This is a genomic window from Streptomyces sp. 351MFTsu5.1 (assembly GCF_000383655.1).
Taxonomy (GTDB): Bacteria; Actinomycetota; Actinomycetes; order Streptomycetales; family Streptomycetaceae; genus Streptomyces; species Streptomyces griseorubiginosus.
Genome location: NZ_KB911804.1, coordinates 1 through 53040 on the forward strand (window position 1 = coordinate 1; position 53040 = coordinate 53040).

69 protein-coding genes, 1 tRNA gene and 1 pseudogene are annotated in these 53040 nt (G+C 70.3%); 14 read left to right on the forward strand and 57 right to left on the reverse strand.

Annotated features, from left to right (window positions below; translation table 11 throughout):
- The 5 genes and pseudogenes from H295_RS44380 to H295_RS0140705 all read left to right on the forward strand — a co-directional run.
- A pseudogene (locus tag H295_RS44380) lies at positions 1–351 on the forward strand (RNA helicase); the annotation flags it as partial.
- Positions 352–550: 199 nt separating this feature from the next.
- Positions 551–2671, forward strand: coding sequence for an FG-GAP repeat domain-containing protein (locus H295_RS0140690; protein ID WP_020141113.1), 2121 nt, complete (start codon positions 551–553; stop codon positions 2669–2671).
- 63 nt (positions 2672–2734) lie between these two features.
- A complete protein-coding gene (locus tag H295_RS0140695; RefSeq protein ID WP_020141114.1) occupies positions 2735–4270 on the forward strand; it encodes an amino acid permease in 1536 nt (511 codons plus the stop codon).
- 98 nt (positions 4271–4368) lie between these two features.
- Positions 4369–4444 (forward strand) — tRNA-Lys (locus tag H295_RS0140700).
- A gap of 291 nt (positions 4445–4735) precedes the next feature.
- A complete protein-coding gene (locus H295_RS0140705) occupies positions 4736–4975 on the forward strand; it encodes a helix-turn-helix domain-containing protein (protein ID WP_020141115.1) in 240 nt (79 codons plus the stop codon).
- On the opposite strand, the gene H295_RS47380 is transcribed toward H295_RS0140705, so the two are convergent.
- Positions 4946–5197 (reverse strand): hypothetical protein, encoded by a 252-nt coding sequence (locus H295_RS47380; RefSeq protein WP_158691125.1) that lies wholly within the window; start codon positions 5195–5197, stop codon positions 4946–4948. The genes H295_RS0140705 and H295_RS47380 overlap by 30 nt on opposite strands.
- The gene (locus tag H295_RS0140710) at positions 5194–5577 is read right to left on the reverse strand and encodes a DUF6415 family natural product biosynthesis protein (RefSeq protein WP_020141116.1); all 384 of its coding nucleotides are present in this window, start codon (positions 5575–5577) and stop codon (positions 5194–5196) included. Before H295_RS0140710 ends, H295_RS47380 begins: the two co-directional genes overlap by 4 nt.
- Before the next feature lie 124 nt (positions 5578–5701).
- On the opposite strand from H295_RS0140710, the gene H295_RS0140715 reads away from it, so the two are divergent.
- Together H295_RS0140715 and cyaB are read left to right on the forward strand one after the other, a co-directional pair.
- The gene (locus H295_RS0140715) at positions 5702–6592 is read left to right on the forward strand and encodes a helix-turn-helix domain-containing protein (RefSeq protein ID WP_234021784.1); all 891 of its coding nucleotides are present in this window, start codon (positions 5702–5704) and stop codon (positions 6590–6592) included.
- Positions 6593–6609: 17 nt separating this feature from the next.
- Positions 6610–7164 carry a class IV adenylate cyclase gene (cyaB, locus tag H295_RS0140720; protein ID WP_020141118.1) on the forward strand — a complete coding sequence of 185 codons (555 nt, stop codon included), beginning with the start codon at positions 6610–6612 and terminating at the stop codon, positions 7162–7164.
- Between the two features lie 56 nt (positions 7165–7220).
- On the opposite strand, the gene H295_RS46320 is transcribed toward cyaB, so the two are convergent.
- The 29 genes from H295_RS46320 to H295_RS0140860 form a co-directional block, all read right to left on the reverse strand.
- Positions 7221–7874: a hypothetical protein gene (locus tag H295_RS46320; protein WP_043218809.1), complete on the reverse strand. Its 654-nt coding sequence runs from the start codon at positions 7872–7874 to the stop codon at positions 7221–7223.
- The gene (locus H295_RS0140725; RefSeq protein ID WP_020141119.1) at positions 7871–8140 is read right to left on the reverse strand and encodes a hypothetical protein; all 270 of its coding nucleotides are present in this window, start codon (positions 8138–8140) and stop codon (positions 7871–7873) included. The genes H295_RS46320 and H295_RS0140725 overlap by 4 nt, the downstream gene beginning before the upstream one ends.
- An 11-nt stretch (positions 8141–8151) precedes the next feature.
- A complete protein-coding gene (locus H295_RS0140730; protein WP_020141120.1) occupies positions 8152–8337 on the reverse strand; it encodes a hypothetical protein in 186 nt (61 codons plus the stop codon).
- A 20-nt stretch (positions 8338–8357) separates the two neighbouring features.
- Entirely contained in the window at positions 8358–9266 is a 909-nt protein-coding gene (locus H295_RS0140735; protein ID WP_020141121.1) for a hypothetical protein, read from the reverse strand.
- A complete protein-coding gene (locus H295_RS47710; RefSeq protein WP_199788685.1) occupies positions 9259–9609 on the reverse strand; it encodes a hypothetical protein in 351 nt (116 codons plus the stop codon). The genes H295_RS0140735 and H295_RS47710 overlap by 8 nt, the downstream gene beginning before the upstream one ends.
- Positions 9609–9878, reverse strand: a complete 270-nt coding sequence (locus H295_RS0140745) for a hypothetical protein (protein WP_020141123.1) — start codon at positions 9876–9878, stop codon at positions 9609–9611. Before H295_RS0140745 ends, H295_RS47710 begins: the two co-directional genes overlap by 1 nt.
- 64 nt (positions 9879–9942) lie before the next feature.
- Entirely contained in the window at positions 9943–10161 is a 219-nt protein-coding gene (locus H295_RS0140750) for a hypothetical protein (RefSeq protein ID WP_020141124.1), read from the reverse strand.
- A complete protein-coding gene (locus H295_RS0140755; protein WP_020141125.1) occupies positions 10158–10922 on the reverse strand; it encodes a hypothetical protein in 765 nt (254 codons plus the stop codon). Before H295_RS0140755 ends, H295_RS0140750 begins: the two co-directional genes overlap by 4 nt.
- Positions 10922–12001, reverse strand: coding sequence for a hypothetical protein (locus tag H295_RS0140760; protein ID WP_020141126.1), 1080 nt, complete (start codon positions 11999–12001; stop codon positions 10922–10924). The genes H295_RS0140755 and H295_RS0140760 overlap by 1 nt, the downstream gene beginning before the upstream one ends.
- Positions 11998–13014, reverse strand: a complete 1017-nt coding sequence (locus tag H295_RS47005) for a hypothetical protein (RefSeq protein WP_158691126.1) — start codon at positions 13012–13014, stop codon at positions 11998–12000. The genes H295_RS0140760 and H295_RS47005 overlap by 4 nt, the downstream gene beginning before the upstream one ends.
- 10 nt (positions 13015–13024) lie before the next feature.
- Positions 13025–13894, reverse strand: a complete 870-nt coding sequence (locus tag H295_RS0140770) for a phage distal tail protein (protein ID WP_020141128.1) — start codon at positions 13892–13894, stop codon at positions 13025–13027.
- A gap of 13 nt (positions 13895–13907) precedes the next feature.
- Complete coding sequence (locus H295_RS0140775) at positions 13908–17957, reverse strand: phage tail tape measure protein (protein ID WP_020141129.1); 4050 nt, start codon at positions 17955–17957, stop codon at positions 13908–13910.
- A gap of 3 nt (positions 17958–17960) precedes the next feature.
- Positions 17961–18242 (reverse strand): hypothetical protein, encoded by a 282-nt coding sequence (locus H295_RS0140780; RefSeq protein WP_020141130.1) that lies wholly within the window; start codon positions 18240–18242, stop codon positions 17961–17963.
- Positions 18243–18280: 38 nt separating this feature from the next.
- On the reverse strand, positions 18281–18802 hold the full coding sequence (locus H295_RS0140785; RefSeq protein ID WP_020141131.1) for a hypothetical protein: 522 nt from the start codon (positions 18800–18802) through the stop codon (positions 18281–18283).
- Complete coding sequence (locus tag H295_RS0140790) at positions 18802–19281, reverse strand: hypothetical protein (protein ID WP_020141132.1); 480 nt, start codon at positions 19279–19281, stop codon at positions 18802–18804. The genes H295_RS0140785 and H295_RS0140790 overlap by 1 nt, the downstream gene beginning before the upstream one ends.
- A gap of 72 nt (positions 19282–19353) precedes the next feature.
- Positions 19354–19683 (reverse strand): hypothetical protein, encoded by a 330-nt coding sequence (locus H295_RS0140795; RefSeq protein ID WP_020141133.1) that lies wholly within the window; start codon positions 19681–19683, stop codon positions 19354–19356.
- A gap of 13 nt (positions 19684–19696) precedes the next feature.
- Positions 19697–20110, reverse strand: coding sequence for a hypothetical protein (locus H295_RS0140800; RefSeq protein ID WP_020141134.1), 414 nt, complete (start codon positions 20108–20110; stop codon positions 19697–19699).
- A gap of 3 nt (positions 20111–20113) precedes the next feature.
- A complete protein-coding gene (locus H295_RS0140805) occupies positions 20114–20515 on the reverse strand; it encodes a hypothetical protein (protein ID WP_020141135.1) in 402 nt (133 codons plus the stop codon).
- A complete protein-coding gene (locus H295_RS0140810; RefSeq protein ID WP_020141136.1) occupies positions 20515–20925 on the reverse strand; it encodes a DUF6093 family protein in 411 nt (136 codons plus the stop codon). Before H295_RS0140810 ends, H295_RS0140805 begins: the two co-directional genes overlap by 1 nt.
- Positions 20922–21269 carry a hypothetical protein gene (locus H295_RS44905; protein ID WP_020141137.1) on the reverse strand — a complete coding sequence of 116 codons (348 nt, stop codon included), beginning with the start codon at positions 21267–21269 and terminating at the stop codon, positions 20922–20924. The genes H295_RS0140810 and H295_RS44905 overlap by 4 nt, the downstream gene beginning before the upstream one ends.
- A 9-nt stretch (positions 21270–21278) precedes the next feature.
- On the reverse strand, positions 21279–21599 hold the full coding sequence (locus H295_RS0140820; RefSeq protein ID WP_020141138.1) for a hypothetical protein: 321 nt from the start codon (positions 21597–21599) through the stop codon (positions 21279–21281).
- A gap of 13 nt (positions 21600–21612) precedes the next feature.
- Positions 21613–22569 carry an SU10 major capsid protein gene (locus H295_RS0140825; protein WP_020141139.1) on the reverse strand — a complete coding sequence of 319 codons (957 nt, stop codon included), beginning with the start codon at positions 22567–22569 and terminating at the stop codon, positions 21613–21615.
- A 45-nt stretch (positions 22570–22614) separates the two neighbouring features.
- Complete coding sequence (locus H295_RS44405; RefSeq protein WP_020141140.1) at positions 22615–23283, reverse strand: hypothetical protein; 669 nt, start codon at positions 23281–23283, stop codon at positions 22615–22617.
- A gap of 47 nt (positions 23284–23330) precedes the next feature.
- Complete coding sequence (locus H295_RS0140835; protein ID WP_020141141.1) at positions 23331–24392, reverse strand: hypothetical protein; 1062 nt, start codon at positions 24390–24392, stop codon at positions 23331–23333.
- A 3-nt stretch (positions 24393–24395) separates the two neighbouring features.
- Positions 24396–25808, reverse strand: coding sequence for a phage portal protein (locus H295_RS0140840; RefSeq protein ID WP_020141142.1), 1413 nt, complete (start codon positions 25806–25808; stop codon positions 24396–24398).
- A gap of 12 nt (positions 25809–25820) precedes the next feature.
- A complete protein-coding gene (locus tag H295_RS0140845; protein WP_020141143.1) occupies positions 25821–27470 on the reverse strand; it encodes a terminase in 1650 nt (549 codons plus the stop codon).
- 3 nt (positions 27471–27473) lie between these two features.
- On the reverse strand, positions 27474–28106 hold the full coding sequence (locus H295_RS44910) for a hypothetical protein (RefSeq protein ID WP_158691127.1): 633 nt from the start codon (positions 28104–28106) through the stop codon (positions 27474–27476).
- A gap of 202 nt (positions 28107–28308) precedes the next feature.
- On the reverse strand, positions 28309–28545 hold the full coding sequence (locus H295_RS0140855) for a hypothetical protein (protein ID WP_020141145.1): 237 nt from the start codon (positions 28543–28545) through the stop codon (positions 28309–28311).
- Complete coding sequence (locus H295_RS0140860) at positions 28514–28753, reverse strand: hypothetical protein (RefSeq protein WP_020141146.1); 240 nt, start codon at positions 28751–28753, stop codon at positions 28514–28516. Before H295_RS0140860 ends, H295_RS0140855 begins: the two co-directional genes overlap by 32 nt.
- A 425-nt stretch (positions 28754–29178) precedes the next feature.
- Between H295_RS0140860 and H295_RS47385 the strand changes: the two genes are divergently transcribed.
- A complete protein-coding gene (locus tag H295_RS47385) occupies positions 29179–29334 on the forward strand; it encodes a hypothetical protein (RefSeq protein ID WP_158691128.1) in 156 nt (51 codons plus the stop codon).
- A 341-nt stretch (positions 29335–29675) separates the two neighbouring features.
- Here the strand turns inward: H295_RS47385 and H295_RS0140870 are convergent, their stop codons facing one another.
- From H295_RS0140870 to H295_RS0140980, 22 genes are all read right to left on the reverse strand, one after another.
- On the reverse strand, positions 29676–29876 hold the full coding sequence (locus H295_RS0140870) for a hypothetical protein (protein ID WP_020141148.1): 201 nt from the start codon (positions 29874–29876) through the stop codon (positions 29676–29678).
- A gap of 187 nt (positions 29877–30063) precedes the next feature.
- Positions 30064–32148 carry an FtsK/SpoIIIE domain-containing protein gene (locus tag H295_RS0140875; RefSeq protein ID WP_020141149.1) on the reverse strand — a complete coding sequence of 695 codons (2085 nt, stop codon included), beginning with the start codon at positions 32146–32148 and terminating at the stop codon, positions 30064–30066.
- A gap of 86 nt (positions 32149–32234) precedes the next feature.
- Positions 32235–32420 (reverse strand): DUF6257 family protein, encoded by a 186-nt coding sequence (locus H295_RS0140880; RefSeq protein WP_020141150.1) that lies wholly within the window; start codon positions 32418–32420, stop codon positions 32235–32237.
- A gap of 119 nt (positions 32421–32539) precedes the next feature.
- Positions 32540–32773, reverse strand: coding sequence for a hypothetical protein (locus tag H295_RS0140890; protein WP_020141152.1), 234 nt, complete (start codon positions 32771–32773; stop codon positions 32540–32542).
- Between the two features lie 83 nt (positions 32774–32856).
- Positions 32857–33174 (reverse strand): hypothetical protein, encoded by a 318-nt coding sequence (locus H295_RS0140895; RefSeq protein ID WP_020141153.1) that lies wholly within the window; start codon positions 33172–33174, stop codon positions 32857–32859.
- Complete coding sequence (locus H295_RS0140900) at positions 33171–33353, reverse strand: hypothetical protein (RefSeq protein WP_020141154.1); 183 nt, start codon at positions 33351–33353, stop codon at positions 33171–33173. Before H295_RS0140900 ends, H295_RS0140895 begins: the two co-directional genes overlap by 4 nt.
- Complete coding sequence (locus H295_RS44915) at positions 33350–34489, reverse strand: hypothetical protein (RefSeq protein WP_051135700.1); 1140 nt, start codon at positions 34487–34489, stop codon at positions 33350–33352. The genes H295_RS0140900 and H295_RS44915 overlap by 4 nt, the downstream gene beginning before the upstream one ends.
- On the reverse strand, positions 34486–34695 hold the full coding sequence (locus H295_RS44420; protein ID WP_020141155.1) for a hypothetical protein: 210 nt from the start codon (positions 34693–34695) through the stop codon (positions 34486–34488). Before H295_RS44420 ends, H295_RS44915 begins: the two co-directional genes overlap by 4 nt.
- Complete coding sequence (locus H295_RS0140915) at positions 34692–35069, reverse strand: hypothetical protein (protein ID WP_020141156.1); 378 nt, start codon at positions 35067–35069, stop codon at positions 34692–34694. Before H295_RS0140915 ends, H295_RS44420 begins: the two co-directional genes overlap by 4 nt.
- Positions 35070–35223: 154 nt before the next feature.
- Complete coding sequence (locus H295_RS0140920) at positions 35224–35838, reverse strand: hypothetical protein (protein WP_020141157.1); 615 nt, start codon at positions 35836–35838, stop codon at positions 35224–35226.
- Positions 35835–36077: a hypothetical protein gene (locus H295_RS0140925; RefSeq protein WP_020141158.1), complete on the reverse strand. Its 243-nt coding sequence runs from the start codon at positions 36075–36077 to the stop codon at positions 35835–35837. Before H295_RS0140925 ends, H295_RS0140920 begins: the two co-directional genes overlap by 4 nt.
- Complete coding sequence (locus tag H295_RS0140930; RefSeq protein ID WP_020141159.1) at positions 36074–36421, reverse strand: hypothetical protein; 348 nt, start codon at positions 36419–36421, stop codon at positions 36074–36076. Before H295_RS0140930 ends, H295_RS0140925 begins: the two co-directional genes overlap by 4 nt.
- Positions 36422–36488: 67 nt before the next feature.
- The gene (locus H295_RS44920; RefSeq protein ID WP_020141160.1) at positions 36489–37052 is read right to left on the reverse strand and encodes a hypothetical protein; all 564 of its coding nucleotides are present in this window, start codon (positions 37050–37052) and stop codon (positions 36489–36491) included.
- Between the two features lie 31 nt (positions 37053–37083).
- Positions 37084–37275: a hypothetical protein gene (locus tag H295_RS0140940; RefSeq protein ID WP_020141161.1), complete on the reverse strand. Its 192-nt coding sequence runs from the start codon at positions 37273–37275 to the stop codon at positions 37084–37086.
- The gene (locus tag H295_RS0140945; RefSeq protein ID WP_020141162.1) at positions 37272–38096 is read right to left on the reverse strand and encodes a hypothetical protein; all 825 of its coding nucleotides are present in this window, start codon (positions 38094–38096) and stop codon (positions 37272–37274) included. The genes H295_RS0140940 and H295_RS0140945 overlap by 4 nt, the downstream gene beginning before the upstream one ends.
- Before the next feature lie 59 nt (positions 38097–38155).
- A complete protein-coding gene (locus H295_RS0140950; protein ID WP_020141163.1) occupies positions 38156–38365 on the reverse strand; it encodes a hypothetical protein in 210 nt (69 codons plus the stop codon).
- 59 nt (positions 38366–38424) lie between these two features.
- Entirely contained in the window at positions 38425–40032 is a 1608-nt protein-coding gene (locus H295_RS0140955) for a DEAD/DEAH box helicase (protein ID WP_020141164.1), read from the reverse strand.
- Positions 40033–40370: 338 nt separating this feature from the next.
- Positions 40371–43238: a DUF927 domain-containing protein gene (locus H295_RS44925; protein WP_020141165.1), complete on the reverse strand. Its 2868-nt coding sequence runs from the start codon at positions 43236–43238 to the stop codon at positions 40371–40373.
- Positions 43235–43468: a hypothetical protein gene (locus tag H295_RS47390; protein ID WP_020141166.1), complete on the reverse strand. Its 234-nt coding sequence runs from the start codon at positions 43466–43468 to the stop codon at positions 43235–43237. Before H295_RS47390 ends, H295_RS44925 begins: the two co-directional genes overlap by 4 nt.
- Positions 43465–43947: a hypothetical protein gene (locus tag H295_RS47395; RefSeq protein ID WP_020141167.1), complete on the reverse strand. Its 483-nt coding sequence runs from the start codon at positions 43945–43947 to the stop codon at positions 43465–43467. Before H295_RS47395 ends, H295_RS47390 begins: the two co-directional genes overlap by 4 nt.
- Positions 43948–43963: 16 nt before the next feature.
- Positions 43964–44284: a DNA-binding protein gene (locus H295_RS47010; RefSeq protein WP_020141168.1), complete on the reverse strand. Its 321-nt coding sequence runs from the start codon at positions 44282–44284 to the stop codon at positions 43964–43966.
- Entirely contained in the window at positions 44281–44577 is a 297-nt protein-coding gene (locus tag H295_RS0140980) for a helix-turn-helix domain-containing protein (protein ID WP_158691129.1), read from the reverse strand. Before H295_RS0140980 ends, H295_RS47010 begins: the two co-directional genes overlap by 4 nt.
- 311 nt (positions 44578–44888) lie before the next feature.
- Between H295_RS0140980 and H295_RS44440 the strand changes: the two genes are divergently transcribed.
- The 3 genes from H295_RS44440 to H295_RS0140995 all read left to right on the forward strand — a co-directional run bounded on the left by H295_RS44440 (position 44889) and on the right by H295_RS0140995 (position 47282).
- On the forward strand, positions 44889–45287 hold the full coding sequence (locus H295_RS44440) for a helix-turn-helix domain-containing protein (protein WP_051135702.1): 399 nt from the start codon (positions 44889–44891) through the stop codon (positions 45285–45287).
- Positions 45288–45444: 157 nt separating this feature from the next.
- Entirely contained in the window at positions 45445–45678 is a 234-nt protein-coding gene (locus H295_RS0140990; protein WP_020141171.1) for a hypothetical protein, read from the forward strand.
- A 5-nt stretch (positions 45679–45683) separates the two neighbouring features.
- The gene (locus H295_RS0140995) at positions 45684–47282 is read left to right on the forward strand and encodes a site-specific integrase (RefSeq protein WP_020141172.1); all 1599 of its coding nucleotides are present in this window, start codon (positions 45684–45686) and stop codon (positions 47280–47282) included.
- A gap of 469 nt (positions 47283–47751) precedes the next feature.
- Here the strand turns inward: H295_RS0140995 and H295_RS0141000 are convergent, their stop codons facing one another.
- Positions 47752–48879 (reverse strand): dihydrofolate reductase family protein, encoded by a 1128-nt coding sequence (locus H295_RS0141000; protein WP_020141173.1) that lies wholly within the window; start codon positions 48877–48879, stop codon positions 47752–47754.
- Between the two features lie 69 nt (positions 48880–48948).
- Between H295_RS0141000 and H295_RS0141005 the strand changes: the two genes are divergently transcribed.
- Both H295_RS0141005 and H295_RS0141010 read left to right on the forward strand, forming a co-directional pair.
- On the forward strand, positions 48949–49458 hold the full coding sequence (locus H295_RS0141005) for a MarR family winged helix-turn-helix transcriptional regulator (protein WP_020141174.1): 510 nt from the start codon (positions 48949–48951) through the stop codon (positions 49456–49458).
- Between the two features lie 168 nt (positions 49459–49626).
- Positions 49627–50268, forward strand: a complete 642-nt coding sequence (locus H295_RS0141010) for a GTP cyclohydrolase II (protein WP_020141175.1) — start codon at positions 49627–49629, stop codon at positions 50266–50268.
- Positions 50269–50298: 30 nt separating this feature from the next.
- Here the strand turns inward: H295_RS0141010 and H295_RS0141015 are convergent, their stop codons facing one another.
- From H295_RS0141015 to H295_RS0141025, 3 genes are all read right to left on the reverse strand, one after another.
- The gene (locus H295_RS0141015) at positions 50299–51048 is read right to left on the reverse strand and encodes a class II glutamine amidotransferase (RefSeq protein ID WP_020141176.1); all 750 of its coding nucleotides are present in this window, start codon (positions 51046–51048) and stop codon (positions 50299–50301) included.
- 13 nt (positions 51049–51061) lie between these two features.
- Positions 51062–51313 carry a hypothetical protein gene (locus tag H295_RS44445; protein WP_020141177.1) on the reverse strand — a complete coding sequence of 84 codons (252 nt, stop codon included), beginning with the start codon at positions 51311–51313 and terminating at the stop codon, positions 51062–51064.
- Between the two features lie 190 nt (positions 51314–51503).
- Positions 51504–52334, reverse strand: coding sequence for a class I SAM-dependent methyltransferase (locus tag H295_RS0141025; protein WP_199788686.1), 831 nt, complete (start codon positions 52332–52334; stop codon positions 51504–51506).
- Between the two features lie 61 nt (positions 52335–52395).
- On the opposite strand from H295_RS0141025, the gene H295_RS0141030 reads away from it, so the two are divergent.
- The gene (locus H295_RS0141030; RefSeq protein WP_234021785.1) at positions 52396–52995 is read left to right on the forward strand and encodes a TetR/AcrR family transcriptional regulator; all 600 of its coding nucleotides are present in this window, start codon (positions 52396–52398) and stop codon (positions 52993–52995) included.
- The last annotated feature ends 45 nt before the right edge of the window (positions 52996–53040 follow it).

The following is a 53040-nucleotide window of genomic DNA, read 5'->3' on the forward strand; positions in this document are numbered from 1 at the left end:
CGTCGGGACGACCGTGGTGGTCGTTCGTTCGAGCGTCGTGACGACCGCGGTGGCTTCAACCGTGACCGTCGGGACAACGACCGTGGTGGCTTCCGCCGCGACAACGAGCGTCCGGCCGGCCGTTCCTTCGAGCGTCGTGACGAGCGTGGCGGCCACCGGGGCAGCGACCGCCCGTTCAACCGTGACCGTCAGGGCGACCGCCCGGGCTTCCGCTCCGGTGGCCACGACCGCCCGAGCCACGACCGTCCGAGCCACGACCGCCCCTACGGCCGTCGTGACGACCGCAGCGGCACCGGCACCGGCTCCTTCGGCCGCCGCGACGACAAGCCGCGCTGGAAGCGCAACGGCTGACACAGCGTGAGGTGAGAAGGGCCCGTACGACCTCGGTCGTACGGGCCCTTCTCGTATATGCACCCTTCTCGTATGTGCATTCGACTACCGGAGTCTGTGGGGCAGTTGTTAGCATCCGGGGATCGCGCAGTGGAGTGTGGCCGAGGGGGATCACCAGGCCTGCCGCCGCGCCTTTTCTGACTTCCCTGGGGAGGGACCCTTGACCCGGCGTGCCCGGATCGCACTCACTCTTGTCTCGCTGGCCGCTCTGAGCGCCGGCACCCTGACGTCCGCGGGCCAGGCTGCCGCGGACACCACCCCGACGCCGATCGCCACGGACGGCGTGTGGGGCATCGACTACGCGGGTGGTTTTCTGAGCAGTGTGGAGAAGACGCCGAGCGGCCTCCAGTACGTGATCGGCCGGCAGCTCTCCGCCGACGGCTCGACGGTGCTGGAGCGGAGCACCCGCGGTTACGCCGAAGCGTTCGCGGACGGCTCCCACGCGGAGCGGGTGCCGTGCGACGCCCCCGGCGGCTGCGTGCCGCTGCGGTCGACCGGCGCCCAGAGCGTCGGCTACTTCTTCGTCGACGAGAACGGCACGGAGAGCGCTCAGATCTGGCTCAGCAAGCAGAACTACCACTCCGCCGACGAACCGCAGGTCACCGGCGGCCGGTTCGTGGATGCCACCGGGCGCTACTTCGTCTACAACGCGGCCTCCACCGGCAAGCAGTACGTCGACGCCGTCAACCGGTACCGCTCGGAGGACGTCCGGCTGACCCGTTCCGTCACCGCCGCCTCCGTGTGGGGCTCGGCGCTGTGGACGCCGGGCTCGGGCAACGGCGTCGTCACGCAGTACGACCTGGAGGGGAAGAAGACGGTCGCTACCGTCTCCACCGGAGCCCCCTGCACGGTCAAGGAACTCCAGGTCGTCGGCCGCTGGATCTACTGGAACTGCGGTCCGACGGGCGCGGCGGGCGTGTACGACCGTACGGCGAAGAAGAACATCACGGTGCCCTCGGGCCCCGCGCTCGTCGGCGACGGCTATCTCGTCCAGCACGACCGGAGCGCCGGCAAGCTGATGCTGACGGACTACCACTCCGGTACGGCCGCCGCCGCGCGCGCGATCGCCGACCTGCCGGCCGGGAACACCGCCGACCAGCGGCGGCTGACCTGGTCGGTGGACAAGTTCGGCGGGGGTGTCGCCTACGTCGACGCCGACCGCACGGTCCGGATCGTGCCGAGCGGGGTGCCCGCCCAGTCGCTCGGGAAGATCGAGGCGGACCTGGACGACGGCGACTTCGACGCCGCCGGCCGCTACGGCGGCAGCACGACCTGGAACAGCACCTGGCAGCTGAACAAGCCCGCCGACTGGACCTTCACGGTCAAGGACGCCCAGGGCCGCACCGACCGCACCCTGAAGGGCAGCGGTACGGCGATCGACCTGGCCTGGGACGGCAAGACGGACTCGGGCGCCTACGCCTACAACGGCCCCAAGAACTGGACGCTGACCGCCAGGGCCGCCGACGGCGTGGGCACGTACACGACCAGCGGGACGTTCGGGCTGACCGGCGGCCGCCAGGGCCACCACGACCAGGGCGGCTACAGCTACGGCGAGCTCGTCACTCTCAACTCCTCGGGTGCCCTGACGCTCCAGTACACCAGGGGCAAGGGCACCTTCGACTTCAAGGACAGCGTGTCCGGCTGGCCCGTCGGCACCGTCGCTGTTCCCTTCGGCGACATGGGCACGGATCGCTGCGCCGAGATGCTGGTCCGGATGCCGAGCGGCGAGCTGCGCCGCTACGCGGGCATGTGCGGGGGGTCGTACAGCCCGTCGAGCAGCCACACCTCGCTCGGCACCGGCTGGAACGCGTACAACGTCCTGACCGCCCCCGGCGACCTGACCGGCGACGGCCGGGTCGATCTGCTGGCCCGCAAGGCGTCCACCGGTGACGTCTACCTGTTCGCCAACGACGGGGCGAGCAAGCTGAAGCCGGGCGTGAAGATCCGCAGCTGGGCCACCTACAAGAAGATCGTCGGCGCCGGTGACCTCAACGGCGACGGCTTCGGGGACGTCCTGGTGCAGGACAAGGCCGGGACGCTGTGGCGCTACGACGGCACCGGCACCGGGCAGGTCAAGGAGCGGGTGAAGGTCTTCTCCAACTGGGGGACCTCCTACAACGTGGTTGTCGGCGTCGGTGACATCACCGGCGACGGGAAGAACGACCTGGTCTCGCGCGACACCGCCGGGAACCTGTTCCGCAACAACGGCAATGGCAAGGGGTCGTTCGGGGCGCGGGTGAAGATCGCGAGCGGCTGGCAGGGCTACAAGGGCCTTTTCTAGAGGGGCACTTCCCGGCCAAGTTGTGACGTGTGTCACGCCCTCGGGATGGGAATCGCTGGGGGCATGACAGATGACGACATACCGAGAGGGCTCTCCGACGAAGAACGGCTTGCCCAGCTCGGCTACACGCAGGTCCTCGCCCGCCGCATGTCGGCGTTCTCCAACTACGCGGTCTCCTTCACCATCATCTCGGTGCTGTCGGGATGTCTGACGTTGTACATGTTCGGCATGAACACCGGCGGCCCAGCCGTGATCACCTGGGGCTGGGTCGCCGTAGGCCTGATGACGCTGTTCGTCGGTCTGTCGATGGCCGAGATCTGCTCGGCGTACCCGACCTCGGCGGGCCTGTACTTCTGGGCGCACCGGCTGGCTCCACCCAGATCGGCGGCCGCCTGGGCGTGGTTCACGGGCTGGTTCAACGTGCTGGGACAGGTCGCGGTGACGGCGGGCATCGACTTCGGCGCCGCGTCCTTCCTCGGGGCGTACCTGAACCTCCAGTTCGACTTCAAGGTGACGCCCGGCCGCACGATCCTCCTCTTCGCCGCCATCCTCCTGCTGCACGGCCTGCTGAACACCTTCGGCGTCCGGATCGTCGCGCTCCTCAACAGCGTGAGCGTGTGGTGGCACGTGATCGGCGTGGCCGTCATCGTCGGCGCGCTCACCTTCGCCCCCGACACCCACCAGTCGGCGTCCTTCGTGTTCGGCGAGTTCGTCAACAACACGGGCTGGGGGAGCGGGGTGTACGTGGTGCTGCTGGGCCTGCTCATGGCCCAGTACACCTTCACCGGCTACGACGCCTCGGCCCACATGACCGAGGAGACGCACGACGCGTCCACGGCGGGCCCGAAGGGCATCGTCCAGTCGATCTGGACGTCGTGGATAGCGGGCTTCGTGCTCCTGCTCGGCTTCACCTTCGCGATCCAGTCCTACGACGGCGCCCTGCACTCCCCGACGGGCGCGCCCCCGGCGCAGATCCTGCTCGACGCGCTCGGCGCCACGGCCGGCAAGCTCCTGCTCCTGGTCGTCATCGGCGCCCAGCTGTTCTGCGGGATGGCGTCGGTGACCGCCAACAGCCGCATGATCTACGCCTTCTCACGCGACGGCGCGCTGCCGTTCTCGCGCCTCTGGCACACGGTCAGCCCGCGCACCCGCACCCCGGTGGCGGCGGTGTGGCTGGCCGCGGGCGGGGCGCTGCTGCTGGGCCTGCCGTACCTGATCAACTACACGGCCTACGCGGCGGTGACGTCCGTCGCCGTGATCGGCCTCTACATCGCCTACGTCATCCCGACGCTGCTGCGGCTGCGCAAGGGCGACGCCTTCGACCGGGGGCCGTGGCATCTGGGCCGCTGGTCGCGTGCGATCGGCCTGGTGTCGGTGGGGTGGGTCGGTGTGATCACGATCCTCTTCATGCTCCCGCAGGTCTCCCCGGTCACCTGGGAGACCTTCAACTACGCCCCGATCGCCGTCCTGGCCGTCCTCGGCTTCGCCTGGATCTGGTGGGCGGCCTCGGCCCGGCACTGGTTCCTCAACCCGGAGCACGAGCGCACCAAGGCCCGCGAGGCGGCCCGCGCGAACGCCCCCGAACCGGTCGATCCCTGACCTTTCCCTCACCCCGGCCCCCCTGACACGGCCGTGTCCCCGATACCCGATCGGAGACACGGCCACGTCCGGCTATGCTCGTGGGGGCAACATCGCCTGGGCCCTTAGCTCAATTGGCAGAGCAGTGGACTTTTAATCCATTGGTTGTGGGTTCGAGTCCCACAGGGCCTACCAACTCACCCCCAGCTCAGAGGTAATTCGAGCTGGGGGTGTGTCCGTTTTCGGGTACTTACATGATCATCCGCTGGCCCGTCGCTGGCCCGAAGGTACGACCGAACCGCAGAAACGAGACCGGGCGGCCACCCACGGGGGTGACCGCCCGGCTCCGCCTCGGCGTCCTCTCCGGGTTTTCACCCAACGCCTCGGCGGCCTGTGCCGTGCTGCATCAAGCAGCACTGGTTCAAGATCGCAAGATTTACCACCGGTGGTAAAGACTTCCCGACATGATCATTCGAGCGTGTACGGGTGCCGCTTGATCCCCTCCCCGAATGGGCCGTCGCCCAGCAGAGGGCCTTCGGCGAGCACCTTCGCGACCTCCGGCGGGCTGCCGGGCTGTCTCAGATCCAGCTCGGCGAGCGGGCGGGGCGCGACCACAAGACGATCCACCGGTGGGAGACCGGGGCCACCTGGCCGGACCTCATGGACCTGATCCTTCTCGCCCACGGCCTCGGGATCTCACTCGTCGAGCTCGTCCAGGACAGGTGACCGCCGCCGGTCCGTACGGGCCTGTTCGGTCCACCTTGTACCGCTGACCGCGGCGACACTCGGGCGCCCGTTGTAGTAGTCGATGTGCTCATGGTCGGCGTGCGGCGGCCTGGTGCAGGACGCGATGCCGTCGGGGTGGACGAGCCCGCAGTAACCAGCGGCGCGGGCTCCGGATCTGAGGGCTTCCGACGTACGGATCGCAAGGCTCTTCCTCGCTGTCACCGCGGGGCCATCCGCTCGTAGTGGCCACAGAGGCATTTCACGGACCAGGCCAGGCGGACCGCGACGGCACCGCGGACCAGGTCGCTGTCGCCGCTCCCCAGACGCAGCCTGCCCTTGGCTTCGCTGACGCCGGCCAGTGCGCGCGTGCGGTCGGCGGACCTCTGCGGCAGTACGTAGGCACGATCGCGGACGGCAGGGATGAGCGCCTGGAGGTACTCGCGGAACGTGTCCTGGAGCCTCTCCAACTCAGCGCCCTCGAAGAGCTTCTCGGGCTCTTCCTCGGCCAGGACGAGTCGCGTGCTCGCCCGCATCGCCCTCGTGTCGAGGGGCAGGTGCTCCGCCTCTGCCGTGCTGGGATCCGAAGCTGTAGCGTGCGGCATATCGACTCCATCCAGTCGGTCAGGCCCGGGGCCGTTCGCGCGGCCGCCGGGGTTAACACGATCTGGCCAGCGTCATGTGACGGATGGTGTCGGTTCGATCCCCCACCGGTAATCTCACTGTGAGATGGCTTTCCATCCCGTTCGCGATACCGGGGGCCGAACCATGGGGACCGCGCTACAGCCGATCGAACTGCCCGACTGGGCATGGGAGCGCGCCGAGGTCCGCCAGGCCCTCAGAGCCCGGGACATGGGCGCAGTCTTCCGACGCGTGCAGCAGTACGCCGGCGCGAGCCAGGCCCGCATCGCCGCCGCGGCCGGGATGACTCAGGCCCGCGTGAACGAGATCATCAACGGCCGCCGCGAGGTGACCCGCCTCGATGTGTACGAGCGGATTGCGGACGGCCTGAACATGCCCGACGACGCCCGCCATCTCCTTGGGCTGGCTGCGAGCCGGGAGAAGCGCTCCGGTGGTGCAGCCTTCGACCTGGCCGCGTTCCCCGAAGTGGTCCGCGTGTACGCGGCGCAGAGTTCCGCCGCTGAGGAGATCCAGCAGCAGGCCCGCGAAGCTGAGGAGTTGGATGTGCTCGCCGTGCGCGGGCTCGGTCTGATCGGGCTCAACGACAGCCTGCTCCGTGCTTGCCTGCCGCGCGACCAAGGTGGCAAGGGGCTCCGGGTCCGGGTCGCTCTCCTTGACCCCGACAGCGACGCCCTCGGCCGTCGGGCGGCCGAGATCGGAGAGTCCGCCGAGTCCCTCGCGTCCGGGGTCCTGCTTGCCGAAGCGCGGCTGCGGGAGCTGGCCGATTCCTGCGACATCGGCGTGTGGCGTTACGCGATGCTGCCGACCTGGCGCCTGATCCGTACGGACACCACCATGTTCGTCGGCGCGTTCGACTCGGGGTGGGAGGGGCACGAGTCGGCTACGTACAAGGTGATGGCGACCCCTCACGGCCCGCTGTACCGGGGCTTTCGCAGGATGTTCGAGGCGGTCATCGACGGTGCCGTGCGCACCGTCTGACGGAAGGGGAGACGGCCGTGATCGAGGCCGAGTTGAAGGCCCGGGTCCACGACCCGGAGGCCGTGATGCAGCAGCTGGACGAGCGAGCGACGGCACGGGTCGAGGTGTACCGCGATACCTACTACGACCGGCCGGACGGGTCGCTGGAGAAGGCTGACGAGGAACTGCGGGTGCGCACTGTGCATGGCCCCGACAGCACCCGCACGGTGCTCACCTTCAAGGGCGCCGCGGTCGACGAGGCGTCCGGGTCCAAGCCGGAGCACGAGACGACGGTCGCTGACGCGGAGGCGGCGCACGCGATCCTGCGCGGCCTCGGGCACGTGGTGCAGATCGCGTTCGAGAAGCGGTGCCGCAACTACGACTTCACCGCCTGCGGCCGGCAGATGCTCGCCACGCTCGTCCGGGTCCCCGAGATCGACGGGACCTTCCTCGAGGTCGAGACCATCGTCGACGAGGACGACGTGCCCGCGGCCCTCGACGACATCCGCGCGGTGCTCGCCGAGCTGGGCATCGCCCCCGAGGATCTGACCCGCGAGACCTACACCGGCGCTGTTGCAGCGCAGCGGCGCTGACCCCGAACGCACGAATGCGGCCCCGCCCTCCCAGTGGGAGAGTGGGGCCGCATTCGTTACGGGTATTGGCGTCGGGTCGGGTCGAGGCCCATGGACAGCAGGCCACCACCATTGTCGGTCGGCTGCGGGGCCGGGGCGCCGTCGCGTCGGCACACCAGAGCGTCCGGGTCATCGGCGGGCGCCTGGAGGCTGTAGCCGTCCGGGCAGGACGGACCAGCCGGGCCGCGCTCACCCGTGGCTCCCTGCTCGCCCTGCGGGCCAGCAGGTCCCGGGTCTCCCTGGGGGCCGGGCGGACCAGCGGGACCAGCCGGGCCCACAGGTCCGGTCGCGCCAGCATCACCCGGGGTCCCGGTCGTCCCGTCCGCACCGTTCTGGCCGGGCGAACCTGACGGCCCTGGCTGTCCAGGGTCGCCCTGGGGTCCGCGCGGCCCCGGTATGGGCACGGGTACTCGGGTGCGGTCCTCCAGATCCTCGACGGCCTTGCTCGGGTCGGGTGCCTTCGGTGTCTCGCCTGCCGCCTGGACCTGCGCGCGCAGGACACGCACGTCACCTGCGAGGGTGCTTACGGCCACGCCCCGCTTGTCGGCCTCGTTGGCGAGTTGGCTGTACCAGGAGTAGCCGATGACGGCCAGCCCGGACAGGGCCAGAAGCCAGCAGACGACGGCGATCCACCGCCAGCGCTCGGCAAGCGCCCGTTCGGCACGGGTCACGGTGGATCGCCTCCCATGTTGATGATGTGGGCACGGAGGCGGGCGATCGTCACGTAGTCCTCGCCCTGCTGCTTGAGCAACTGGGCGATCCGGCTGTCCCGCTCGGCGAGCTGGCTTCGTAGCCCGTCCCGTTCCTCCTGGATCTGGTCTATCTCGCTGTTCATGCGGGTGGTCGCGTTCTCGCCCCGCTTACCGAGGTACGCCACCACCGAGCCGGACAGCACTCCAGCGAGCGCGAGTACCGCGCCGATGGTGGCGGCGTCCAAGGTGGTGCTCCCTACAGGTCGCGGCTGGCCTGCTTGTTGGGCACGGCCCAGGTGATGCCCCAGGCGCCCAGGACGGCGAGCACGATGGTCACGCCCTCGCCCGTGTCGAGGACGCCGTCCTGGATCGCAGTGACCGCGGCCGTGGCGCCGGCCGCGACGCCCGCGGTGATGGACTTGGCGATGCTGGAGATTCTCATGGGGAGTTGGTTCCTCTCGGTCAGTCGGTGACGGTGAAGCCGTGCCGTGCGGCGAGCAGGCGCAGAGACGCCTTGCCGGGGATGCCGTCGGCGTCGTCGCCGGTGTAGCCGCCGCCAGCCGGAGAGCGCTGCCAGCGGGCGTAGGCCGCGACGGTCTTGGTGCCGAAGCTGCCGTCGACGTAGGTGGAGGCGAGCAGGCCCTCGGCCTTCAGCGCCTTCTCGACGACCAGCACTTCGGCCTTGTAGGTGGTGTGACCCTGAGCGGCGGCCGGGTCGTGCCGGGCCGCGTACACGACGTGCGCGAGGCTGACCCGGGGCTTGGCCGGAGCGCTCGGTGCGGCCGGGGTGCCGACGAACTGGGGCCACGAGCCGGGGTCCTGGTGGTCGTTCTCGGGGACCTGGCTGTGCCCGTACCAACCGCCCTTCGCCGCCCACGTGGACGCTGACCGGTGGGAGGTGAAGTCGGTCGGTCGGCCCATGGGCCAGGTGTTCGGCACGCCCCAGGAGTGCACCCAGGCTTGGAGCTCCGCCCACCCCTTACACGGGGTGTCGACGAGCCTCGCGAACACCGCCTTCCCAACGCGGCAGTACGGGAAGAAGAGCGCTTCGACCTGGATGACCACGCTGCCCGCGCGGTTGGTGCGGGTCCCGCCCGGGGCGTCTGCGAGGGACTTGGAGCGGGAGTTCGCCGGGACGAACTGGGTGACCCTTCCGGTGAACGGGTCCCACAGGATGTGCGGGGCGACCGCCCGGCCGCCGCCCGCGAAGTAGCTGCGGAGGTCCTCGTAGGGCACGAGGTCCTGCGGCTTCGCGGCGGTGGCGTTACGGTCCCAGGTGATGTGCCCGATCGCCTTGGCGGGGCCGCCGTCGGTGGGGGCGTGGTCGCCTATGTCGAGCCGGGTCGCGCCCGGCATCCACAGCTCAGGCATCGCAGTCCTCCAGGGTGTGCCAGGACCCGGCGGCGAAGGATGCTTCGACCCAGCCGCAGGCGCAGTAGCGGAACGGGTTGCCGTGGCTCCTTCTGTTCGGGCAGTCCTCGGCGCCCTCCGTCGCGTTGCCGTCGTGGTACGGCACGGTGCGGTGGAAGAAGTTGCCGGTCGGGTTGAGGACCGCCAGACCGACCTGCGCCGGGTGGTCAGGGTCGGCAGTCTGTTCGGTGACGATCGCCGCGCGACACCGGGAGGTGTACGCCTGGCTTCCGTCAGCTTGGAACGGGGTGCCGTGGGAGACGTAGTGCACGGTCTCGCCAATACGAGGCAGTCGCTCAGGCATCAGACGCGCTCCGGCCATGCCCAGTGGTACGCGCCTTCGCCGAGCGTGCGGGAGGTCGCCCAGAAGGTGTCGGTCCCGTCGAGGAACACCTGGAGGTTGACCGCCGACTCAGGCGTCTCGCCGAAGATTCGGACGATCATCGCCGAGTAGACGTCGCCCTCCCGGGCGTGGTTGCCGCTCTGCGACGTGTCCGCGCGGCGCCGGTTGATCTCGTCGGCGTCCTGCTGGCTGAGGGTGTAGTGGACGATGCGTCCGATCGATGGCTTCACGAGGCCCTCCCGGGCATAGAGAAAGCCCCGGCCGGTCGGCACGGGGCGGATCAGGGAGCGAAGGTCAGGAGACCTCGGGCTGCGGGTCGAGCAGGACCGCCGTGAGGATCTCCATGTGCTGTCGGCAGATGCCGCACTGCACGTAGCAGTTCGTTCCCGCGTTGGAGTAGAACTCCGCGACGGTGAACGTCTCGCCGAAGTTGCGGCACGCCTCGTTGTTGTCCCGGGCCGTGACCTCGTAGTACATGCCGGGCAAGAAGGTCGTGATGTCGCTGGCGCTCATACGCCGATCACCTGCCAGTTGACGACGGTTGCGGTGGTGTTGGTGCGGGTCACCCACACGGTCAGGCCGTTCTTGGTGACGGCCGTGGTGCCGACGCCGGTCACGTTGCTGCCCGGGGCTGCGGTCTGCGGGGTGGCGAACGCGAAGAAGGTGGAGCCCTGCAAGTCCAGCCCGGACACGACCTGCGAGGTCGGCGTGTTGGCCGCGGAGGGGGTGATGGTGACCGTGCCGTAGGCCCAGTTGGCGGCGGTCAGGATCCCGGTCAGGTCCAGGTCGCACGGGCCGCTCTCGCCCACGCCGTCGAGTTCCCGGAAGCCGTTCAGCAGGAAGGCCGCCCGGCCGCCGAAGACCGAGCTGAGGTCCATCACGGCGGCCCAGTCGGTCTCCTTGACGGACCCAGACGAGAACTGGAGGGTGCTGCCGCCCTCGGGGATCGTGTCGTAGGAGACGCGGGCCTTCACGTCCGCGATCTGGGGCTGGGTGGGCTGGAAGTTGAGTTCGCCGGACGTCAGGGACGCGGCGATGGGGATCTCGTCGACACCCAGGTTGCCGTAGGTGGTCAGGCCGCCCCCGAGGTCGTCGGTGGGGCCGAGTTCGGCGAGGAGGGTCTGCCCGTCCTCGGTGTAGATGCGGAGTCGTCCGACGCTGGCGGAGCCCATACGGCGGGCCGCCCGCAGCTCGGTCATCTGCCGCTCAAGGTCCCTGACCCTTCGCGCCAGCGTGGTCGGGTCGGACGGCAACTGGTCGAGCTGCTTGGGCATCAGTCCTCCACAAGGATCGGGCGGATCCGGTCCGCGCCGGCGTCGAGCTCCCACGCCCAGCAGCGGGCGACGGTCGTGGCGCCAGTGGGGTGTCGCCGGGATTTCTGGACGCTGATGCCGACCGAGTCGCCCAGCGCGAAGTCGGTGCCGAGGCGGGGCGATTTGGAGGCGACGCCCTGGACCGTCCACACCTGGGCGCCCTGCGCCATGAGGGCCACCGACGCCGCAGCGTGCGCAGTGAGCTGGTCCGGGTCGGTGATGCCGGTGGCCGGGGTGTAGCGGTAGTCCCACACGGGCCAGCCGCCCGCGATGAGCGCGGTGGCCTGCTGCACGGAGGAGGTGAGCCGTGAGGAGCCCTCGCCCTCGCCGCGGGCGATGACGCGGGTGGCGCCCTTGCCCTGCTCGTAGGACTCGCTGAGGGTGTAGTCGGCGACGCAGCCCGGGTAGTCGAAGACGGCCTCGGGGGCGGCGGCCTGGACGCCGATCGCCGCGCGCACGCGCAGCGGGAACTGGAAGCCGTCGTGGGGCGCGTTCCAGGCGACGTCGATGGTCCACTCGGGGCCGCCTTCCAGGCCCATCACCTCTTGCAGGCACGACAGGATCGTCTTGTCGTCGCCGTCGCTGCTCAGGTAGTCCATCGTCGTTCCGGTGGCCACCGCGTCGATGACGAGCGGTGGCCCGCTGGTGAGCGCCGGGGTGGCCAGGGCTGTGATGACCGACGCCTGGTCGGTGGCCAGGAGGGTCTGGGTACCGGGGTAGCGGGCGTCCAGGTAGGCCTCCAGGGTGGCCGCGCCGAGCTGCACGGTTCCAGCGCTGCCGCCCTCCCGGGTCAGGACCGCCCCGGCCCACAGCGGGGTGTCGGTGGCGGTGTCGACGGCGACCAGGAGCGAGCGGCCCGGGGCCGTCGCCGCATCCCATTCGGCTCGCGCCCCGGCGAGGGCCAGGTCGAGCTGGAGCGTGGTCTGGGCGCCGAGCTTGCGCGACAGGGCTCCGGACGGTGTGAGGGAGGGCAGGTCCTCGACGATGCCACCGGTCCGCAAGTCGCAGCCGTACCAGGCCAGCCGGACCGCGCCGGTCATGCGGCGGCGACCGGCTCGACGGCCAGCAGGCCGTTGTCGGCGCGGGTGACGGTGGTCAGGGTGCCGACCGAGCTGAACAGGTACTGCGGGGTCAGCGTCACGCTCGCACCCGGCGTCCACGAGCGCAGGACGCGGCGGGTGGCGTAGGTGCGGGCGCCGACCGTCGAGAGGCCGTTCGCCTCCGAGGCCGCCTCGGTGACACCGCCGGAGGCCCGCCAGGCCATCCACCCCGACGCGGTGGTCGTGTTGGTGTTCATGACCGCGCCGCCGATGCTGATCCACACCAGGCCGCTCGGCGGCACGGTGAACGTCAGCGCCGGCCAGTTCGCCCCGGGGAAGTCGGTGAAGGAACCGGCCGTGAAGCTTCCGGGCTGGCTGACCTGTGCGCTGGTCTGCGGGGTGTACGGGTTGACCTGCCGCCACGCTGAGCCGTTCCAGCGCAGCAGGCCGGTGCCGCTGTCGTAGTACTGGCCGACATACGGGCTGCTCGGCGCGCTGGATGAGGGCAGGATGCCGCCCGGGGCCACGGTGACCGGCCGGACCGCGGTGGACACCGAGGGCGACCCGGCCCCGGTGTGCGGGACGGTGATCGTGGCGAGCGGCAGGGCGACCTCCGTGCCGCCCGGCGAGGGGGCGACCGGCGTCGACGAGGGAGTACCCGCGAGGTAGACGACGTCCGTCTTGCGCAGGCCGCTGGCGTCGAAGTCGGTGTCCCAGATCCTCAGATACACCAGGTCGATGCGGTCGAGGGTGGCGTGCGCGGCATTCAGCGTGCCGGACCAGGTCGAGGTGAGGACGCCGATGTAGACGCCGTGGTCGGGGAGGATCGCGGTGCCCGGGCTGACGTTGATGGTGGAGCCGGACAGAGTCGTCGTCAGGCCCGGGTCGCCGGGCCGGACCCCGGCGCGCGCCCCGAACAGGGAACCGGTCGCCATGGACACCACTCGCAGCGCGTCCCGCAGGTTCTGCCCGCTGTAGGAGATGGTGTTCTGGAACATGGGAGTGTCGGGCATGGAGGGCCTCTCAGATCCAGGCCGAACGCCAGCGGGCAGTCAGCAGGGCGGATGAGTTGTAGGTGCTGGCGCGGAACTGGAAGGTGACCGTGGACTTTGCGGGGATCGTCGGCCAGCCGTTGGAGATGGTCAGGAATCGGCGCCGCGAGGCCTGCCCGTTGAGGATCACCGTGTGGGCGTCCGTGTCGATGACCAGCTGCTCCCCGCTGGCGAGGTCCTGGCTGTAGGTCAGGAGCTGGACGCTCCCGTCCGGGAGTTGCGCCAGGATTCTCGGGGCGGTGACCGGCCCGTCGAGGACGAGGACGGGCCGCGTATCGAACGTCCCCGCGTTGGTGGCGACGATCTGGCCGGCCACCGTGGTCGCGCTCAGCGTCCACGGCATCGTGGCCGCCAGGGTCAGGCCGCCCGTGGTGACCGGCAGACCGGTCGAGCCGGACTGGAGGATCGTCTCGTAGCGGCGCGGGTCGGCGGCCGTCACCATCACGGAGTAGCTGGCCACCGTCTCGGTGACGTACTGCATGAGCGGTTTGCCCGAGCGCCGCACGGTGGCCTGCTTCGGGACGCTCTGCCACACGGTGAGCGTGGTGTCGTCGAGGGCGGCCGCCGCACTCAGCTGGTCCATCGCCTGCTCCAGGAGCGGCTGCGACGGGGCAACGATGGTGCCGGCCAGGGTGATGGGGCGGGATCCGAGGTAGACCGGGGATGCCCAGGCCCCATGGTCGCCCTCGCGTTCGGTGAACTCGCTGCGCACGTCGGGCGAGTCCCAGCCCTCCAGCGTCTGGAGATACCAGGCCACCCCCTGAGCGTCGACAGCCCCGAGGGCCACCGCGCCAAGGGTGGCCTGGAGGCCGTCCAGGGTGGCGCCTGGCGTGTACGGCATACCCGCCCCCTTCTCAGCCCGTGAACGAAATGACGCGGGCGATGTCGTGCGCCTGCTCAGCGGCCGTCTGTTTGGCGGCGTAGAGGTTGACCGTGATCTGCCTGGCCGCCTCGCGCGCCACCGCGGCCGTCGAGGGCGCCGACCCGTACCGCCCGGCGGGCACGAGCTGATAGCCCATCGCCGAGGCCGTCTTGGCCAGCAGGGCCCGCGAGCGGGCCGAGCCGTTCCACGGGATCCACGACTCGACGTCCCCGGCCTCGCCGCCGAGAACCACCGTGGGCCGGGTGAGGATGCCGCCCGCGGCCATCGCGACGCCGCCCTGCTGGTTCCACTGCCGCACGAACGTGTCCTTGTTCGCCGCGGGCAGCGCCTTGATCTGGGCGGTCATCTTGGGAACCAGGGCGCGAATGGTGGCCACGTCCAGGCCCGCCGCGATGAGGTCGGCGAACCCGCGCCCGGGGGCGCCCCTGAGCGTCGAAAGCAAGGTCAGCGCGTTGGTCAGGTCCTCGCCGGACAGGGTGCCCTGGGCGGTGCCGACGGCCTTGTTCGCGGCCGAGGCTGCCTTGCTGTCGCCTGCCGCCTGATGGGCAAGGGCCATCGCGGAGGAGTCGCCCTGGGCGGCGAGCGCCTGGGCGAGGTCGCCGAACCCGGCCGCGGCCAATTTCTGGAGGTCCGTGGCGAACTGCTGGCTCTCCTTGGTCGACGCTCCGAGCTGCTTGGTGAAGTCAGCCAGGGTCGCCTTGGCGATGTCGCCCGTCTTCTCCAGCTTCGCCACGATCGACTTGAACTGCTTGTCCGATGCCCCGGCGAGGGCGTTGACGAGGGCGTAGCCGTCCTCGCCCATCCCCTCCAGCATCGCCTTCAGCTCGGCGCCCCCGCGCTGACCGATCTTCGTCAGGCTCGCGCGCCACTTCTGGGTGGCGGCCACCGACTCGTCGAGCTGCGTCTCATACGCCTTCAGGTTGAAGGCGCGCGGGGTCTTCGCTCCCTTCTTCAGCCCCAGCTCGGCGTCCGCCGCGTAGACGTCCTTGCGCTCCTTCGCGACCGTCGAGTCCGCGGACCGCTTCGCCGACCGGGCCTTGCTGACCCGCTCTTCCGCCGACCGCAGCTGAGCCGCAGTGTGGTGGCCCTTGCGCACCGCGGCGAGGTTCTTCTCCGCCGACCGCAGGCTGTCTGCGGCCTTCTTCTGGTCCTTGAGCGCCTTGTTCAGGTCGTCCCAGGCCTTCTTCAGGTCCGCGATCTCCTGGTCGTAGCGGGACTTCGCGTCCGACGGCCCGCCGAGCACCGGCATGCCGGTCGGGGTGTAAGTGAAGCCGCCCAGCAGGCCGCCGGAGGCGTACCGGCCGGCGTTGAGGCGGTCGAACATGGCCACGCCATACTTCGCGACGGACGCGGCCTTGACGACGTACTCGCCGTTGGACAGCAGCGCCGGGATGCTGTCCGAGGTGCTGGTGCCCGGGCCGCGCACAGCGCCCCCGAAGGGGATGAACTGCGGCATGCCACCGTCGGCGTACCCGACGATGCCGCCACGCGCCCGCTTGCGCAGCATGGGGGGCACGTTGTCGCCGGACTGGACCTTCTTGTAGTACTCGGTGGTGTAGACACCGACACCGACGCTCTTGCCTGTGATGTTGTTGATGGCCCGCTGGATGTCGGAGGCTGCGGCCTTGGGCGGGCCGGTCGGGATCGTGATGATGACCTGCTTGCCCTTGGTGTTCTTGATCTTGAAGCCCAGGGCCTCCAGTTGCGCACGCGCCTCTGCGGTCGGCGCCGCCATGGTGAGGGTCCTGCCCTTCATGCCGGCGACCTTGGCCTTGACCGCCTCCAGGTCGGCCAGTGCGCCCTCGGTCTTCGCGTCGACCTTCGTCGCGACCGACACCGGAAGCTGCGCATAGGTGGCGGTCAGTTGCTCGATCGCTTCCTTCGAGAACCCGGCCGCCTCCATCTGCTTCTTCAGCAGGCCGATGTCCGTCTCCAGGGCGGCCTGGCCAGCCTGCTGGCTGTCCTTCTGCTGGGCGACGGCCTGGGCGTGGTCCATGGCGGCCTGTGCCGCCTCCAGGAACGCGGTCTTGACCTTGCGGCCCTTCTCGGTGGTGATGTCCAGGCTGTGGCCGTTGTCCTTGACCGCCTCACTCAGGTCGGCCAAGGACTGGCGGAAGCTGATCTCCTTCTCCGCCGCCCCGATGTTCACGCCGTTGAGCGCGTTGAGGGCATCGACGAGCTTCTCCGCCTCGCTCCGCTGGTCCTGGAGCTGGTCGGCCGTCACACCGAGCTGCTTGGCCAGCTCTGCCTGAGACGTCGCGGACGTCTTGCTCTGCACGTCCACCTGCGCCAGCGCGTCGGTGTACTGCGGCATGAGCGTGAGCAGCTTCTCCTTGCTCGTGCCATCCGCGGCCGCAGCGCCGGCGAGCCGGTTGAAAGCGTCGGCAGCCAGCTGCGCGTTGCCCGACTGGGCCAGCTGGGCGAGCGCCTCATCAACAGACTTGATCTTGTCGTGGGCCTCGTCCAAGGGGATCTGGGCCTCGCCCATACCCTTGGTGATGTTCAGGGTGATGCTGTTGACGATGTCGGTGCTGCGGGCCTTCCAGTCCGGGTGCGCGACACGCTTGACTGCCTCACCGAAGCCGTCGAGGCCCTTGCCCAGCTTGTCGAGCGCCTCGCCGCCGACCTTGCCCGTCTTGCCGAGGTCGACAAGGCTCGCGGCCATCTTCGACACCGACGGCGGAGCGTCCTTGAACTGATCGCGCACGGACTGACTCGCGTAGGAGATCAGTTCCAGGCCCGCCACGACTGCGCCCACCTGGCCGAGGGTGCCCAGGATGACCCGCGCACGAGCGGCGGTCAGGCCCATGGAGGACAGCGCCGCTCGCGTGGCGGCGATCCGCGGCAGCAGCAGCACGAATCCGGTGACCGCGAGAGTCGCGGCGCCACCCACGCCCGTGAGGAGAGTGACGGCGTGCTGAAGGCCGGGCGGCAGGTCGTTGTACGCGTTGACCAGCCGGGTGATCCACTGGGTCATCGTGCGCAGGGCACCATTCGCCGAGGAACCGCCCTCGATCAGGGCAACCTCGATCGCACCGCGCAACCGCTCCAGGTCGCCGACCAGGTTGTCGGTCTGCGTGGCGGCCATGCGGCCAGCGGCGCCCTGGTCATTGACCGCCCGGGTGTACTTGGCGATGCCGTCAGCGCCGAGCTCGTACAGGATCGTCGCCGACCGCACCGCGTCGCTACCGAAGATCGTCGCGAAGGCGGCGTTGCGGGCCTCGGGCGTGAGGCCCTTGAAGCTGTTCTGGAGGTTGCCCGCCAGCTTCGTCAGGCCCACGAACTTGCCCTGCGAGTCGTAGGCCGTGAAGCCCAGCTTGTCCATCATGGCCTGCGCCTCTTTGGACTGCGGGGTCAGCCGCTGGAGCATGACCTTCAGCGAGGTGCCCGCGTCGGAACCGATGAGAGCGTGGTCCGCGAAGGCTGCGAGGGTGCCGACGGTGTCTTCCAGGCTCAGGCCGGTCTGCTTGGCGAGCAGGCCGCCTTGGCGCAGCGACATGCCGAGGCCGTTCATGTCGGCGGCGCTCTTGTTCGCGGCCGCGGACATGACGTCGGCGATGTGAGAGACGTCCTTGCCCTTCAGACCGAAGGTGTTCATCGCCTGGGCCGCGATCACGGCGCTGTCGGCGAGGCCCATCTGTCCGGATGCGGCCAGCGCCAGGGTGCCCTTGAGGGCGCCCCCGGTGATGTCCGACACCTTCACGCCCGCGCGTGCCAGCTCCGCCTCGGCGTCCGCGGCCTGGGTCGCCGTGAACGACGTGGTCTTGCCCGCCTCCAGTGCTGCCGCCCGCAGTTGCTTCATCTGCTGAGCGTTGGCCTGGGTGACCGCGCGGACGTTGGACAGGGCCTTGTCGAACCGCGCGGCGGCCGCGGCGGCGATCGCGAACCCGGTGACCATCGCGGTGCCCACCGCGGCGCCGGCCCCGGCGAGCCGGGAGGTGGAGTCGGCGGCCTGCCGCATGCCGCGGGTGTACTGGTTGATGTCCGCGCGCAGCCGGACGGTGACGGTACGGGTGGCCACGGTTCACCCCCCGTCTGGTCTGCGGTAGTCGAGGTGAACATGCAGGCCCTCGGACGAGCCCTTGTTCCTGTCCTGGTGGGCCTTCACGGCCTTGGCTGATGTGGTGCACGGGTGGCAGCGGATGAGTTCGGCGGTGAAGGCGAACTCGTTCTTGGGGTCGGTGGCGATGTCCCAGGGCTGGCCACACTCGGGGCAGGCGTTCTTCTCCGCCTCCAGGAGGGCGAGCGCCCAGGCCCGGTCTTCTTCGAGCCAGAGCGGCTCGCCGTCCTGGACGACGCGCCCCATGAACACGCTCCGGGGGACCCCCCAGGCGCGTGCCGCCTCTACTTCCCGCCGGTGAGGCCCGCCAGGAGCGCGGAGGCGGCCAACGAGAAAGGGATGACGTCCGCGGCGTTGTGGACGTCCCAGGCGGCGTCGAACAGCTTCTTGATCTCGCCCTCGTTGATGACCTCGAACAGCTCGGTGACCTCGTCCTCGGTCATCACCGGGGCGATGCACGAGGCGGACACCAGGGCCCTGCCGAAGGTGACCGAGTCGAACAGCTCGTTCTCGTTCTCGGACGGGTGCGCGGCGAGCAGGTCGCTGTAGGCCTTGTCGCCGATGTACCGGAACGTGAACGGCTCCTCGGCGGCCTTGGCCTGCTTCCTCGCCTCATGGAGCTGCTCGGAGAGCGCCCGGCCCGGGTGTTCGTCCGTGAGGTCGGCGGGCTCCCACTCTTCGGAGACCTTGCTGATCTCATCGGTGAGGCGCTCCACCTCACCCGCCAAGTCGCCCCGGAGGCACACCGTGACGGTGCGCTCCCGGGGCTTGGCCTGCGCCAGGATCTCCTGGATGCTGCGCCCCATCAGGCGACCGTCGCGGACGTCGCCGGGGCGTCCGTCACCTTCATCGGCGACACGAACTTCATGACCTCGTTCGCGGCCGGGCTGGAGTTCTGCGGCTCGCCGCAGGTGATCGGGTAGACCTCGACCTTCTGGCCGACCGTCCACGCGGTGCTGTAGGCGACACCGCGGCGGATGACCAGGAAGCCGGACACGCCGTACTTCAGGGTCGTGTACGGGGCGTCGTCGCCGACGGTGTCACCGCGCTTGAAGGTCAGCTCGGTGTCGAAGCCCACTCGACCTGCGGTCTTCGTGTCAAAAGTCGACGCGAGCGACGACGTGTCGACGTCCGCCGTGGACGGGTCGACCTTGAGTCCGTCCGGGGTGATGCGCTTGGTGTAGTCGGCGCCGGCGGTCAGCTCCGCCACGGTCGGCGCGTTGATGTTCGCGACGGTGGACAGCCACGCCACGCGGGTCTTGCCGTCGCTGATGAGGTCAGACATTCGGCCCTCCAGGGCAAACAAAAGGCCCCGGCCAGGTGGCTCAGGGCTCGAAGGGTGTGTGGTGGGGCGGGGTCAGATGCGCAGCGCGGCCACGGTGACCGTGGTGACGCCGCTGTAGCCGATGGCGCACAGGCCGTCGGAGGCGTTCTGGAGCAGGTCCGGGCTGAGCGGGCCGATCATCCGCTCGCCCGTGGCGGGGACGGAGACGGTGACGTTGGAGACGGCCTGGCCGCGGAAGGCGGCGACCGAGGTGAGCGTCACCGTGATCGGGCTGCCCGAGCCGTTCTTGACGTGCAGGAAGACGCGGTCGCCGACCTCGCACTTGTCGCCTCCGCCGGCCGCGGCCGCGTAGGTGGGGCCGAGGCCGGCCAGGGCGATGACCTGGGTTCCGAGTGTTGCCATGGGGTGCCCTCCATCAGGCAGGTGTCGAACAGATGCGGTACTGGACGGGCAGGAACCACAGGGGCGGGGTGACGTCGTCGTCCCGTGCCAGTGGGGGGCCGCCCAGGTCCTCGGGGGGCCAGCAGGAGCGGCCCTCTACGGCCAGCGGGGCGGCCAGGGCCTTGCGGACCTTGTCGGCGACCCACAGGGTGCGTACCGGGTCGCCGCCGACACAGGTGATCTGCATGGTCGTGTCGAAGTCGGTGCGCTCGTCGGCGAGGGACTCGCGCACGGCCATGCCCGGGTCCGGGTAGAGGACCGCGAACTTGTCGGGCGCCGACCACCCTGCGGACGTGGGGGTGCCGCCCACGTAGACGACCAGGTCGGCGTCTTCCAGGGCGGCCTGGACGGCGTCCAGGTGCGGCAGTACCTCGGGGGTGGTGGCCATCGGTCACATCCCCCAGGCGAGGCCGCGTTCCATGACCAGGGCCATCTGCGCCTCGAACCGCGGGAGTTCCGTGGCCAAGGCGCGGCCGCCGTCGTTGTGGGGAGGGTTCTTCACCGACCCGTACTCCAGGATGTTGCCCAGGGCGCCCTGAGCGGCTCCCTTGTCGGGCCCGATCGTCGCCATGACGATGTCCGGCCCGTAGTTGGCGATGTCGAAGCCCACGCTGTTCGGGTACAGCGGGGCGTGTCGCCCGGAGGACTGGCGGGCGTTCTTCCGCCAGTCCCGCTTGATGTTCACGGCGCCGCGCATGGTGACCGCGCGGGCGTCCCTCCGGGCCCGGGGGATGCTGCGGGCCAGGTGCCGCTCCAGGCGCCGGACGTCGGACATGTCGAACCTGTTGTCCATCAGGATCTGTCCTCCGTTTTGATCCGCCAGGCCGTGGCCTGGTCGCCGAACTGGGCCCCGGTCACGTACAGGACGAGGCCGACCATGCGGGCGTCCTGGGAGTCGGTGACCTCGATGCACATGCCGGGCAGCACCCTCACCCCGTCGGGCAGGGGCGCGTCCCACGGGAGTTCGACCACGTACTCCAGCAGGCGCACTTCGCGGTCCGAGGCCTGGACGTCCTCGCCGGAGGCCTGCGCCACGGATTTGACCCGGCCCACGCCGGTGTAGCGCGTGGTCTGGGCGCCGGGCACCGTGTTGCCGGTCGTGCGGTCGAAGGTGTCGTCGGCCTGCGAGTAGAGGCGCACGGTGTCGCGCATGCGGGCCTTGGCCGCGGCCCGGCCGGCGGCGAGGACGCCGTCGACGTTCACGTCGCCCCCTGCACGATGCTGAAGGCGCCGCCCCGGACGCCCCGGAGTTCGTCGGCTTCCTCCTCGGACAGATAGATCTCGCCGCGCGAACGCGATGAGTCGATCGTGTACGAGTAGTCGTCGATGGACTCCTGCCGCTTGCCGTTGGGGTTGTCCAGCTTCCGCAGGACCATGGCGCAGCAGACCTTCAGGGAGATGTCCGTGGGCGCCGTGGCGTACTGCGGGAACCGGTCCAGGATCAGCGCGGACGCGTCCTTGAGCCAGGCGGTGGCCTGGCGTTCCTCTGTGGCCGTCAGATCGCGGCCCAGGCGGTCCGCGAGGTCGGTGAGGGTTGCCAGGTCCACCGGATCCTCCTACTGCTGAGGGCTGGCGTCTGCGTACTTCGCGGCGAGGTCGTCCCGGGTGGCCGCCGCAGCCTCGTCGGGGTCGGCGCCGCAGGACACGGCCCAGGCCACCCAGTCGTCCTTGGACGCGGACTTGGCCGGCGCCTTCGGCTCGCTGTCCTTGCCGGAGGACTTCGCCTCGACGATGCCCTCCTCCTCCGGCAGGGCCCGCAGCCGCTTGACGACGCTCGCGTCCGAGGTCTCGAACTCGCCGCCCTTGAACTGTGCCCAGACCCCCTTCTCGTCCTGCAAGGTCAGGTGCGGGTAGCGGGTGCTCTTGAAAGTCGCCATGTCGGCGGTCTCCTTACGAGAGGTCCTTGACGATTCCGTGGTAGGACTCGGCGCCGTACTCCAGGCCGACCTCGCCGTAGAGCTGCCACTTCTCGGAGGCGCCGGTCTTGGCGAGGGGCTCGGCGAACAGCAGGCCCTTGCCGGGGATCTCCAGCCACACCGGGGCGCAGACCGAGAGGTCGACGACGGCGATCTGACCGGTCGGCATCCAGCGGTTGAGCATGACGCCGAAGGTGCCGAAGTCGGTGACCAGCGTGTCGACGGCGACGCCACCGATGTTGCGGGTCATCGTCGGCTGGTTCAGCGAACCCGTGCCGTACAGGTTCGACAGGGCGACCTTCTGTCCCGGGCCCGTCATGAAGACGGTGGACTCCTGGGGCAGCTTGGCACCGTTGGCGAACATCGTGGACAGGGTGGCGTCGACGATGGCCTTGGACAGGGCGCGGGGGGTGCCGCCGTTGGCGTTCACGTTGGTCGTGATCGCCGTGAGGAGGCCGCGGGTGCGGCGGGCCGTCGAGTTGTTGGCCGGCTTCTGGTAGGCGCCGGACAGGAACGACAGCTCGACGTCCACGGCCATCGACTCCAGCTCGGCGCTGATCTGCGCGGTGAGCTCGTCGTCGATGGGGTTGTCGTCCATGCCGATGTTGATGCCGGAGTACATGCCGGTCGCGGCCTGTCGGGTGTAGGAGACCTCGACGGCGGACTGGTGGATCTCGACGACGTTGGAGATCGCCGACCGCGAACGGGCCACGCCGGTCGGGGCGGTGGCACCCTCGACGACGCTGTTGTTCGTGGTCGACGCGCGGCGGTCGACGGTCTGCCACTCGAACTCGACGGACTTGGTCCGCTTGCCGCCGGACAGGCCACCGATCGCCGCGAGGAACGGCGTCTCGGTCGGGGTGACCGAGTAGAGCTGACCGTGGTAGTTCGGCAGGTTGTAGGTCGTGCCCTGCCCGCTGACTGCACCCATGGGTGGGTTCCTTCCTGTGGGTGAGGGCCCGGCTTACGGCCTGCCCTACTTTCCTGATGGCTTGATCTCCCGGAGCTGCTGCGTCTTCAGAGCCAGCGCCAGCTTGGTGTTGCCGGCCTGCTCTGCTTCGGCGATGCGCTGCGAGAGGTTCGGCGGGGTCCCGGGGCGGGCGCCCTGCGCCGGATCCGGCCGCGGTGTGCGAGGACCGGGTTCGCCCGCCGCCCAGTGCGGCTTGCGGGTCAGCAGCTCGTCCAGGGCGGCCGTGATGGCCGTCCGGTCGACGTTGCCGTCGTCGGTGAGGAAGCTGCCGCTCTGGAGGGCGTCGACGGCGTCCTGCGGGTCCTGGAAGCGGCCCGCAGCGAGCGCCTCGACTTGGGAGCTGACCGCCAGCCGAGTCGCCTTCTCGGCGCGTTCGGTGGCCGCCGCGAGGGCGTCCGCCTGCCGCTCCGCCTCGGTCTTCTCGGCGTCCTCGTACTTCTTGAGCTTGGCGGCCTGGTCCTTGGCCCGGTCTTCGGCCTCCTTGGCGCGCTGCTTCCATGCCGCCAGGGCCTTCTCGCCGGCAGGCCCGAGAGGAGCGTCGCCGTCGCCGCCCTCTGGTGGCGTGCCGGGGTCGGCGTCCGCAGGCGGCGGAGGGGTGGCCGGGTCGGTGCCCGCAGGCGGCGGATTGCCCGCGCCCGGGTCCGTGATCGGCTCGGTGGGGGTGGGTGTGCTCATCTGTGCTCCCGTTGCAGGAGGTTGGGACCGTCGGCGTTGCGCCGGGGTCAGGTCAGGTAGCCGAAGCGGCGCAGCATGCGCAGGGCGTCCTCCCGGCTCTCGGCGAGCCGGAAGATTTCCTCGGGCATCAGGCGGGGCGTGCGCAGCTCGAAGCGAGGCAGGCCGCGCCGGGCCTCGATGCGGTCGCGCGCGAAGCGGGTGCCCGTGCGGGCCTCCGTGCGGTCGCGTTCGGCGCGGTAGAAGGCCCCGCGTCTCGTTGTGCCCTCGGTGGTCGCGAGGACCTGGCGGCCGTAGGCGGTCATGGTCTGCATGCCGCGGCGGGCGTTGACGACCTGGGCCATGTCGGCGCCCTCGCGGATGGCCCGGGCGCCAGCCTCGCCGAACACGCGGTCCTGCTCAGCCCTGGACAGGCCGTTGAAGTACGACCGGGGGTTGATGAACCCGGCGCCGCCGAGGTCGTCGTCACGGCGGCCGCGGTTCTGGTTGCGGGCGATCAGCGTGGTCGGCAGGTGGATGCAGTCGCACCGCGGGTGCCGCTGGAAGCCCTTGTTCCAGCCGAACTCCTTGCCCGCCAAGATGACGCACCTCGAGCAGGCGGGCGGCTGCACCACCCGCACGTAGCCCTGAATGGTGCGCCGCGAGGCCATCGCCACACCGGTCGCCCCGCGCCCCGCATCGGCGACCTGGGTCGCGGTGATGCGCAGCGCGGACGCCAGAGAGCTGCGGAACGCGTCCTCCATGGACTGCCCAGCGAGCATCCGCACCTTCCAGTCGACCACCGGCTGGTACAGCAGGGACAGCAGCGGGCGACCGTCCGACGCGATCCCGGCCAGGGAGCCGGGGACGACGCGGCCGGCCGCCGCCGACTCGGCGCCCTCCGCGGCGATGACGTCATCCAGGTACGGATCCGCCAGCTTGGCCGCCTCCGTCTGCGCGGTGGTCACCGCGGCGACCAGCAGCGGTGACAGCTGCTCCCAAGAGGCGCTGATGTCGGCCCGGTTGATCTGCCTCCACACGGCCTGCACCCGGTTCGCGGCCGCGCGGACGATGAGCTGCTGGCGCCGGTACTGGTCGAGGGCGATCCCCCGCAGCTCGGTGTCGACTGCCACGGCCTACGCCTCCGCCGGCACGTCGCCCGGGAGGCCGTCGCCCGGCTTCGGCCCGTACCCGGCGGCGAGGTTGCCGTTCAGGACCTGGTTGACGGCGTCCTCGTCCATCTGCCGCATCCGCTGGCGCTGCACGGCCGTGTAGCCGAGGTCCTCGCGGCCCTGCTCGACGGGCAGGATCTTCGCCTGGACCAGCTTCACGATGGCGTCGGCCTTCTGCGCGAACGTCGGCGTCGACGCGTCCCGCCACAGCGTCTCCAGGTTGAGGGCGCGCGGGTCCCAGTCGCCGTCGCGGATGCGCAGGATCAGCCGGTTCATCTGCTCGTAGGAGCCGCCGAAGGTGCGTTGGCGCCGCTCGGCGCGCTTGACCAGGCGGGTCTCGGCGGACCGGATGGCGTCCGCGCTCGGCGGGTTGTTGGTGTCCAGGCCCAGGAAGTTCGGCGGCAGTCCGGACAGGCCGCCCACGAGGCGGGCCAGCAGCTCGATGGTGGAGTGGAAGTTGGACAGCTGCGCCTCGGGGAACTGGACGACGTCCGCGCCTTCGTCGCCGCCCCGCTTCTTCGACATGGCCCAGATGCGGCCGGCGATCCGGGACCACTTCGAGATCTGGGCGCCGTTCTGGTCGACGAAGTCTTCCTCGTCCACGCCGAACGCCACACGCCTGGGGACGGCGTGGAACTCGGCGCTGACCATCATGTCGGTGGCGATCTTGCAGGCGGCATCCGACAGGGGCAGTACGCGGGCGATCTCGGAGACGCCGTTGGGCTTCATGATGCGGCCGCGGTTGACCAGCGGAACCACGGGGACTTCGCCCATCTTGTGCTCGTCGCGGTCCGTCTCCTGCCAGGACGTCACCGAGGTCTGCTTGTAGTAGACCGTCTCGTCCGGCAGGTACAGGGCCGCGTACCTGTCGATGACCGCGTCCGTGATCGGGTCCTGCTCGTGCCACCGCTTCAGCGCGGCCCGCACCTGCCGGGTCCGGGGGTCCCGGTCCACCTGCATCTGCAACGGCGACTCGACGGTCACCAGCGGCGTCGAGGCGTCCTTCTCGTTCGTTCCGACCACCAGGAACGACCGCCGCATGACCAGCGCATCCACGTGCGCCTGCTGCGACTTCTCGTCCATGCCGTTGGCCTGCCAGACCTGCCACAGGTCATCGGCGGCGGCCTCATCGTCGGCGTACCGGAAGCCCTCGACGTCCAGGCGCTCCTCCAGCGAGTCGACGACCAGGGAGGGCCAGTTGATGACCACCTGCCGGATCTGGTCGCCGAGCTCCTCCAGCAGCTCCGGATTGAGGTAGGACAGGTCCTGCTTGCCCTCGTAGTACCGGTTGAGGTCCTCCAGGCCCGACTGGAGAGACTCATGGACTCGGGCGAGATAGGCGACCCAGTCGGCGGGGGTGCGGTCCTTGGCCTCCACGGTGCACCCCCTTCACAGGACGATGACGGTGGACTTCTTCTTCGGCTTGTTCTGGCCTGCGGCGACGGCGTCCAGGTAGGCCTCCCAGGAGAGACACCCGGCCATGGAGCCGTCCATCGACAGGGGCGACTGGTGCCGTTCCTTCTCGATCACCCACAGCGGCTGGCCTTGCTCGTCGAGCATCTTGAGGACCTTCCGGCGGGCGTTGGCCACGTGCTTGGCGAAGGTGGCGTCACCCGAGTGGGTCAGGGTGCCGGACTGCATGGCGCCCTTGTATGCCTTCAGCGAGTACGCCATGGCCTTGAGCCGGTTCGTCCACCACTCGGTGACGCGCTTGTCGCCCCATCGGCCCTTCCAGACGCTGATCATTCCCTCCCAGTACGGAGGGTCGGCGTACAGGCGGACCACGTCCCAGGTGGCGAATGCCTGCACCAGGACGGCGTCGACCTCGTCCTCCGGGCACTTCCAGCCCGGGCCGCCGGGGTCGTTGGCGCCGGGCGGGCACTCCCAGATGCCCAGCGGCCATTGGAACCCGGTGGCCAGGTGAGTCGCGATCAGGGCGGTGGCGTCCCGGAACTGGGCGCCGTCGAACCCGACCACGATCTTGTCGCCCTTCGGCGGCAGCGGCTGGTCCGGTCGGGCCAGTTCCTTCCACCGCTCGACGGAGAACGCCTGACGGCCCGCCTGCACACGCCGGTTGAGCCACACGCGCTCCCAGTAAGAGCGGTCGGTGTCCGGCGCGTTGTACAGCGAGACGATCGCGTCGACCTGGCCCTCGAAGTCTGGCCATGCCGCGATGGACGGGCCCGACGCCTCGCGGACCGCGGCGCGGATCTGCTCGTCGTCGGTGAGGTCCTCGTCCGGCCGCGGGGCGGCCTCGCGGTGGAAGAAGAAGAGCGTCCGGTCCTTCGACTTGCCCGACGCGACGAGCTCGGCGAACTCGTGCGTGCCCTGGGCTACCGAGTCCTCGCCCGGGGTGTAGGTGGTCGTGGTCTCCAGCGACCACGGGTCGAACAGCATGATCTTCGGGATGTTCGCCAGCATCGTCTGGTGAGCGTCCCGGTGACGAGGCAGCGTGAAGCGGTGCGTCTCGTCGAAGTGCTGGAAGGTGGTACGTGCGCCGTCGCGGCTGTCCGGCGAGGACGCGAGCGGCACGGCCTTGCCCGAGCCGCCCCAGCGCATGATGCGGTCCAGGCCCGGATCGAACAGGTCCCCGTCCGGCCCCTCCGTGATCATCACGTAGAGAGCTGCGTAGGCCAGCTCCTCGGTCTGTTCCTCGGTGTAGGCCACCATCGGGATGTACGGGTCCGACACCGGTACGCCGACGGGTTCACCGTCAGCGTCGAACCCGTCGCACCGGACCGGTCCGTCCGGGTGCAGCTCGGCGAACGCCACCGCGGCCGCCAGCTCCGTCTTCGCTGTGCCCTTGCGGACGCTCAGCCCGACCCGCTTAAAGCGCCTCTTGCCCGCGCGCGGGTGGCCCTGCGGGTACACCTCGTACCAGCGGTAGATCAGCGCGCGCTTCTCCGGGTCGAGCACGTAGGGGCGCCCTCGCAGGGCGCCCGGACCGTGCACGGCCCGTTCCTCGATGAGGTCGCACACCTGAGGTCCCAGCGTCGGCCACGGCTTGTCGTCCGGCGGCGGGACCATCAGGACGCCCACGGCTCACTCCACTACGTGCAGCGCGGCCCGCGGATCGTCGGGCCGCCGGCCTGTCGACGGGCGGCGCCGGGAACGGGGGACGCTCTCCTCATCGTGCGCAGCCACCTTCCAGCGCAGCCGAAGCAGGGCCAGCGGTGTGAGGCCGAGCCGATCGCCAAGCTGGCGGGCCTCCTTGGACGCGTCCAGATCTCCCTGCTCTGCCCGTGCCTTCCAACGGACGTACTGCGCAACTTCCCGCACCCAGCCCGCCCGCTCCCACTCCACGGCCTGGGGGAGCGCCCACAGGGCCGCCCACAGCTCCGCTTCGACTCGCTCCTGGGCGGTGAGTTGAGCGGTGAGGATGGCGGCAGCCTCGCGAGCAGCGTCAGCCTTGCGCTGAGCGGTACTCCGTTGGCGTCCAGTCAGGTTCGGCTCAGCCAGCGACAGTTCGAGCTCGTCGGCTGTGCGCTGCGCCGAGTCGCGCTGAGTCGTCAGCGCGATGTCGGGCAGCAGGGGCCACGCCGGAGGGGCTCCCTCTCGGCCGTTGGCGGGCAGTTCGGTCATTGCCACGGTGGCGTTGCGCCGCCGGGCATTCGGCTTCGGGGCAGGGCCCATACCGGCCATGCCGATCACCCCCAGAGTGCCGTTGCGGCACATCAGATGGCCGGCCCTTGCGGCCAGCCGTGGTTACAGTGCGTGCTGTCGGACGCTGCCGGAGGGCCTCCCAGACCCGTACGGACAGAGAGCTCCCTCCCCGGCGGTCCTTCGGATGATCTTGGTTGGGGCATCCCCCCGGGTGGATCATGACCGTGCGTGACGAACGTTTCAGCAGGTCAGAGGCTCGGGGCGGTGGTGGAGGTCACCAGAGGTACAGGGCGCCGTCGACCCGGGCTCGGTGTTTGACCTGGTCAGCGCCTTGCGGCTGCTCGTCGGTGTGGTGGGCCGGCCGCTGGCAGGTGATGTGGACGAGCAGGGGGAGGGTGTGGACGGCGCCGCAGGCCGGTTCCGCCTCCGCCTTCACGGTGTCCTCTGCTGCCGTGTCCTCGGCGGTGCTGTCGCTGCCCTCAGCTGCCTTGGTCTTGGTCCTGCTGGTCATGCTCAGCCTCCGTGCTGCTCGGTGTGGTCACGGCAAGGTCGATGTCCTCGTGGAACAGCACGACGTGAGCCAGTCCGAGCGAGGCGCGGAGTTGGGTGGCGATGCGGCCGGCTGCTTCAGCGTCCTCGGGCGTCAGCTCTCCCACGTTGCCGATGAGGAGGACGTCGCCCGGCTTGACGAGGACGACGCGGACGGCGTCGGTGCTCACTGGTTCCACCCTCCTGGCTGGTGCCGTGCTGTCTCGCTGCTGTGGCAGGGACCGCACAGGCCGCGCCCGTGCTCCGGATCGTTGGGGTCGAGGCCGAGGGCCTGGAGCTCACGGCGGGAGTGGGGGTGGTGGTCGGCATGCCGGGACGGCTGGCCGCATGGTCCGCGGTGCCCGTGGCTCTCGTTGGTGCACACGCACGTGGGGTCACGCTGGAGGACGGGCCGTCGGAAGAGGCGCTCGTGGTTTCGGTCGTAGCCGCGCTCTCGTGCGCTGCCTCGGGTCTGCTCTGCCTGACGGCGGTGTTCGTCGCACTTGCTGTGCTGGGTGTACGTGGGGCAGCGGGGTTCGGAGCAGACGCGCCAGCGCTGGGACTTGGGCACGAGGTCCCCCGATCGGTACGGTGTCGCGACTTGGGGGTGGTGAACGTGGAGAAGCCGGACGTTCGGCTGGGGATCGTAGTTGCTGGCCTGGTGCTGATGATCGGTTGCCGCATCATCGTGTGGTGGCCGGGGGTGATCGTGGGTGCGGCCCTGATTCTGGGCGTGCTGGTGATGGAGGGTGCGAGGCGTCTTCGTCGCTAGACGGGCTATGTGCCGCTCAGAGTCGCCGGATGCCGATGTCGAGGGAGAGCCGGATGGCGTGTGCTCGCTCCCGGGTGGCGGTTGGCAGTTCGAGCGGGACTGGGGCGCAGCAGCCTTTGAGGCAGGTGCTGTGCCCGTCGGAGACGAGGTGGACGTGGCGGCCTTCGCGGGCGAGCTGATGCGCTGCTTCGGCGGCTGGGTTGGGTGGGGCGAGCATGGCGGCTCCCTGGCACGACGAAGCCCCCCGGGTTCAGGTCACCGGGGGGCTTCGTCGTGAGTTGTGTGGTGCCTCTGTGGGCACAGCTCTGCACCGAGATCGTCACACAGCGTCTGACCTGCGGTCAAGCAACCTTGCGTGCGGCCCGCTTGGCGGCGAGTGCCGTGACTGCCTCGACGGCGAAGTACGGGTAGCGGTCTGTGCCGCCGGAGCGGGTGAGCTGGCCTCGGTAGACCAGGTTGCGGAGGGCGCCGGATGTGATGCCGAGGACCTGTCGGGTCTGTGCGGCGGTGAGGTGGCCGGGCCGTAGGTTCTGCGACTCCATGGCCCCATGATGCGCCAGCGGTATCGGGCGTGCGGGGTATCCACGGCGCGGGTTTCCCCCCGATTCCGGGCCTCGGTGCGGGAGCCCGAAACTCGAAACTTCGCAGCTCAGGAGCGATATCAGGGGCGAAACCGGTTTCGGATCAAGGTGAAACCGCTGGCTTGATCCGAAACCGGCTTCCGGGGGTCTACTCGCCGTCCTCGGCGGGTGCGATGTCCACCCAGCGCAGCCCCTTGGCCCCGCCGCAGCACTCCCTGATGGTGATCTGCCGGGTGGAGACCTTGAAGGGCTTCAGGGCGGCGGACAGGGCCGTCGAAGCGGCGGCCGCCTCCATCTCGGTCCACGGGCCGTACAGGTCGGCGCGGTAGCGGGCGAGGGCTTCGACGAGGCGGTGGGAGTGCACCGACTCGGTGCCGTCGGGCCAGATGGCGCGGAGGTGGTCGACGACGGTCTCGTCGTCGAGTTCCTCGACGACGGCGCCGACGGACTGTCCGGTGAGGGTGCCGGCAGCGGTGCGCAGGGCCAGGGCGCGCTTGGCGATGTCCTCGGCTTCGGTCTGCTTGATGAACGCGGCGCGGACCGTGATTCCTTCGCGGCCGCGGGCGAGGATGCCGGTTCCCTGCTCGTCGATGCTGATGTCGGTGGCGCGCAGGCCGCGATCGTAGGCGCCGGTGCCGAGCACGTTGTTGTTGGCCCGCCAGTCCATGACCGCGAGGCACAGGCGGGTACCGACCGAGCTGGAGACGCTGCTGGGCAGGCTCGGGGCGTCGGGGTTCTGGGTCAGCAGGATGAGGATGATGCCGTAGGCGCGGGCCTTCTTGATCAGGCGGGTGGCCAGGGCGGCCGCCTCTTCCTTGTAGTCGTCGTGGGTGAACAGCTCCTGAACCTCGTCGATGACGATGACTCGCGGGCCCAGGTTCTGCTCGGGGTACTTCTCGGCGAGCGCGCGGGTGACCTTGCGGCCCTCGGGGACCTCGCTGGCGGGCAGGGAGCGGATGAACGCGGCGCGGCGCTGGTACTCGGCGATCCCGGAGCGCATGCCGGCGAGGGCGGCCTCCAGGTCCTCGTCCTCGTCGCCGGACACGTAGCGGTGGCAGATGGGCTTGACGGAGTCGAGGTCGCCGGAGCCCTTGAGCTCGTAGATCCACAGTTCGGCGGTGGGGTCGAGGGCGACGCCGAGGACGATGGCGAGCGCGCAGGACGTCTTGCCGGAGCCGGGGATGCCTCCGACCAGCAGGTTCGAGTACATGAGGGTGATCTCGATGAGGTTGCCGCGCGGGTCGAAACCGTAGGGCAGGGGCTGGTAGACGTCGGCCTGGCCGTCCTTCATCAGCGGCCAGATCTTGCGGCCGGCCTTCGCGGGGTCGCGGCTGGCGACCCACAGGACGAGGCGGCCGGGGTGGGCGGTGCGGTCGGCCTCCGGCCACACCGTGCTGATGGGGCGTCGCATGGCGGCGGCGAGGGCAGCCCGCTTCTCCAGGACGGCGGTGGCTTCGATGCCGGGCGGGAGGTCGACTTCGGCGCGCCAGCCGGGGCCGTCGCGCATGACCTCGGCGGCGAACTCGACACCGCGGCGGCCCTTCTTGCCCTCGATGCCGATCGCGGCGAGGGCGTCGAAGACCTCGGTGGAGTCGAGGCGGCGCAGGACGTTGGTGGCGACGTAGCGGGTGATGAGGGGCTTGTCGTTCTTCCTCCCTGCGACGCCAGCGAGCGCCAGGGCGCCGATGGCGGAGGCGAGCGTCCAGCCGGGTACGAGGAACGAGCTGACCAGCGTGGTGATGCCGGTGGTGGTCGCGACGACGACGGAGGCGATGCGGCGCGGCCGGACGCGGCGGGAGTGCTCGCGGGACAGCGCCAGCCACGCCTCGATGTCCGCGGAGGCGGCGGCCTTGGCCTCGACGGGGCGGGCCTCGGTGTCGGCAACCCACTTGCCCCAGCGGATGAGGAGGCGGCCGGTGCCGCGCGGGGAGCGCAGCAGCAGACGTCCCAGGTAGACGGGGGCGCGGAGCGAGTGGAAGCCGGTTACGTGCCCGTAGTACGAGGCGGCCCAGCGGACGTGGTCCTTGAAGAGGTCCCAGCGGCGCAGCGCGGGGGGGACGACGGGCGGGGCGTCGGCGAGGTAGGCCTGCTTCTCCGCGAGCCACGTGCCGTCCGGCGGCGTCTGCTCGGGGGGGTCGACGGGCCGCGGCTCGGCGGACGCGACGACGTCGATGACGGTCTCGGACAGGGTGTCAGGGAGCTCCTTGTGGAGCTGTACGACGTTGTCGGCCATGCTGGTGCCTTCCTTGCTCCTTGCAGGGGTACGGAGGCCCGGGGGCGGCCGTTGACTTGGCGGTTGGGGCCGCCCCCGGGGCGGGGCTACTTGCCGTTCTTGCGGCGCTCGGCCGCCTTCTCGATGCGCTCGACGCGCTTCTTGAGGTCGCTCAGGTCGACGTTGCCGGTGCCGTCGTCGGCGAGGCCGCGCTTGCCCATGCGGGCGACGAGGGCGACGACGCGGACCTTCTCGCCGGTGGTGAAGTCGCGGAAGCTGATGTCCTTGGCCACGGTCAGGACTCCTTGGTCTTGTCGTTGTCGGGCAGGGCCATGGAGAAGGTGACGGTGAAGTCGCCGTCGTCCTCCATCTCGATCTCGCTGCCGGTCTCCGGGTTCGTCTCGGCCATGGGTCAGGCCTCCGTGTTCTCGTGGTCGGCGGGCAGCTCGGGAAGGGCCTGCGCGAGCGAGGCGTAGGCGCGGGACGTGTCGGCCCACAGCGCGCCGGCCTGGGCGAACCGCTGGGTCTTGGTGTGGTTGACGGGTTCGCCGCTGTGGGCGGCGCCTTCGGCGTACTCGGCGAGGCGCTTGGCCTTGGCGGCGGCCTGCTGGGCCTCGGTCAGGGCCTGTGCGCGGGTCAACGGCATGAAGTGTTCCTCCTGGTTGCGGGCCGGGCTATCCAGCCCCACCGCGCCCCCACGCACGGTGTCGCGGGGGACGGAAGGGCTGGTCAGCGGCCCTTCTGGAAGTCGGCCCACATGGACCGCAGGACGAGCAGGCAGACGGTGGCGCAGGTCCCGCCGACCGCGACGGCCACGGCCAGCAGGGCTGCCGCCATGGCGAGGAAGGTCAGCGCGACCGCTCCGCCGATCCCGGCGGCCACGTACAGGCCGACGGGTCGCCGGGCGGGCACGGGAGCGGGCGCCGGGGGCTGCTGGTTCTGGGCGGTCTTGGCCAGCTCGACGGCGGCGAGCGCGATCTGTACGGCGGCGGTGTTCGCCGAGGCCTCGGTGACGGCGGCCTCCGCCTTGTCGAGGGCGTCGCTCATCGGGCCCACCTCCGGACGCGGCGGCTGATGCGCGGCCACAGGATGATGCCGGCCGCGGCGACCAGGGCGGGGGGCTGGGACATCAGCGCGACCGTCCCAGCGAGCACGACGGACGGCGCGGCCGGGAAGGCGAGCAGGAACAGGCCGAGGGCGGCACCGAAGAGGATGCGCGTGATCATGCGTAGCCTCCGTTGCCCTCGTCGCGCTTCGCCAGCGCATCAGGCTGCGGCTGCGGGGCGGGCGGTGCCTTCTTCGCGGCCCGGGACAGGGCGGCGCGGATGTAGGGCTCGTCGACCAAGAGACGGCGGCGGCGGGCCAGGTGCTCGGCGATCTCCTTGGCCTTGGCGTCCGGCCCGAGGATCGATGCGGCTTCCTCGACGGCGCCCTGCAAGTTCACGGCGGGAAGCGCGTTGACCTGCGGCGCATCACCCGTATCACCGCGATGCACCTCGTACTCTGCGGGGCGGGTGCCAAGGACGAGAGCGACCGCTACGGGGTCCACCGGTACGCCGTACGTCCCGAGCATGGTGGCGATCTCGGCGGGCGGCGCATCAGGTCGCGCCTCGTGAGCGAGGCGGATCGCGGCGGCCGGGTCCATGGTGGCGAACCGGGCTCGGAGTACGTCGGTCGCGGATGCCGACCGGGGGGCGGGTGCTGCGGGTCGCGCATCAGCCTGCGGGAGGGCGAGCATCTGCCCGAGCGCGTGGCTGGCGCCGAGGGTGAGCTTCTCGCGGGACACGTCGACCAGGTCACCGCCGAGCTGCTGGTCGCCGACGCCGACCTTCCCGATCAGCTTCCACGCCTTCCGGACCGCTGCCTCCTTCTTGTCGTCGTCCGGGTGGCCGGTGGACAGTGCCTGCTGGAAGGCGAGTTGCTGCACGGTGTGGGCGTTGCGGCGGTCGGCCTCGGCGTCCCGGCCGGTGGTGTAGACGACGACGGACCGAGCGATGAATCCGAGGCCCTCGGCTGCACCGGACATGGCGAGTGGGGTGACCGCGTACACCGCGGCCTCGCGGGCGCTGGTGGCGATCGCCAGGCCGATGCCGCTGGCGGAGACGGGGGCGATCCACATGCCGGCGCGGACGACGGCCGGGGAGGACTGCCCGAGCATGGTCCTGCCCAGCATGATCAGGGCGAGGATGAGGGTCAGGCCCTCTCCGGCGGCGACGACGCCGGCGGCGGTGGCCTGGCGGTGGAACTCGGAGACGGCGTTGGTGTAGGTGCCCCAGGCGCCGACGCCTCCGACGACCGTCATGGCGACGGCGGCGGTGGCGAGTACGGCGGTCTGCCCCGTGGTGAGTTCGCGGGTGCTCACTGGCCACCTCGCTGGGCTTCCACGGCGGCGGCGAGGCTGCGCAGACGCATCCGCAGGGCCACCGCGGACCTGATCATGTCCGAGTCGTCGTGGATGTCGGCGGTCGCGGTCTCGGCCAGGGTCTCGGCGGCCATGCGGAGTTCGGTGGCCATGTCGAGCGGGGTCGGGTCGCCGTAGTCGTACGTGCGCAGAGGCGTCGCGGTCACTGGTCCGCACCCCGTTCGGTGGCGAGGAACGCGGCCACTACGGGGAAGGCGCGGTCGACGGAGCGGCGGACGGCCTCTTCCTCACTGATCGGCTCGGCGTCGAGGGAGCGGAGCAGGAGGCGCAGGGCCTCGCGCACCTTCAGGACGTCGTCGCTGACGAGCATCTGCTGGGCGACCCGGATGGCGACGGCGAGGTCGCTCGGCTCGGGGGCGGGCCAGAACGGGGCGGACGGAACGTAGGGCGAGAGCTGGGCGGCGGCTCGCTGAAGCTCGCCCTTGGCGTAGTCCTGGTCGCAGAGGGCGTGCAGCTCGGCAATGCGAGCTGCCTGGGCGGAAGTTGCGGCCCGACGGGGGCGCGCGAAATGATCGGTCATGCCGACTCCTGGTCTGATCAGGTGTTCGGTGAAGGGCCGGGCGGTGCGCGCGCCGGGGGCTGCAACCCCCGAGCTGCTGCCCGGCCTTTCGTCGTACTCCAGCATTCCACACACTGAACGATTTGTTCAAGCTATTGAATGCGATGCGCGCGCATCATCGCGAATCAGCAGGTTGGAAGTGGTGCAGCATCAGGTAGTCCTCCGGCCCGTACGCCGACCCGCACCACCGGCACATCAGCCGCGTCTCACCCGGCAGCCGCCAGATCACCGCCCCGCACACCACGCCCTCGCCGACCAGCGCGACGCAGTAGCCGATCCGCTGTAGCCGCGGCTCCGGGTCCCCGACGATCGAGCGGACCTGGCTGTTCAGGTCAGCCACCTCGCGGGCGAGGTCGCCGGCCGCCGGGTACTGCGCGACGATCCAGTCCAGTTCCTGGGCGAGCCATCGGCAGTCGGCGTCCAGCCGGGCGGGCGGCACGGCCCCGCGGTGGGGCCAGCGCAGCCGTCGGACGTCCGCCCGCCACCTGTGGATCACCTCTGTCGCCCGGGCCCAGTTCACCGTGTCGATCACGTCCTCGTCGACGGGGGAGCGCGGGCCGGCCGAGGCTTTGGTCGCGACGATGTCGCCCCACCCGGTCCGGCGCGGCACGAGGCACTCGCCGACCTCGCGGTACAGGGCGGGGAGTTCGAGCAGCCGCGCGGCCAGCTGCTCCCGGTGCCGGTTGCACAGGTAGCCGCTGGCTGCGTTGCCGCACAGTTCGCAGGTCACTTGTTCGTGCTCTCCTTGGGCTCGGCGAGGGCCTTGCGCAGCTCGACCGCGGCGCCTCCGTAGGCGCGGAGGATGGCCCATCTGCGGGCGAGCCGGCTGGCCCGCTCGACGGCGGCCTCGGCGGCCAGGGCCCGCTCCTTCCACTCGTCCCCGCGGCGCCAGCCCTTGTTCGCGTTCTCGTACAGGGCGTCCAGGTCGTCGTCGGTGATGCTGTCGGCGGTGTGTCGTCGGCTCGTCATGCGGACCTCCGCTGCTTCGCACAGGTCGGGTCGTGGTCGATGCCGAGGCTGGTCCACCAGCGCTCACAGCACACGTGCTGTAGAGCGTCGGCGGCCTCCCTGATGGCTCGCCGTTCCTCGTTCTCGCGTACGCGTGCAGCGCGCTCCGAGCTCGCGAGGGCCTCCGCCTCTTTGTCGACAAACTCGGCTTCGCGCAGCCAGGCGATGATCGGGACGATCGAGGCGGCGGCGAACAGCACCGCGATCCAAGGCGAGTTGGCCATGCCGGACTGAACGGCGGCCCAGGCGAGGAAGAGAGCGGTGGCGCCGTAGATGACGCACAGCACCTTGGCGAAGCGGGTCATGAGTCCTCCCGTGGTGTGATGGGTGGGAGGCCGCCCCGGCTAGGTCCCGGGGCGGCCGTCCTGCTGCTCACGCGCAGATCACGCACCGGTGGTCAGCGATCTCCGTGTCGTGGCAGAAGTCGACGCAGCGGCGGCAGTACGGCGTCTCGGCGTAGCGGGCGTGCCCGTCGAAGCGGGTGTCGGCGGGGTCGAAGGGCGTCCGGCACTTCCCGCAGGATTCGGCGGCCTGCTGCTCCTGGCCCTGCTGTGCCTCGTCGGCCGCGATGATCGCCGCGCACACGGCCATCACCTGCACCAGCTCGACACGTCGCTTGGCCGGGTCGGACTCGGCGAGCGCCTCGTAGACCTCCTCCAGCAAGATCCCGTCCCATGCGGTGTGGGTGTGGTCGCCGTCGGGGTGGCCGGTGCAGCGGCCCACGGCCCGACTCGGGGTGGCGCGCTCGGCGTTGACCTCCCGCCAGATGTCGGCTCGGCCGGCGTAGTACGGGTGCGTCGCTTCGGGGATGTCGCGCGGGTCGATGATCGGGTGGAGCTGGACGCCCCACTTGGCCAGCTGCGCCTGTCGCTCGGCGTCGATCTCCTCAGCGAGAGCGCCGAGGCCGGGCGTGGTGAAGAGCTTCGGGTAGCTCATGGGTTCCTCCGGTGGTGGTGTCGGGTTGGGGTCAGCGGCGGGCGTGGCGCCCGTGCTTCGGGGCGGGCGGGAGGTGGCCCGTACGGGCCCAGTGCGGCGGGGTGGGAGTGGGCTTCGGCTTCTGCCGCTCGCGGGCGACGAGCCGGGCGAGGTCGAAGGCCTGGTAAGCCCAGAAGACGAGGCCGGCAAGGGCGCCCCAGAGAAGCCACTCGACGGCGGTCATCCCGTGTCCCCAGGTCGACGTACTTCGGTCTCGCCCTCGAACGGTTCCAGCAGCGCGTACGCGGCCTGGCGGTCGCCGCTCAGGTACTCCACCGCGTAGTCAGCGAGGCGATCCCGCCGCAGCCAGCCGAGCTGTTCGGCGACGAACCCTGGGTCGTCCCAGTGGCCGTCGCCACAGCTGAGGTCACTACTGCCGTTCTTGTCGGCCCGGTCGAGGCGGGAGGTGGGGAATCCGTACTCGATGGCTGTCTCACGCGACCAGACACCGGCAGGCATCTCGCACACGTTCGACCAGCCCACGTACATGTCCTTGTCACGGTCGGGCTTGACGAGCAGGCAGCGCAGGCGCGGGTCGTGGCTGGCTTTCACCTCCGCGAGTTCGTCACGGGCCTCTTTCAGCTCGGCGGACAGTTCCTCGTACCGGCGACGCCCGAGGGGCTTCCGGCCGCTGGCGTGCCAGGCCTCCATGAGTTGCTCGGCCTGCTCGCGCTGCTCAGGGGTGATGGCGGCGAGCATGGTGTCAGCGAGAGGCTCGCGGAAGACGTCGCCCATGCCGCTGCCCCAGAACGTCCAGTCGAGGAGCGACCAGAGTTCTCCGCGCTCGGGCCGAGGCTGCGCCTTGGCGGCCAGGCGTCGAAGCTTCTCGAGTGCTGCGGTGTCGTCGTCGCCGAACTCGTTGCCGCGCGAAGCCATCTGCTCGGCGGCCAGTTCGAGCGCGTAGGTCAGGAACTGCCGGTCGGTGTCGCGCAGCTCGTAGGCCGCACTGGTCTCCGCGATGCTGTGGTGTCCGAGCTGCTCGGCGGGGGTGGGCTGGTCATTCATAGATTCCTCCGTGATGTGATGGGTGGAGGTCCGGGCCTGATAGCGACAGGCCCGGACCGTCACGCGTGGTAGGTGCCGCGCGCAGACCTCGGGGCGGTGGCCGGGTCCGGCGGCATGGCCTTGTCGTCGCCGTTCGCGACGCGGACGAGGCGGTCGACGGTGACGGTGCGCCAGCCGAGGCCTCGGCACCGGTGGACGGCTTCCAACAAGCGCAGCGCAGTCTCGATGCGCTCGGCCTCCGTCGAGGGCTTGGGCTTGAGAGAGGTCACGATTCCTCCGTGGTGGGGTTGGGTGGAGACCCAGGCCTGATAGCGACAGGCCCAGGCCGCTACGCAGCGGCGGGAAGCAGGGAGTCGAGGACCGACGTCACGTGCGCGATGTCGATCAGGTCGGCGACCTCGCCCGCAGTGGCCTGCCGAGGGATCGCGATGCCTCGGCGGCGGCAGAGGCCCAGCTGCTTCGGGCTCGGCTTGCCTGCTCGCCAGCGCGCTCGTCGGTCGACGAACGCCCCCGGCGCCAGCTGCCGGGCCTGCTGCTCCAGCCAGGCCAGGGCCTCGTCGAGCGGGCGGGCGACGTCCTCACGGGGCGGCTGCACGCCGTCCTGCGCCGTCCAGCGGCGCATCCGGTACAGCCGCGTCCCCGGGTCCCGCGCGAGGAACAGCGTCATCGAGTTCGAGACCCGGATGAACCAGGTCCCCGCCGGCGTCCGCAGCCAGCAGATGGACGAGCCGCCGAACAGGCTGATCTCCTCCGCCTGCACCTGGGCGGCCAGGGCGCGGCGCTTCTCGGAGGCCACGTGCTCCTCGGCGACCTCCCGCAGGCTCTTGCCTTCCGAGGCCTCGCCGATCTCCCGCTCGGTGAGGTCGACCATGCTCGCGAGCTTGTGACGGCTCGCCGCGCCCATGACGTCAAGCAGCAGGGCGTCCCGCTTCCCGGGGGCCGGACGCAGGCCACGGCCGACCATCTGCACGTACAGGCCCGGGCTCTTCGTTGGCCGGGCAACGACGATGCAGGAGGTGTGCGGGGCGTCGAACCCCTCGGTGAGCACCATGCAGTTGGTGAGCACCTGGACCTCACCCGCCACGTACTGGGCGAGCGTCGCACGGCGCTCGTCACGTCCCATGTCGCCCCAGACCGGGGCTGCCTTGATGCCGACGGCACGCAGTGAGGCGGCAGCGCCCTGAGCAGTCGCCACGGTCGGCGTGAAGACGACGCCCGGGCGGTCGCCCGCGTGGTCGACGTACGCCTTGGCGATGGCGTCCAGCGCGCCGGAGTCCTCCAGCGCCTTGCCGAGCTGGCCCTCGACGAGGTCGCCGCCGCGGGTGCGCACCTTGTTGAGGTCGAGGGTGTCGACGGTGATGGCCTTGCCTCGAACGTCGCACAGGTAGCCGTCGCTGATCATGTCGAGGATGTCGAGGCGGAAGACGACGTCCTGCCACACCTCGGCCAGGCCGCCGTCGGTGCGGGTCATGGTCGCGGTGAAGCCGGCCGTCGGTACGCCGTCCCAGGCCCCGAAGTGCTGGAGGACCTCCATATAGGTGCGGGCGGCGGCGTGGTGGCACTCGTCCACGATGATCAGGCCGATGTCGCGGATGGCCTCGCGGCGCTTCGGGACGGCCAGGGTCTGGATGCTGGCCACGATCACGTCGGCGTCGTGGTGGTCGTCGCGCTGAGCCTTGACGATGCCGACCCGCAGCATGGGGTCGACGGCGAGCAGCTTGGAAGCGGCCTGCTCGATCAGCTCTTCGCGGTGGGCGATGACGAGCGCGCGGCGGCCGCCGAGACTCTCGAGCATGCCGTGGGCCAGGTGGGAGAAAACCACGGTCTTACCGGCGCCGGTCGGCAGGACGACGGCAAGGCGGTTCTGGCCGGAGCTCCATCCCTTGTGCAGAGCCTCGATGGCCTCGACCTGGTAGGGGCGGGGGGTGAAGGACATGGGTCACCTCGATTCGGTGGTGGAGGGAGAGGGGCGGTACGCGGTGCGTACCGGCTGCGTACCGGCTGCGTACCGGGCAAAAAGCTGCTCTGACCTGCTCTTATGTCTCTCTCTAGAGCAAGAGGTACGCAGGTACGCAGAAACACATAGGGGTCCACGTGTGTGCGCCCGCACGCACGCACACACGCGGGCACGCGCACACACGCACACCCCCGAGGGGTGCCATTTCCGGGCGGCTGCGTACCGGCCCGCGAGGCGACTCTGAAGGGCGCCTGACCTGCGGATATAGGGGCGGCCGGGTGGTACGCACATCGTGCGTACCACCTTCGTGACGGCGCTCATGCCGCCTCGTCCGCGTCCCCGTACGGGATGCCTTCGGGGGTGAAGGCGAGGCACTTCGCGCGCGTGCCGTCGAAGCGACGCGGCACGAGGTGCGCCGGACGCTGGCTCTTCAGCGTCTTCAGGTAGCCGGCGTCCACCCAGCTGCCCACGACGGCGTCCAGCGAGTAGTCGGCCTCCGCCAGGATCTTGCGGACGCGCTCGGGCAGCAGCGCCACCTCGGTCACGCCGTCCTTGGTGGTGAGGGCGCCGAGCCAACCGGAGTACGGAGGCTTCTCGTTCATGGCCGCACGCGTCGCGGTGAACAGCTCATGGGAGTGGCCCGCGATGTACTCGCGCAGCACGTCCAGGGCCATCTCTGGGCGGTTGTCGGTGGGGTTGTGGGCAGTGAACAGGCCGCGCCAGGTGTCGTGCGGAAGAGGCTCGTACGGCAGGAGCCCGATGCCGCACGCCAGCGTCTCGGCGAGCACGAGTGCGGCGACCATGGGCGCTCGGCGGTTCGTCATGTCGCTGGCGCCGCGGAACTCGTCCACGAGCGCGCGGTGACGTTGCTTCAGGGCCTCCCGCCCGTTCGGCTGGGCGAGGCCGCTGAGGATGTACTGGATGAACTCGGGGCCCGCGTGCCCGTGGTTGGCGAGGACGCCGTCGCGGGCCGCCGCAGCTGCCGGGCCACCGTTGTCGCCGAACGGGGCGACCGTCGTCCCGAGGATGCGGGCCGCCGCGCCCTGGCTGGTCGTGAAGGAAAGCGCCGGCCGCTCGCCGGAGGACAGGAGGATGGTCTCCCAGGGCAGCATGTTGCCGAACGCCCCGCCGGACCTGGCCTTCCCGTGGTTCATCGGGAGCTGGTACAGCACCTCGTCAATGAGGGTGTCGTCCGTGACCGCCATCGTCTCGTCGAAGACGGTGACAATGCCGCGCACCAGGTTGAGCCGCTTCTCGATCGCGTACAGCGTGGTGCGCCAGTTGCTCATCGCCGAGGCGTGCTCGGAGGGGTCGGCCCACACCGACAGCGCGCACTGGAGCGCGGTGGTCTTGCCCTTGGTGGACCGGCTGCTGATGTCGAGGGTGAAGGAGTTCAGGCCCAGGGGCTTCAGCAGCGGCGCGGCGAGCGCGGCAGCGACGGCGATGCGCGGCACGGGGAAGCCGGCCAGGTGGGCGACGGTCGCCTGCCAGTCCTCCAGAGTCCCTTTCCTGGCGTGCGCGCGGGCCGGGCCGCGCTGCTCCTCGAACGGCACGTCGACCTTGATGCCGTCCTCGGGGGAGGAGACGAACGTGCCGTCGTCCTGCCAGCCCAGCCACCGGGCCAGCTGCTCGGACGGGATGCGACCGACGTTGCGGGCCTCGAACTCGGCGAGCCACTTCTCGACAGCGCGCGCGTCCCCCTCCACGGCCGGGAGTCCGGCACTGCCGAGCGTCTCGATCAACTTCCGGCCGCGCTTCGCGGTCTCGCGGGAGACGATGCGGGAGATCAGGCGTGGCCGCCCGAGGCTGCGGTCGATCCAGCTCAGTTCTACGTACTGGTCGCCCTCGGGGTCCTCGAAGGTCGCGGTGATGACGAGGGGAGCGAACGTCACGCGCAGCCAGTTCTCGCCGCTGGTGCTGAGCACCTCGACACCGCGGTTCGTGACCCGGTAGTCGTACGGCGTGCGGACGGTGGGCGGGAGGCCGAACGTGTCGGCGTAGTCGAAGCCCTCCGAGTCGCTGGGCGCGTCCTCCTGGCGCGTCCGCTCGTCGTGTGCCCTGGCGTGCTCGTCCTCGGCGGGCTCGGGCTCAGGCGTCGGGGCCGGGCCCGGGGCGGGCGCGGCGAGGGGCGCACCGAGTGGGGCGAGGCGGCGGCTGCCGTAGCCCTGGCGGGCCAGCTCTCGTGCAGCGGCCTTGTGGTCGCCGCCGTGGTTGAGCAGCGCGTACGCGCCGAACTTCGAGTAGGGGACCTCGCTCTGGAACTCACTGCCGGTGGCGAAGACGAAGAGTCGGTCGTGCTCGTCCTTCCCGGTCGTCGCCTTCACGCCACCGACGCCGTCGGCCCACCCCCAGTAGGTCTCGCTGCCCCGGGTGTTCAGGGGCCGGAAGACACTCCGCAGGATGTCCGCCCAGTCTGCTCGGGCCTCGAAGTCGTCACCCGGACGGAGGGAACCGTCGGGGCGGGCCGGCGCGGGCCGCGGTGCCGTCTTCGGGGCCTCTTCCAGGGGCATCGCGTCGAATGCCTGGCACAGGGCGTAGACCGCATCGAGGTCCTCCGGCTCGACGACGGCCATGGTCGTAGGGCCACCTGCGAGCCGGACGTACGGCTTGCCGCTGGAGTGTGTGGACCCGTGCGACGGAGCGATGACGACGAATCCGCCCTCGCCCCGCGTCTCGATCAGAACCCGCACGATCTTCGTGCCAGGCTTCTCGGCGACGCGTTGCCGCTCTGCCGCTGTGTACTCGTCTTCGCGGGCGAGGCGCCGAGCCAGCTTCTTGTTCGCAGCAGCGGGCCTGCCCTTGACGACCACCTTGTAGTGCACGCCACCGGAAGGTGACTGGTCGGCCCATCCGGTCGTGACGGCCCGCCAGAGGTCTCCGAGACCACTGTCGTTGGCGAGCTCGGTGACGGCGTCGAGGATCCCCTCCTTGACCGCGAGGCCCTCGAACTCGATGAGCTCGACGTTCCCGGAGACGGCCCCGGTTACGACACCGATGCCGCTGCGCTGGCCGTCGCCGAACCACCGGTCGTGCTCTTCAGGGGTGGAGCGATTGACCTTGTACTGGATCCAGCTGCGGACGTCCGGCGCCTTTGTGCCGTCGGCTCGAACCGGCAGCACGCACAGGCCTGCGTCGTGCAGCTCTCTGGCTGCCGCCCGGAGATCCGGGGTCTGTGAGTCGGTCAACGCTTCTCCCCGTGGTACGCGGCCAGGTGCTGGCTCTTGATCTCGGCGACGAACGCCTGCACAGCGGCCGATCCAAAGACCGGTCCTTCGCGGCGCTGGGGGCAGCCGGGGCGGTAGCACTCGTAGCGAGCGCGGACGTTCTCGGTGTCGGCGACCAGCAGGCCGTCGAACGGCTGGGGGGAGGGCGCGCGGCCCGGGGTGTCCCGGGCCCGCGCCAGGCCGGCGGTCACTGTGCCGCCTGGGCGACGCGCGCGTGCCAGCTGTCGACGTCCTCGACGTGACCGGCCGCGACCGATGCCTGGAAGTCGGCCGCCCGCTGCTGGTCTTCCTGGCGCTGAGCGACCTCCTCACGAAGCTGGAGGAGGGAAGTCGCAGGGTTCTGACCGCCGGGGAGGATGGCGAGGCCATCGCTGTCGGCCGCCCAGATGACGACCACTCGGGCCAGCTGTTCCTCGTCGGTGGCGCGCGACTCGTGCAGCTTGATGTGCTGCTGCGCGGCGTACTGCCGGAGGGTCTCGCGGCTCAGCGTGTGGTGAGCCCAGGCGAGGATGCTGGCCGGAGCTCCGGTGATACGGATCAGGTCCCCGATGGCGTCGAGGCACTCGGCGACGTCCTCGGTGACGCCCAGCTTCGCGGCCTCGATCTGGCGGAGGGCGCGGGTGACGTCGGGCGTGGTCGACGGCGCGGTGGCCGTGGGAAGCTCAGCCATGAGCGGACCCCGTTCTCTACTTGCTGGCGCTGGTGGGTGCGGACTGCTCGGACGGCGCTCCCGACTGGACCTCGGGAGCGCCGTCGTTCTGGGGGGCTGCTGGCGACTGGACCTCGGCAGCAGCGGTCTCGGAGAGTCCGAGGAAGGCGAGCAGGTCGGCCTTGCGGAAGCGGAAAGTTCGGCCGAGGCGGATGACCTTGACGGGGAACTCGTCGGCCTCGATCAGCTCATAGCCGAGGGTTTCGCCGATCGCGAGAGCGGCGAACGCCTGCTTCGAACCGACCATCGCCGGGAGCGCGCGGACCTCGTCCGGAGTGAGTGCGGCGGCGGTGCTCATGTGCCCGCCTGTGCGGGGATGAGGGCGCGGCCGGCGCGCTCCATCGGGACGAAGAGCACCAGCAGGTCGATGCCGAGGACACCGGCGATGGCCTTGGCCTTGGGCTCCGGCACGACGCGCTGGGTCCCCGCCATCAGCGCGCCGATGGTGCCGTGGGCGACACCGGCCGCCTCGGCGAGTCCGCGGCTTGTGATCGGGCTGCCGGTGCCCGTGCGCTCCATCAGGAGCTTGAGCCGGTCAGGGCTTTCGACCGCGTACATGGTCGGCGCGGGTGCAGTGTTTTCGATGCTCACGTTCACCTCGTAGTACAGATCATTCAACGAGTTGAATGGGGTGGCTGTGAGCATTCCATGGGTTGAACGGTTTGTCTAGCACGTTGAATGAGCAGGGTGGTGCGCCGGTAGTCAGTCAATGACTCAGTGCCACCTAGCGGTATCGCTCAACCTGCTGAACAATCCGTTCTGTCAGTTGAATGAACCGCGCAATCGACCTGCCCGTACCTCCGCAAGGCGTACACAGATCCTGAACAGCCCTTGATCCCTTAGAGCACAGGAGTGGCAGGATGAGCCCCATGGCGGCTAAGGATGGAAACCCAGGTGAGGACATGAGCGGCCCTGAACGCAGAACCCAGCTGGGGGACCTCATTCGCGAGCGCCGCGCCGAGCTCGGCGAGTCGCTCGATACGTTCGCTCCGCGGGCCGTCGACCCCGAGAGTGGCACGAGGGTGACACGCGGGTGGATCTATCGCCTGGAGCGTGGGGAAAAGATCACGCCACCCGTTTTCGAAGAGCTCGCCGCCCTCGCTGCTGCCGCACGATTGCCCATCGAGCGCCTCCAGGATGCGGCCGGCGCCCAGTTCCACGGCGTTGATCCGCTGCGCTCCGGAACGGGGGAGGCGGTCGCTTACGTGCGGAAGCTCGATCAGCTGCCTCCGGATCAGCGGGACAAGCTACTGCGCCTCATTGACACGCTGGTTCCCCCGCATTCGAGTGATGAGCAATGAGTCAAGCGTTCCCCCATGAATCACTGTCAGTGATGAGCGCGAGCAGCCTGTAGACCTCTGAGGCCCGTGGTGCGATCATGTGCGGACACCCATTAGAAGGAAGGGTGCTGGTCCAAGCCGCAATTCGAACGCGCGTGCGGGAGATGGGGGAGGCTGCGTGGAGTCACCACAGTCGCCAACCGCTTGGTATTTCTTCAGTGACGACCTGCCGGACGGGGAGGTGATCGTACCGATCAAGACCCCGTACGGCCTTGCCTTCGCCATCAGACGCGGAGCGATGACCCAGGAAATGCTCGATGGCCTGAATCAGACCGCAGAGTTTGTTCTAGGGGTCGGCCTGGCCCACCTCGGCCACACTGAGAAGCCTCCGGACCCGGGGCGAGAGGAGTAACCCGAATGCCGTCAGCCCGCCGTGCAGGGAGCATCTACCGACGCTGCGAGTGCCGCGGTGACGACGGCAAGCTGCTTGGGAACGCGTGTCCCAAGCTGAAGCGCAAGAACCACGGTGCCTACGGAGTCCGCCAGGAACTCCCGCTGGACGCCGAAGGCAAGCGCCGGACCTTCCGGCGAACCGGGTACGGAAGTGTCACGGAGGCCCAGGGCGACCTCTCCCGCCTACAGGCCATCCTTGACCTCCCCGGAGACGACGAAGACGAACAGCGCAGGGTCGGGGATTTGCTCGCTGACATTTCGAAGCGACGCGCCGACATCCCCGAACCAGCAGAAGTCCAACGACGCCTCGGCGTCGGCGTCCCACTCGACGGCAAGGCGACGGTCGCCGAATGGCTCGACCGCTGGATGTCGAACAAGAAGACGCGCGCCACCACGAACAACGGGTATGCCTCCCACATCCGCGTGCACCTGAAGCCGCGCATCGGACACCTACGCCTGGACCGGCTCGGCGTCGGGCACGTCCAGGAGATGTTCGACGCGATCGCCGACGAGAGCGACGTGATCCGGGCAGAGAACGAGGCCCGACGCGAGCAGGAAGCACGCTGCAAGTGGTCGAAGCCCGGGCGACCGCCGGCCAAGGAACGGCCGAGGCTCGACGCCGAGCGCGCGAAGCTCGCCGAGATGAAGCCCTACCGGAAGACGAACACCGTGGCGACGCGGCACGCGATCCGGCGCACCCTGCGGGCCGCCCTCAACAAGGCGATCGCCGAACAACTCATCACGTTCAACGCAGCTGCCCACGTCGAACTCGGCTCAAGCGCCCGCCCCAAGGGCCTCCTGTGGACCGACGAACGAGTGGCCCGATGGCGAGAGACAGGCAAGCAGCCGTCACCCGTCATGGTCTGGACGCCCGTCCAGCTCGGCGCATTCCTCGACGAGGCCGAGAGCAGCAGGTTGTACGCAGCCTTTCACGTCATCTCGCACCACGGCCTGCGCCGCGGAGAAGCTGTCGGCGCGGACTGGGCGAACGCTCACCTCGACTCTGCGCAGCCCCGCCTTGACGTGCTGACCGAACTCGTCGTCGACGGCTGGGAGGTCATCGAGACTGCGCCCAAGACGGACTCTTCGATGTCCTCCGTGATGATCGACCGAGGGACGGTGACGGTCCTCAAGGAGCACCGTGCTCGCCAACTACAGGAGCGGGACGCCTGGAACGCCAGGGCCGCCGAGGAGCGAGCGTCCGGCAAGCAGACGGCGGACTGGGTCGACACCGGCAAGATCTTCGCGGCGGAGGATGGGAGCTGGCTCCACCCCGACGTCGTCAGCAAGGAGTTCAAGCGGATCGTCGAGGCCGCAAACCTGCCTCCGATCAACCTCCGGGACCTGCGCCACGGCGCGGCCGCGCTCGTGAAGGCCGGCGGCGGAGACGTGCATGACGCCAAGGTGAAGCTGCGCCATTCGACCATCACCCTGACCGCGGACACGTACCTCGAACTGTTCACGGAGTACGAGCAGGAGCTGACGGAGAAGGCGGCCGCCGCAGTGCCGCGCGCTCGGCGAGGCGAAGCCAAGGCCCCCACCCCGGACGCTGTTCCGGAGTAGGGGCCTTCAGCAGCAGCGCCGCAGCCAACAGCGCGGATGATGAACGTCTTCACGCTACGCGCCAGCACTGACAACGCCCCCGCTGCGGCGTAGAATCGAGGGACAGAGAAAGGGCCTCCGACCTGCGGGTTGGGGGCCCTTCTTGCTGGCCCGCTGCTGGCCCGGAAGCCACATTGCTTTGCGGTACGGGACGGTACGAGGCACGGTGAAGAGTCATCGTGGGACGCCCGGAAAAGGCGGCTGAGCTGGGCTTAACGGCGATCAGCGTCACGACTCGGTACAGCGCGGTACATGGCGCGATGGGCACTCATCAGACTTTTAATCCATTGGTTGTGGGTTCGAGTCCCACAGGGCCTACGGGTTGCAGACGGGGGCAACACCTCCGAGCTGCCGTGCAGCGCCTGAGTCGGCTTCGGTCGGGTCGGGCGCTGTGTGCTTTTCGCGGGGGACCGGCCGCCGCTCCCCGCCGTCAGAGCAGGTGCCGGTTCGGGGTCTTCGCGTGGTCCTCGTGCTCGCTCAGGACCACCACGTCGACCCCCTGCCCGGTGAGCAGGCCGGTTCCGTCCGCCCCCGTCACGAACGTGTCCGGCTCCCGCCACGCCGTCACCACCCGCCGTACCCCCGCGTCCAGGATCAGCCGGGCGCAGGGGGCCGGGCGGGAGGCGCGGTGGGTGCAGGGCTCCAGGCTCGTGTAGACCGTGGCGGACGGCAGCCGGGGGTCGTCCGGGGCGATCTTCGCGAGGGCCGCCTCCTCCGCGTGCACGACCGGGTCGCCGGACTCCCGGGAGTGGCCGCGGGCCAGCTCCGTGCCGTCGGCGGCCACCACCACCGCTCCCACGCTGAACGCCGTGCGGGACGGCGGGCACTGGGCGGCGAGTTCGCAGGCCAGCGCCAGCCAGTAGTGGTCCGCGGCGGCCGGGGTCGAGGCCGTGCCGGGTGCCGTGGGTTCGTAGCGCATCAGGACCACGTCCTCGATACGGCGGGTCTCCACCAGCCGCAGCCGGCCGCCCTGGTAGCCGCCCGGGCCGAACAGCCGCGGGGCATCCGGGTCGCCGACGAACAGCGGGGCCAGCACGAGCTGCACCTCGTCCGCCAGGCCCTGCTGGAGGAGCTGGGTGTGGATGCGGCCGCCGCCCTCGACCATGAGCCGTTCGACGCCGTGCACCGCGTGCAGATGCTCCAGCAGGCGGCGCCAGTCCAGCGCCGGGCCGAGGGCGACCACGTCGGCCGCCAGGCCCAGCTCGCGGGCCCGGTCCGCGCCCTTGTCCGTCGTGTAGACGACCTTCTCGCCGCCCGTGTGCCAGAAGTTCGCCGCGGGGTCCAGCTCGCCCGAGCCGCTGACCGTCACCTTCAGGGGGTACGGCGGCTTCCCGGCGGCGACCCGGGCGGCCCGGCGGGCCTCGGAGTTGACCAGCAGTCGGGGGTTGTCGGCGCGGATCGTGCCGGCGCCGATGAGGATCGCGTCCACGGAGGCGCGGACCTCGTCGACGCGGTCGAAGTCGGCCGGGCTGGAGAGAAGGAGCCGGTCGGGGCCGGTGTCGTCCAGGTAGCCGTCGAGGGAGACCGCGGCGGAGAGGAGGACGTGGGGGTGGGGCATCGGCGCGGTCCCTCTCGGAAAAGGATGGCGGGGCTTGGTTCAAGTTTGAAGCAAACCTACACTGGTGGCATGACGACCCGCTGGCTCAGCCCCGACGAGCAGCGAGCCTGGCGTGCCTACATCGCCGCCTCGCTCCTCCTGGAGGACACCATCGACCGGCAGCTCCAGCAGGAGGCCGGCATGCCCCACCTGTACTACTCCATCCTCGCCAACCTCTCCGAGACCCCGGAGCGGCGGCTGCGGATGACCGATCTCGCCGAGGGGCTGAAGATCACCCGGCCCCGGCTGACGTACGCCGTCGCCCGGCTGGAGAAGGACGGGCTCGTGCGGCGCGAGAGCTGTCAGTGGGACAAGCGCGGCAGCATCGCGGTGCTGACCGACGAGGGTATGGCCGTGCTGGAGCGGGCCGCGCCGGGCCATGTGGAGACGGTCCGCGCCGCGCTCATCGACCGGCTCACCCCGGAGCAGGTGCGGCAGCTGGAGGAGATCTTCACCAGCGTGACCGAGGGGCTCCTGGGGGAGGAGGGCGCCTCCGGGGAGATGCCGTGGCGGCGCCGGTCGTCGCCGTCGTGTTCATGAGGGCCGGGTGAGGGCCGACCGAGGGCCGAGTGAGCGCCGAGAGCGCCGCTGTCCGTGCGTGATGCGTGTCATAAACCCGTTGCTTCAAATTTAAAGCATGGGGTAGGGTCTCGATCAGTAGATCTGCTTCAAATCTGAAGCAGGTATGCCTATGGACCGGAGTACCGCATGACCGACCTGCCCGCCGCCACCCAGCGCTCCCGCGTCCGCGTCCCGCTGCGCTTCGGTGACGGCTACCGCGTGGACGCCGAACTCGTCACCTTCCACGGCCTGGCCGACGGCCAGGAACACCTCGCCGTCGTCCTCGGGAACCCCGCCCCCGGTGCCGTCCCCCTGGTGCGCCTGCACTCCGAGTGCCTGACCGGAGACGTCTTCGGCTCCGCCCGCTGCGACTGCGGGCCCCAGCTGCGCGAGGCCGTCGAGCGGATAGCCGAGCGTGGCGGTGTGCTGCTCTACCTCCGCCAGGAGGGCCGCGGTATCGGTCTCTACAACAAGCTCGACGCGTACGCTCTCCAGGATCAGGGTCTCGACACCTACGCCGCCAACACCGCGCTGGGCCTGCCCGAGGACGCCCGGGACTACACGGCGGCCGCGCAGATGCTGACCGCCCTCGGGATCGGCGAGGTCGACCTGCTCTCCAACAACCCCGACAAGGCGGGCCAGTTGAGGGAACTGGGGATCGGCGTCCACGACCGTGTCCCCACAGGGGTGTTCACCACCGCCCACAACGTCCGCTACCTGCGCGCGAAGGTCCTCCAGACCCAGCACACGCTGCCGCTGGGGGAGTTGACGGAGCTCGGGGTCGGCTGAACGTCACCGGCCCGCTGCACCGTCCGCCCGTCACGCGTGCACGCGTACGCCCAGGCCGTCCCGCCGGATCTCCAGCACCTGGCGGTACGGCAGCACCCGCCAGGCCCCGTCCGGCTGGGGGACCCCGCTCGATGCGACGACCACCCGGTCGCCGTCCGCCCGGTACCGCAGCCGGAAGAAGTCGGGCCCGCGTCGGCGGCTCACCTCGGAGTCCGGGTCCTCGTCGGCGTACGCGTACAGCGCCTCGTCCGTCAGCAGCAGGCAGTTCAGGCTCGCGAAGGACGCGCGGGCCCGTATGTCCTCGGCGGCCCGGGCGAGCGCGTCGACCGGGTCCCTGTCCCGCAGCAGTGTCAGCACCCGCAGGAAGAACCGCTCGGAGTCGGTGCTCCCGCCCGCCGACGCGAGCAGGCCGGGGTCGATGAGCCCGTCGAGGGCGTCGTACGGCGAGAAGAAGCCGTTGTGCGCGAAGGCGAGGCCGCCCGCGGTGAACGGATGCGTGTTGCCCGGCACGACGGGCAGCCCGGGGCTCGCCATCCGCAGATGGAGCACGGCGGCATCGGCGCGCGTCCCGGCGAGAGCGTGCTCCCACAGCCAGTCCCCGGCGGCCGAGGCGATCCCCTTGACCACCCGTGGCCTGCCCCCGCCCGCCCCGGGCCAGGCGGCGATCCCCCACCCGTCACCGTGCTCCCGGCCCAACTCCGTGAAGGGCACGGTCAGTTCACCGAGGGAGGTGGCAAGCGGAAGGGGTGCGCGGGTGACCACGCCCAGGAGACGGCACATGGGCGTGACAGTACTAAGAGGAGCTGTCCTCGCTGTGGTCGCGGACCCAGTTCCGGTGCGCGTTGGAGCCCTCGCGCCCGGGCGAGAGCTTCAGCACCGCTCCGCCGTCGATCTGCTCCAGGCTCGTGATCACGTACGGCGAACCCGTGTGCACCGCAAGCCGGATGGCGCCGTTGGCGAACTCCGTCACCCGCAGGGTCCGGCCCCCGGAGAGCGGGACGTCCCGCTTGTCGATCTCCACCGGTCGCTCCTCGGCTGCCGTCATGGCCCCTCCTGGTTCATCTGAGAACCGTCACGCTACGCCGACCGAGGGGGCGGCCGGCCCACAGGGACGGACCGTTGGGCTGAGGTCCGGTGCAAGGAGCCGGAGAACTTTCCCCGCTCCCCGCTCTCCGGCCGCTGTCGCCGAGTTCATCCGTCTCCCCAGGCTCGGCGACACCCGGCGTTTGCCGTGGTCAGGCCGTAGGGGAGCGGGTCGCGGTGATCACGACGGACGTGTAGGGCATGGTGGCGTGGCCGCCGAGCTTGTCGATCGCGGTCCCGGCGCGGTCCAGGACCTCCGCCATGGTGTCTGCGGGGAGTTGGGTGAGGCCGCCGAAGGTGGGGAGCTGGTCGAGCCACTCCTCTCGGGAGTAGGTGCGCTCCCAGGCGAAGCGCCACTGTTCCGGCTCGCTGAAGCTGCCGGTCCGCCGGATCCCGTCGGCGATTCTCGCGAACAGCGGCTGGTAGGCGTCCACGGCCGAGCCTTTGAGGAGACCGGGGTTGAACGGGGAATCGGGGGCGACCCGTTGGAGTGCTTCGGCCAGGGCGTCGATCACCTCGGCCGGGAGCTGGGGGACGTGGTGGAAGGGGGCGAGTCGGCCGCCGGGCCGGAGGACCTGGGCCGCCTTGGCCGCGCCGGCGACGGGGTCCACCCAGTGCCAGGCGGTGCCGGCGATGACCGCGTCGAACTGCCGCCCGGCCGGCTGCCAGTCCTCGAACCTGGCGACCTCGACCTCGATGCGGCTGCGTCGCGCGAGGGCGGCCATCCGCTCGTCGGGTTCGACACCGAGCACGGTGCAGCCGGCCGCCTGGAACTGCCGGGCCTCGATGCCGGTTCCGGCTCCGACGTCGAGGACGTGCCGGCCGGGGCTTGCCGCGACGATCCTGTCCACGAGGGCCTGGGGATACGGCGGTCGGGAGCGGTCGTAGCGTTCGGCGTCCACGCCGAACGACTCGGCCGTCTGCCGGTGGCGGTGGGGCTCGGGGCCGGGCGTGTCCGGCTGTCCCTGCGATAAAGTGGGCATGCGCCCACATTAATGGGCGGTTGCCCACTTGTTAAGGCGCGGCGGCGCGGAAAGGGAGACGATGCCGTCAGGGGTGCACATCCACAACGTGCGCGGCCAGTTGTTCGAAGCCGCCGAGCGCGTCCTGCTGCGGGACGGGCCCGACGCGTTGACCAGCCGGGCCGTCACGGAGGAGGCGAACTGCGCCAAGGGCGTGCTGCACCGGCACTTCGCCGACTTCGACGCTTTCCTGGCGGAACTGGTCCTCGATCGCGTCCGCGGCATCGAGGACCGGACCACGACTCTGCGCGCGGCCGCCGGGACCGGGAGCGTGGTGGACAACCTCACCGACGCACTGCAGGACCTGTTCGGTCCGGTCACGGTGGCGATCGTCGCGCTCATCACCTTCCGCGACGGCCTCCGCGCCCGGCTGCGCGAGGCCGGTCTGACCGGCATCCCGCTGGCCGTGCAGGGCGCCGCGATGATCGCCGCATACCTCACCGCCGAGCGGGAGTCGGGGCGCCTGGCCGGTGACGCGGACATCGACACGCTCGCCCCCACCCTCGTCGGGGCCGGGCACCTGCTGTTCGCCGACCGGACGAGCGCCCCGCCGCAGACCACCGCCGTCCGCAAGATGGTGACCACGGTCATCGCCGGCGCCCTGCGACCACCCCGGCCGTGACCCGAGCGCCCGGGCCGCACCTCGCCAGTAATGCGTGCGGGAGTC

What these genes read in the sequence shown, in the direction of transcription:
- H295_RS0140855 (WP_020141145.1), bottom strand. Translation starts at nt 28,545, where the DNA reads ATGACCAGCAGGACCAAGACCAAGGCAGCTGAGGGCAGCGACAGCACC.
- H295_RS0140895 (WP_020141153.1), bottom strand. Translation starts at nt 33,174, where the DNA reads ATGAGCGACGCCCTCGACAAGGCGGAGGCCGCCGTCACCGAGGCCTCG.
- H295_RS0140900 (WP_020141154.1), bottom strand. Translation starts at nt 33,353, where the DNA reads ATGATCACGCGCATCCTCTTCGGTGCCGCCCTCGGCCTGTTCCTGCTC.
- H295_RS0140760 (WP_020141126.1), bottom strand. Translation starts at nt 12,001, where the DNA reads ATGACCGGCGCGGTCCGGCTGGCCTGGTACGGCTGCGACTTGCGGACC.
- H295_RS0140940 (WP_020141161.1), bottom strand. Translation starts at nt 37,275, where the DNA reads ATGACCGCCGTCGAGTGGCTTCTCTGGGGCGCCCTTGCCGGCCTCGTC.
- H295_RS0141000 (WP_020141173.1), bottom strand. Translation starts at nt 48,879, where the DNA reads ATGCCCCACCCCCACGTCCTCCTCTCCGCCGCGGTCTCCCTCGACGGC.
- H295_RS0140930 (WP_020141159.1), bottom strand. Translation starts at nt 36,421, where the DNA reads ATGACCCGCTTCGCCAAGGTGCTGTGCGTCATCTACGGCGCCACCGCT.
- H295_RS44440 (WP_051135702.1), top strand. Translation starts at nt 44,889, where the DNA reads ATGAGCGGCCCTGAACGCAGAACCCAGCTGGGGGACCTCATTCGCGAG.
- H295_RS44920 (WP_020141160.1), bottom strand. Translation starts at nt 37,052, where the DNA reads ATGAGCTACCCGAAGCTCTTCACCACGCCCGGCCTCGGCGCTCTCGCT.
- H295_RS0141010 (WP_020141175.1), top strand. Translation starts at nt 49,627, where the DNA reads ATGACCGACCTGCCCGCCGCCACCCAGCGCTCCCGCGTCCGCGTCCCG.
- H295_RS0140945 (WP_020141162.1), bottom strand. Translation starts at nt 38,096, where the DNA reads ATGAATGACCAGCCCACCCCCGCCGAGCAGCTCGGACACCACAGCATC.
- H295_RS47010 (WP_020141168.1), bottom strand. Translation starts at nt 44,284, where the DNA reads ATGAGCACCGCCGCCGCACTCACTCCGGACGAGGTCCGCGCGCTCCCG.
- H295_RS0140790 (WP_020141132.1), bottom strand. Translation starts at nt 19,281, where the DNA reads ATGTCTGACCTCATCAGCGACGGCAAGACCCGCGTGGCGTGGCTGTCC.
- H295_RS0141025 (WP_199788686.1), bottom strand. Translation starts at nt 52,334, where the DNA reads ATGCCCACTTTATCGCAGGGACAGCCGGACACGCCCGGCCCCGAGCCC.
- H295_RS0140890 (WP_020141152.1), bottom strand. Translation starts at nt 32,773, where the DNA reads ATGCCGTTGACCCGCGCACAGGCCCTGACCGAGGCCCAGCAGGCCGCC.
- H295_RS0140750 (WP_020141124.1), bottom strand. Translation starts at nt 10,161, where the DNA reads ATGAGCGCCAGCGACATCACGACCTTCTTGCCCGGCATGTACTACGAG.
- H295_RS0140955 (WP_020141164.1), bottom strand. Translation starts at nt 40,032, where the DNA reads ATGTCCTTCACCCCCCGCCCCTACCAGGTCGAGGCCATCGAGGCTCTG.
- H295_RS47005 (WP_158691126.1), bottom strand. Translation starts at nt 13,014, where the DNA reads ATGCCCGACACTCCCATGTTCCAGAACACCATCTCCTACAGCGGGCAG.
- H295_RS0140820 (WP_020141138.1), bottom strand. Translation starts at nt 21,599, where the DNA reads ATGGCGACTTTCAAGAGCACCCGCTACCCGCACCTGACCTTGCAGGAC.
- H295_RS0140800 (WP_020141134.1), bottom strand. Translation starts at nt 20,110, where the DNA reads ATGGCCACCACCCCCGAGGTACTGCCGCACCTGGACGCCGTCCAGGCC.
- H295_RS0140695 (WP_020141114.1), top strand. Translation starts at nt 2,735, where the DNA reads ATGACAGATGACGACATACCGAGAGGGCTCTCCGACGAAGAACGGCTT.
- H295_RS0140875 (WP_020141149.1), bottom strand. Translation starts at nt 32,148, where the DNA reads ATGGCCGACAACGTCGTACAGCTCCACAAGGAGCTCCCTGACACCCTG.
- H295_RS44405 (WP_020141140.1), bottom strand. Translation starts at nt 23,283, where the DNA reads ATGAGCACACCCACCCCCACCGAGCCGATCACGGACCCGGGCGCGGGC.
- H295_RS0140795 (WP_020141133.1), bottom strand. Translation starts at nt 19,683, where the DNA reads ATGGCAACACTCGGAACCCAGGTCATCGCCCTGGCCGGCCTCGGCCCC.
- H295_RS47395 (WP_020141167.1), bottom strand. Translation starts at nt 43,947, where the DNA reads ATGGCTGAGCTTCCCACGGCCACCGCGCCGTCGACCACGCCCGACGTC.
- H295_RS0140770 (WP_020141128.1), bottom strand. Translation starts at nt 13,894, where the DNA reads ATGCCGTACACGCCAGGCGCCACCCTGGACGGCCTCCAGGCCACCCTT.
- H295_RS0140870 (WP_020141148.1), bottom strand. Translation starts at nt 29,876, where the DNA reads ATGGAGTCGCAGAACCTACGGCCCGGCCACCTCACCGCCGCACAGACC.
- H295_RS0140755 (WP_020141125.1), bottom strand. Translation starts at nt 10,922, where the DNA reads ATGCCCAAGCAGCTCGACCAGTTGCCGTCCGACCCGACCACGCTGGCG.
- H295_RS0140995 (WP_020141172.1), top strand. Translation starts at nt 45,684, where the DNA reads ATGCCGTCAGCCCGCCGTGCAGGGAGCATCTACCGACGCTGCGAGTGC.
- H295_RS0140825 (WP_020141139.1), bottom strand. Translation starts at nt 22,569, where the DNA reads ATGGGTGCAGTCAGCGGGCAGGGCACGACCTACAACCTGCCGAACTAC.
- H295_RS47710 (WP_199788685.1), bottom strand. Translation starts at nt 9,609, where the DNA reads ATGCCTGAGCGACTGCCTCGTATTGGCGAGACCGTGCACTACGTCTCC.
- H295_RS0140730 (WP_020141120.1), bottom strand. Translation starts at nt 8,337, where the DNA reads ATGAGAATCTCCAGCATCGCCAAGTCCATCACCGCGGGCGTCGCGGCC.
- H295_RS0140715 (WP_234021784.1), top strand. Translation starts at nt 5,702, where the DNA reads ATGGCTTTCCATCCCGTTCGCGATACCGGGGGCCGAACCATGGGGACC.
- H295_RS0140710 (WP_020141116.1), bottom strand. Translation starts at nt 5,577, where the DNA reads ATGCCGCACGCTACAGCTTCGGATCCCAGCACGGCAGAGGCGGAGCAC.
- H295_RS44910 (WP_158691127.1), bottom strand. Translation starts at nt 28,106, where the DNA reads ATGTGCCGCAACGGCACTCTGGGGGTGATCGGCATGGCCGGTATGGGC.
- H295_RS0140805 (WP_020141135.1), bottom strand. Translation starts at nt 20,515, where the DNA reads ATGGACAACAGGTTCGACATGTCCGACGTCCGGCGCCTGGAGCGGCAC.
- H295_RS0141030 (WP_234021785.1), top strand. Translation starts at nt 52,396, where the DNA reads ATGCCGTCAGGGGTGCACATCCACAACGTGCGCGGCCAGTTGTTCGAA.
- H295_RS0140925 (WP_020141158.1), bottom strand. Translation starts at nt 36,077, where the DNA reads ATGACGAGCCGACGACACACCGCCGACAGCATCACCGACGACGACCTG.
- H295_RS0141005 (WP_020141174.1), top strand. Translation starts at nt 48,949, where the DNA reads ATGACGACCCGCTGGCTCAGCCCCGACGAGCAGCGAGCCTGGCGTGCC.
- H295_RS0140915 (WP_020141156.1), bottom strand. Translation starts at nt 35,069, where the DNA reads ATGACCGATCATTTCGCGCGCCCCCGTCGGGCCGCAACTTCCGCCCAG.
- H295_RS0141015 (WP_020141176.1), bottom strand. Translation starts at nt 51,048, where the DNA reads ATGTGCCGTCTCCTGGGCGTGGTCACCCGCGCACCCCTTCCGCTTGCC.
- H295_RS0140785 (WP_020141131.1), bottom strand. Translation starts at nt 18,802, where the DNA reads ATGGGGCGCAGCATCCAGGAGATCCTGGCGCAGGCCAAGCCCCGGGAG.
- H295_RS0140780 (WP_020141130.1), bottom strand. Translation starts at nt 18,242, where the DNA reads ATGGGGCGCGTCGTCCAGGACGGCGAGCCGCTCTGGCTCGAAGAAGAC.
- H295_RS44445 (WP_020141177.1), bottom strand. Translation starts at nt 51,313, where the DNA reads ATGACGGCAGCCGAGGAGCGACCGGTGGAGATCGACAAGCGGGACGTC.
- H295_RS0140735 (WP_020141121.1), bottom strand. Translation starts at nt 9,266, where the DNA reads ATGCCTGAGCTGTGGATGCCGGGCGCGACCCGGCTCGACATAGGCGAC.